Source organism: Paraburkholderia sp. GAS32 (genome assembly GCF_050434225.1).
GTDB lineage: Bacteria > Pseudomonadota > Gammaproteobacteria > Burkholderiales > Burkholderiaceae > Paraburkholderia > Paraburkholderia madseniana.
In genome coordinates this window covers 1-49,017 of the sequence record NZ_JBNPVS010000065.1, presented here as the reverse complement: position 1 = coordinate 49,017, position 49,017 = coordinate 1, and the positions used below count along the sequence as shown (strand labels likewise).

General features: G+C 61.8%; 44 protein-coding genes and 2 pseudogenes. 25 read left to right on the top strand and 21 right to left on the bottom strand.

Features of this window, described 5'->3' with window-relative positions; translation table 11 throughout:
- Positions 1 to 361 precede the first annotated feature (361 nt).
- Both P3T25_RS43985 and P3T25_RS43980 read right to left on the bottom strand, forming a co-directional pair.
- Entirely contained in the window at positions 362 to 1,630 is a 1,269-nt protein-coding gene (locus tag P3T25_RS43985) for an SGNH/GDSL hydrolase family protein (protein ID WP_171928489.1), read from the bottom strand.
- 324 nt (positions 1,631 to 1,954) lie between these two features.
- Entirely contained in the window at positions 1,955 to 3,580 is a 1,626-nt protein-coding gene (locus P3T25_RS43980) for an NAD(P)/FAD-dependent oxidoreductase (RefSeq protein WP_429363635.1), read from the bottom strand.
- Between the two features lie 216 nt (positions 3,581 to 3,796).
- Between P3T25_RS43980 and paaA the strand changes: the two genes are divergently transcribed.
- The 8 genes from paaA (at position 3,797) to P3T25_RS43940 (ending at position 10,108) form a co-directional block, all read left to right on the top strand.
- Entirely contained in the window at positions 3,797 to 4,795 is a 999-nt protein-coding gene (gene paaA, locus P3T25_RS43975) for a 1,2-phenylacetyl-CoA epoxidase subunit PaaA (RefSeq protein ID WP_154567288.1), read from the top strand.
- A gap of 39 nt (positions 4,796 to 4,834) precedes the next feature.
- A complete protein-coding gene (paaB, locus tag P3T25_RS43970; protein WP_007179854.1) occupies positions 4,835 to 5,119 on the top strand; it encodes a 1,2-phenylacetyl-CoA epoxidase subunit PaaB in 285 nt (94 codons plus the stop codon).
- Positions 5,120 to 5,127: 8 nt separating this feature from the next.
- Complete coding sequence (paaC, locus tag P3T25_RS43965; protein WP_154567287.1) at positions 5,128 to 5,931, top strand: 1,2-phenylacetyl-CoA epoxidase subunit PaaC; 804 nt, start codon at positions 5,128 to 5,130, stop codon at positions 5,929 to 5,931.
- Positions 5,932 to 5,974: 43 nt separating this feature from the next.
- Positions 5,975 to 6,517 (top strand): 1,2-phenylacetyl-CoA epoxidase subunit PaaD, encoded by a 543-nt coding sequence (gene paaD / locus P3T25_RS43960; RefSeq protein WP_429363632.1) that lies wholly within the window; start codon positions 5,975 to 5,977, stop codon positions 6,515 to 6,517.
- A 1-nt stretch (position 6,518) separates the two neighbouring features.
- Complete coding sequence (paaE, locus tag P3T25_RS43955) at positions 6,519 to 7,607, top strand: 1,2-phenylacetyl-CoA epoxidase subunit PaaE (RefSeq protein WP_154567286.1); 1,089 nt, start codon at positions 6,519 to 6,521, stop codon at positions 7,605 to 7,607.
- A gap of 154 nt (positions 7,608 to 7,761) precedes the next feature.
- Positions 7,762 to 8,574, top strand: a complete 813-nt coding sequence (locus P3T25_RS43950) for a DUF1835 domain-containing protein (RefSeq protein WP_154567285.1) — start codon at positions 7,762 to 7,764, stop codon at positions 8,572 to 8,574.
- A 14-nt stretch (positions 8,575 to 8,588) separates the two neighbouring features.
- Positions 8,589 to 9,197 carry a TetR/AcrR family transcriptional regulator gene (locus tag P3T25_RS43945; protein WP_171928491.1) on the top strand — a complete coding sequence of 203 codons (609 nt, stop codon included), beginning with the start codon at positions 8,589 to 8,591 and terminating at the stop codon, positions 9,195 to 9,197.
- 242 nt (positions 9,198 to 9,439) lie between these two features.
- Positions 9,440 to 10,108, top strand: coding sequence for a GNAT family N-acetyltransferase (locus tag P3T25_RS43940; protein ID WP_171928492.1), 669 nt, complete (start codon positions 9,440 to 9,442; stop codon positions 10,106 to 10,108).
- Positions 10,109 to 10,189: 81 nt separating this feature from the next.
- Here the strand turns inward: P3T25_RS43940 and P3T25_RS43935 are convergent, their stop codons facing one another.
- Entirely contained in the window at positions 10,190 to 10,687 is a 498-nt protein-coding gene (locus P3T25_RS43935) for an Lrp/AsnC family transcriptional regulator (RefSeq protein ID WP_054043236.1), read from the bottom strand.
- Positions 10,688 to 10,849: 162 nt separating this feature from the next.
- Here P3T25_RS43935 and hppD point away from each other — a divergent pair, with 162 nt between their 5' ends.
- Positions 10,850 to 11,947, top strand: a complete 1,098-nt coding sequence (hppD, locus tag P3T25_RS43930) for a 4-hydroxyphenylpyruvate dioxygenase (protein ID WP_121108780.1) — start codon at positions 10,850 to 10,852, stop codon at positions 11,945 to 11,947.
- A 145-nt stretch (positions 11,948 to 12,092) separates the two neighbouring features.
- Here hppD and P3T25_RS43925 read toward each other — a convergent pair whose 3' ends face one another.
- Positions 12,093 to 12,299 carry a hypothetical protein gene (locus P3T25_RS43925; RefSeq protein WP_154567282.1) on the bottom strand — a complete coding sequence of 69 codons (207 nt, stop codon included), beginning with the start codon at positions 12,297 to 12,299 and terminating at the stop codon, positions 12,093 to 12,095.
- 349 nt (positions 12,300 to 12,648) lie between these two features.
- Here P3T25_RS43925 and P3T25_RS43920 point away from each other — a divergent pair, with 349 nt between their 5' ends.
- Positions 12,649 to 16,248, top strand: a complete 3,600-nt coding sequence (locus P3T25_RS43920; RefSeq protein ID WP_429363627.1) for an indolepyruvate ferredoxin oxidoreductase family protein — start codon at positions 12,649 to 12,651, stop codon at positions 16,246 to 16,248.
- A gap of 651 nt (positions 16,249 to 16,899) precedes the next feature.
- On the opposite strand, the gene P3T25_RS43915 is transcribed toward P3T25_RS43920, so the two are convergent.
- Entirely contained in the window at positions 16,900 to 19,170 is a 2,271-nt protein-coding gene (locus P3T25_RS43915) for an NADP-dependent malic enzyme (protein WP_154566348.1), read from the bottom strand.
- A 346-nt stretch (positions 19,171 to 19,516) separates the two neighbouring features.
- Entirely contained in the window at positions 19,517 to 20,749 is a 1,233-nt protein-coding gene (locus P3T25_RS43910) for an MFS transporter (RefSeq protein ID WP_429363625.1), read from the bottom strand.
- Positions 20,750 to 21,161: 412 nt separating this feature from the next.
- Between P3T25_RS43910 and P3T25_RS43905 the strand changes: the two genes are divergently transcribed.
- Positions 21,162 to 21,848 (top strand): orotate phosphoribosyltransferase, encoded by a 687-nt coding sequence (locus P3T25_RS43905; RefSeq protein WP_154566346.1) that lies wholly within the window; start codon positions 21,162 to 21,164, stop codon positions 21,846 to 21,848.
- A gap of 100 nt (positions 21,849 to 21,948) precedes the next feature.
- On the opposite strand, the pseudogene P3T25_RS43900 reads toward P3T25_RS43905, so the two are convergent.
- Positions 21,949 to 22,636, bottom strand: a pseudogene (locus P3T25_RS43900) (response regulator).
- Between the two features lie 264 nt (positions 22,637 to 22,900).
- On the opposite strand from P3T25_RS43900, the gene P3T25_RS43895 reads away from it, so the two are divergent.
- The 6 genes from P3T25_RS43895 (at position 22,901) to P3T25_RS43870 (ending at position 29,783) form a co-directional block, all read left to right on the top strand.
- Positions 22,901 to 23,503, top strand: coding sequence for a YbhB/YbcL family Raf kinase inhibitor-like protein (locus P3T25_RS43895; RefSeq protein WP_154566345.1), 603 nt, complete (start codon positions 22,901 to 22,903; stop codon positions 23,501 to 23,503).
- Positions 23,504 to 23,777: 274 nt separating this feature from the next.
- A complete protein-coding gene (locus P3T25_RS43890; RefSeq protein ID WP_171928499.1) occupies positions 23,778 to 24,350 on the top strand; it encodes a flavodoxin family protein in 573 nt (190 codons plus the stop codon).
- A gap of 289 nt (positions 24,351 to 24,639) precedes the next feature.
- Complete coding sequence (argC, locus tag P3T25_RS43885; protein ID WP_154566343.1) at positions 24,640 to 25,587, top strand: N-acetyl-gamma-glutamyl-phosphate reductase; 948 nt, start codon at positions 24,640 to 24,642, stop codon at positions 25,585 to 25,587.
- Positions 25,588 to 26,077: 490 nt separating this feature from the next.
- Positions 26,078 to 27,436, top strand: coding sequence for a DUF2957 domain-containing protein (locus tag P3T25_RS43880; protein WP_171928500.1), 1,359 nt, complete (start codon positions 26,078 to 26,080; stop codon positions 27,434 to 27,436).
- A 101-nt stretch (positions 27,437 to 27,537) separates the two neighbouring features.
- Complete coding sequence (locus P3T25_RS43875) at positions 27,538 to 28,785, top strand: DUF2957 domain-containing protein (RefSeq protein WP_154566341.1); 1,248 nt, start codon at positions 27,538 to 27,540, stop codon at positions 28,783 to 28,785.
- Between the two features lie 173 nt (positions 28,786 to 28,958).
- The gene (locus P3T25_RS43870; RefSeq protein ID WP_154566340.1) at positions 28,959 to 29,783 is read left to right on the top strand and encodes an OmpW/AlkL family protein; all 825 of its coding nucleotides are present in this window, start codon (positions 28,959 to 28,961) and stop codon (positions 29,781 to 29,783) included.
- Between the two features lie 280 nt (positions 29,784 to 30,063).
- Here the strand turns inward: P3T25_RS43870 and P3T25_RS43865 are convergent, their stop codons facing one another.
- Together P3T25_RS43865 and P3T25_RS43860 are read right to left on the bottom strand one after the other, a co-directional pair.
- Positions 30,064 to 30,699, bottom strand: a complete 636-nt coding sequence (locus P3T25_RS43865) for a LysE family translocator (protein ID WP_154566339.1) — start codon at positions 30,697 to 30,699, stop codon at positions 30,064 to 30,066.
- A 194-nt stretch (positions 30,700 to 30,893) separates the two neighbouring features.
- Positions 30,894 to 31,763: an NAD(P)-dependent oxidoreductase gene (locus P3T25_RS43860; RefSeq protein ID WP_429363619.1), complete on the bottom strand. Its 870-nt coding sequence runs from the start codon at positions 31,761 to 31,763 to the stop codon at positions 30,894 to 30,896.
- A 94-nt stretch (positions 31,764 to 31,857) separates the two neighbouring features.
- On the opposite strand from P3T25_RS43860, the gene P3T25_RS43855 reads away from it, so the two are divergent.
- The gene (locus tag P3T25_RS43855) at positions 31,858 to 32,613 is read left to right on the top strand and encodes a Mut7-C RNAse domain-containing protein (protein WP_154566337.1); all 756 of its coding nucleotides are present in this window, start codon (positions 31,858 to 31,860) and stop codon (positions 32,611 to 32,613) included.
- Between the two features lie 137 nt (positions 32,614 to 32,750).
- Positions 32,751 to 33,029: a hypothetical protein gene (locus P3T25_RS43850; RefSeq protein ID WP_154566336.1), complete on the top strand. Its 279-nt coding sequence runs from the start codon at positions 32,751 to 32,753 to the stop codon at positions 33,027 to 33,029.
- Positions 33,030 to 33,183: 154 nt separating this feature from the next.
- Here the strand turns inward: P3T25_RS43850 and P3T25_RS43845 are convergent, their stop codons facing one another.
- From P3T25_RS43845 to P3T25_RS43835, 3 genes and pseudogenes are all read right to left on the bottom strand, one after another.
- On the bottom strand, positions 33,184 to 33,396 hold the full coding sequence (locus tag P3T25_RS43845; RefSeq protein WP_054040885.1) for a hypothetical protein: 213 nt from the start codon (positions 33,394 to 33,396) through the stop codon (positions 33,184 to 33,186).
- Positions 33,397 to 33,622: 226 nt separating this feature from the next.
- The gene (locus P3T25_RS43840; RefSeq protein ID WP_097390619.1) at positions 33,623 to 34,375 is read right to left on the bottom strand and encodes an IclR family transcriptional regulator domain-containing protein; all 753 of its coding nucleotides are present in this window, start codon (positions 34,373 to 34,375) and stop codon (positions 33,623 to 33,625) included.
- Between the two features lie 107 nt (positions 34,376 to 34,482).
- Positions 34,483 to 34,887 (bottom strand): annotated as a pseudogene (locus tag P3T25_RS43835) (SDR family oxidoreductase); the annotation flags it as partial.
- A 165-nt stretch (positions 34,888 to 35,052) separates the two neighbouring features.
- On the opposite strand from P3T25_RS43835, the gene P3T25_RS43830 reads away from it, so the two are divergent.
- On the top strand, positions 35,053 to 35,988 hold the full coding sequence (locus P3T25_RS43830) for a DMT family transporter (RefSeq protein WP_154566334.1): 936 nt from the start codon (positions 35,053 to 35,055) through the stop codon (positions 35,986 to 35,988).
- A 34-nt stretch (positions 35,989 to 36,022) separates the two neighbouring features.
- On the opposite strand, the gene P3T25_RS43825 is transcribed toward P3T25_RS43830, so the two are convergent.
- From P3T25_RS43825 to P3T25_RS43810, 4 genes are all read right to left on the bottom strand, one after another.
- Entirely contained in the window at positions 36,023 to 36,274 is a 252-nt protein-coding gene (locus P3T25_RS43825; protein WP_154566333.1) for a hypothetical protein, read from the bottom strand.
- A gap of 779 nt (positions 36,275 to 37,053) precedes the next feature.
- A complete protein-coding gene (locus P3T25_RS43820) occupies positions 37,054 to 37,737 on the bottom strand; it encodes a DUF2242 domain-containing protein (protein ID WP_429363615.1) in 684 nt (227 codons plus the stop codon).
- A gap of 167 nt (positions 37,738 to 37,904) precedes the next feature.
- Positions 37,905 to 38,531 carry a lytic transglycosylase domain-containing protein gene (locus P3T25_RS43815; protein ID WP_429363613.1) on the bottom strand — a complete coding sequence of 209 codons (627 nt, stop codon included), beginning with the start codon at positions 38,529 to 38,531 and terminating at the stop codon, positions 37,905 to 37,907.
- A 193-nt stretch (positions 38,532 to 38,724) separates the two neighbouring features.
- On the bottom strand, positions 38,725 to 39,708 hold the full coding sequence (locus tag P3T25_RS43810; protein WP_266238875.1) for a helix-turn-helix transcriptional regulator: 984 nt from the start codon (positions 39,706 to 39,708) through the stop codon (positions 38,725 to 38,727).
- 99 nt (positions 39,709 to 39,807) lie between these two features.
- On the opposite strand from P3T25_RS43810, the gene P3T25_RS43805 reads away from it, so the two are divergent.
- The 3 genes from P3T25_RS43805 (at position 39,808) to P3T25_RS43795 (ending at position 41,617) form a co-directional block, all read left to right on the top strand.
- Positions 39,808 to 40,455, top strand: a complete 648-nt coding sequence (locus P3T25_RS43805; RefSeq protein ID WP_266238874.1) for a glutathione S-transferase family protein — start codon at positions 39,808 to 39,810, stop codon at positions 40,453 to 40,455.
- 213 nt (positions 40,456 to 40,668) lie between these two features.
- Positions 40,669 to 40,929: a DUF6723 family protein gene (locus P3T25_RS43800; protein WP_093641155.1), complete on the top strand. Its 261-nt coding sequence runs from the start codon at positions 40,669 to 40,671 to the stop codon at positions 40,927 to 40,929.
- A 97-nt stretch (positions 40,930 to 41,026) separates the two neighbouring features.
- Complete coding sequence (locus P3T25_RS43795; protein ID WP_429363610.1) at positions 41,027 to 41,617, top strand: hypothetical protein; 591 nt, start codon at positions 41,027 to 41,029, stop codon at positions 41,615 to 41,617.
- An 81-nt stretch (positions 41,618 to 41,698) separates the two neighbouring features.
- Here P3T25_RS43795 and glmS read toward each other — a convergent pair whose 3' ends face one another.
- The 5 genes from glmS to P3T25_RS43770 all read right to left on the bottom strand — a co-directional run bounded on the left by glmS (position 41,699) and on the right by P3T25_RS43770 (position 47,386).
- Positions 41,699 to 43,516 carry a glutamine--fructose-6-phosphate transaminase (isomerizing) gene (gene glmS / locus P3T25_RS43790; RefSeq protein WP_429363608.1) on the bottom strand — a complete coding sequence of 606 codons (1,818 nt, stop codon included), beginning with the start codon at positions 43,514 to 43,516 and terminating at the stop codon, positions 41,699 to 41,701.
- 60 nt (positions 43,517 to 43,576) lie between these two features.
- Positions 43,577 to 44,938 (bottom strand): bifunctional UDP-N-acetylglucosamine diphosphorylase/glucosamine-1-phosphate N-acetyltransferase GlmU, encoded by a 1,362-nt coding sequence (gene glmU / locus P3T25_RS43785; RefSeq protein WP_429363606.1) that lies wholly within the window; start codon positions 44,936 to 44,938, stop codon positions 43,577 to 43,579.
- 134 nt (positions 44,939 to 45,072) lie between these two features.
- Positions 45,073 to 46,071: a tRNA 2-thiocytidine(32) synthetase TtcA gene (gene ttcA, locus P3T25_RS43780; RefSeq protein WP_429363604.1), complete on the bottom strand. Its 999-nt coding sequence runs from the start codon at positions 46,069 to 46,071 to the stop codon at positions 45,073 to 45,075.
- A 3-nt stretch (positions 46,072 to 46,074) separates the two neighbouring features.
- Positions 46,075 to 46,470, bottom strand: coding sequence for a dihydroneopterin aldolase (locus P3T25_RS43775; RefSeq protein ID WP_074281934.1), 396 nt, complete (start codon positions 46,468 to 46,470; stop codon positions 46,075 to 46,077).
- 97 nt (positions 46,471 to 46,567) lie between these two features.
- Positions 46,568 to 47,386 (bottom strand): SDR family oxidoreductase, encoded by an 819-nt coding sequence (locus P3T25_RS43770; RefSeq protein ID WP_154566325.1) that lies wholly within the window; start codon positions 47,384 to 47,386, stop codon positions 46,568 to 46,570.
- Positions 47,387 to 47,399: 13 nt separating this feature from the next.
- Between P3T25_RS43770 and P3T25_RS43765 the strand changes: the two genes are divergently transcribed.
- Together P3T25_RS43765 and P3T25_RS43760 are read left to right on the top strand one after the other, a co-directional pair.
- Positions 47,400 to 48,590 carry a class I SAM-dependent methyltransferase gene (locus tag P3T25_RS43765; RefSeq protein ID WP_429363601.1) on the top strand — a complete coding sequence of 397 codons (1,191 nt, stop codon included), beginning with the start codon at positions 47,400 to 47,402 and terminating at the stop codon, positions 48,588 to 48,590.
- Between the two features lie 22 nt (positions 48,591 to 48,612).
- The gene (locus tag P3T25_RS43760) at positions 48,613 to 48,807 is read left to right on the top strand and encodes a DUF2905 domain-containing protein (protein WP_171928508.1); all 195 of its coding nucleotides are present in this window, start codon (positions 48,613 to 48,615) and stop codon (positions 48,805 to 48,807) included.
- Positions 48,808 to 49,017 lie beyond the last annotated feature (210 nt).

Genomic DNA, 49,017 nt, shown 5'->3' with positions numbered 1-49,017 from the left:
GCAGACCCCGAAGAGTCCACCGGCGCGTCGCGCATCAAGCGCCCACACTTATCGGCTGTTAATTTTTAAAGATCGAGTACGCATTCACTACCGGACCAGCGCCACGCAACATTGACATCAACCATCAACATCACAACCACCCGGCACCGCTTCGTTCTGCGTCGCTGCATCAGCAGCAGAGAAACGAGATTATGAAGGCTCTTTTTCGTTTCGTCAACAACATTTTTTCGCTTTCGCTTAAAACCTTGTTGACGCTACAACCGCTGGTTTCCGCCGCGGCTCTCGTTCGCAAACGAGGAGGCGAACTATAGGCGAACATCAGTCATGTGACAAGGGTTTGACGAAAATCTTTTTTGGCGACTCACTTCCGGGTTGAATTCACTACAGCAGCCACCGGAACCGCTTCAGCCATTGCGGCGTACCCGGCATCGCTGGGATGGATATGGTCACCACTGTCAAAGGCGCGCTGCAGACGATTCGGCTGCGCCGGGTCGCGCAGCGCAGCGTCGAAATCGACAACGCCGTCGAAAGCGTGGCTGCTTCGAATCCACTGGTTGACCGCCAGCCGGATACTCTCCCGCGGCGCCGGCAGCGACGCCGGCGTCAACGTTGCGCCGAACACCTTCACGCCGCGGTGCCGTGCGTCCGCAATCACGCGCTGGTAGCCGGCGATCAGGTCGGCGGCCGTCACCGAGGTATGCGGAAAGTCGCAGTCGAGTCCACTACGCGCCGGCATCTCCGCGAAGTTGATGTCATTGATTCCGATCAGCAGAATCGCCGTCTTGACGCCCGGGCGCTCCAGCACGTCCCGGTCGAAACGCCGGACAAGCGCGTCGCCGTAGCAGGGCGAGTCGCTCAACAAGCGATTACCGCTGATGCCAAGATTGGCGATCGCCGTCGAGTGGTCGCCAGTGCTGGCGAACCGGCGAGCCAGCGCGTCTGGCCAGCGTCGATTCTGATTCAGACTCGAGCGCATACCGTCGGTGATCGAGTCGCCGATCGCGGCGACGGCAGCCGATGACGGCGCATCCACCGACAAACCCGTCACCCACACATATTGCGTGAACCGGCCACGAAACGAGTCAGCGGAAGTATCTGCAGTGTGATTACCCGGGGCGGAAACGTAATTCAACTGATTCGAGACCCGATGCCACGCCACAATCCGCTGTTCCGGCCCCGTGAACGCACTGATCGCGTAAGGTGCGCCCTCGGCGATGTCGATTGCGACAGGGTCACTGTCCAACTCGGCGCCCGGTGGTACGCTCACCGAACTCTTGCCGCCGAACGTCACACGCGCCTCCCCATTGCCCAGCGCAGCCGCGCCGCCGGCCGAGCGCGCAATGCGCAACTCCTCGATGACGAGCGCCGTCTTGCCGTACTCGTTGCTGAGATGGACTCGTGCGGTTTTACCGGACAGCGTCGGATAGACAATCTGGCGAACTGTTCGCCCTGCTACCTCCGGGGCGCGATACAGGGGCGGCAAATCCGACCGTTGGGGAATGGGTTGCAACGCCGTCGCCCATGCGGTGACCCAGTGCATCGGGGCGTCGGCGGCAAAAACAGTCGGGGAAACGGCGAATTGGCAAAGCAGCGCCGCGCTATATGCGGCAGCCAGAGTGCGAATGGTCATTCGGGTGGTCAGTTCGAGGCGAAACGTGCATTGTGCCCGATCGCCATCTCTGTCGCGGCGGACCGCGCGAACGCTATCGTGCGATCACCCGCGCCTGGTCGCAGGGCCGCGGCGCCGAACGTACCGCGAGTGGCGGTATGGGTCCTCGGCGGACTGCGCGCAACCGGACGTATTCAGCCCGCCCGGCACTAGAGAGCCCTCACCGGAACTCCAGACGCGACGTCCGCGAAGCAGTTATCCGCATGACGATGCATCGCGAGCGCTTCGCCCCCATGAACCCGTCTGGGCAACAGCCATTCAGTGCTTGCACAGACCCATCACTCGTCAGACCGCCGCCGGAACCCCAACCATCTTCAACGCAAGCGCTTCGGCCACTTCGATCCCGTCGATGGCCGCCGAGTAGATCCCGCCGGCATACCCCGCGCCTTCACCCGCCGGATACAGGCCCTCGACATTCATGCTCTGAAAGTCATCCCGGCGTCGCACGCGAATCGGCGACGACGTTCGCGTCTCGACGCCGGTCAGCACCGCGTCATGCATCGCGAAGCCGGCAATCTTCTTGTCCATTTGCGGCAACGCTTCGCGGATCGCTTCGATTACGTAGTCTGGCAGCGCCGTGCTGAGATCGGTCGGATGCACGCCCGGTTTGTAGGACGGCACCACCGAACCCAGCGACGTGGACGGCCGCCCGGCAATAAAGTCGCCAACAAGCTGGCCCGGCGCCATATAGTTGCCGCCACCCAACTCGAACGCCCGCTCTTCCCATTTGCGCTGGAAGGCGATGCCGGCTAGCGGGCCGCCCGGATAATCGTCCGGCGTGATGCCGACGACAATCCCAGCGTTGGCATTGCGCTCGGCCCGTGAATACTGGCTCATGCCGTTGGTCACCACGCGGCCCGGCTCGGAAGTCGCCGCGACCACCGTGCCGCCAGGACACATACAGAAGCTATAAACGGCGCGCCCGTTGCTGCAGTGGTGCACGACCTTATAGTCGGCGGCGCCCAGTTGCTTGTGGCCCGCAAACTTGCCGAAACGGCTGCGATCGATCAACCCTTGCGGATGTTCGATCCGGAAACCGAGTGAAAACGGCTTCGCTTCAATATAGACGCCGCGGTCGCTCAGCATCTGGAAGGTATCGCGCGCGCTATGGCCGACCGCCAGCACCACGTGGTCGCAGCGCAAATGCTCGCCCGTCGACAGCTTGAGCCCGCGCACCTTGCCCTGATCGATTTCGATATCGTCGACCCGCGTCTCGAAACGCACCTCACCACCCAGCTCGTGAATAGTCGCGCGCATCTTTTCGACCATGCTGACGAGGCGGAACGTGCCGATATGGGGCCGGCTCAGATAGAGAATGTCTTCCGGCGCACCCGCGCGGACGAATTCGTCGAGCACCTTGCGGCCGTAGTGCTTCGGATCCTTGATCTGGCTGTAAAGCTTGCCGTCCGAGAATGTGCCCGCGCCGCCTTCACCGAACTGCACATTCGATTCAGGATTGAGCACCGACTTGCGCCACAGCCCGAAAGTATCCTTGGTGCGCTCGCGCACGGCCTTGCCGCGCTCGAGAATGATCGGACGAAAGCCCATCTGGGCGAGGATCAGCCCGGCAAACAGGCCGCACGGCCCCATGCCGATCACAACCGGACGCGGGGAAGTCATCTGCGCCGGTGCTTTGGCGACAAAACGGTACGTCATGTCCGGTGTCACCGCGCAGTGGGGCACGTCGGCGAGCCGCTTGAGCGCGGCCGCTTCATCCTTCACCTCGACGTCGACGATGTAAGTGAGCTTGATGTCGGTGCGCTTGCGGGCGTCGTGCGCGCGGCGGAACACGGTGTATCGGATGAGCCCGTCCTCGCCCACGCCGAGTTCAGCGAGGCGCGCGCGGACGCCGGCTTCGAGAACGCTCTCGGGGTGATCGAGCGGGAGTTTAATTTCGCTTAGACGTAACATGAGTACCGGGGGATGCATGAAGGCCGCAAATCGCGGCCAATTCGCAATTTTATAGGTTATGTGTCGGCGCGGGGCGGCGACGCTCGCGAAACACCTTGGCGACGAACCCAAGGTGTCCCTATCGAAACGAGCCATTCTTCTCAAAAAATTTATTAACCGACCGGTCGGTTGGTTTATACTGCGCACACACAGACAACTTCCGCTGAGAGCGTCCCCATGTACACGCAATCCCTGGATATCCCCGGCAATGTCGCCCCGCTCGACGCGGCAGCGAGTTCGCCCGAGCAGTCGCAATTCGACGCGGTCATGGCCGCCGACGGCAAGATCGAAGCGCAGGACTGGATGCCTGAGGCCTACCGCAAGACGCTGGTCCGGCAAATCTCGCAGCACGCGCATTCTGAAATCGTCGGCATGCTGCCGGAAGGCAACTGGATCTCACGCGCGCCCAGCCTGAAGCGCAAGGCGATCCTGCTGGCCAAAGTGCAGGACGAAGCCGGCCACGGCCTCTATCTATATAGCGCGGCCGAAACGCTCGGCGTGTCGCGCGATCAGTTGATCGCCGCATTGCACTCGGGCAAAGCCAAATATTCGAGCATCTTCAACTACCCGACACCCACGTGGGCGGACGTCGGCGTGATCGGCTGGCTGGTGGACGGCGCGGCGATCATGAATCAGATTCCGCTGTGCCGCTGCACGTACGGCCCTTATGCCCGCGCGATGATCCGCATCTGCAAGGAAGAGTCGTTCCACCAGCGCCAGGGCTTCGACGCGCTGATGTCGATGATGAGCGGCACCGAAGCGCAACGCGAGTTGGTCCAGCAAGCCGTGAACCGCTGGTGGTGGCCGGTGCTGATGATGTTCGGCCCGAGCGACAAAGACTCGATTCACAGCAACCAGTCGTCGAAATGGGGCATCAAGCGCATCTCGAACGACGATCTGCGCCAGAAATTCGTCGACGCCACCGTCGATCAGGCCAAGGTACTCGGCGTCACGCTGCCGGATCCGGACCTGAAGTGGAACGAAGCGCGCGGCCAACACGACTACGGCGATATCGACTGGGAAGAATTCTGGCGCGTCGTGAATGGCGACGGCCCGTGCAACCGCGAACGTCTCGCGACCCGCGTGAAAGCACACGACGACGGCGCCTGGGTGCGCGAAGCCGCCCTCGCCCACGCCGAAAAGCAGCGCCAGCGCGCACAACAGCAAGCTGCCTAACCGCAGCGACAAGCCAGACAAAGTATCAGGAGATCAGCAATGAACAAGGAATGGCCGATTTGGGAAGTCTTCGTGCGCAGCAAGCAGGGACTCGACCATAAACACTGCGGCAGCCTGCATGCCGCCGACGCGCCGATGGCGCTGCGCATGGCGCGCGACGTCTACACGCGCCGCCAGGAAGGCGTGAGCATCTGGGTGGTGCCGTCGTCGGCGATCACGGCATCCGCGCCGGAAGACAAGGCTGAGCTGTTCGAACCGGCTGGCGACAAGATTTATCGCCACCCGACGTTCTACACGCTCCCCGACGAAGTCAACCACATGTAAGCGCGGCCATGACCATCACGCCCCAACATCTGCAGTATGTGCTGCGCCTCGCGGACACCGCGCTGATCCTCGGTCAGCGCAACGCCGAGTGGTGCGGTCACGGCCCGATCCTCGAAGAGGACATCGCGCTGTCGAACATGAGTCTGGATCTGATCGGCCAGGCGCGCCTGCTGTACACGCACGCCGCCTCGCTGGAACAGCAACTCACCGGCAAAAGCCGCACGGAAGACGACTACGCGTACTTCCGCGCGGAACGCGAGTTCGCCAACTACACGCTGGCCGAGTTGCCGCATTACGGCCCGCTCGCCGGCACGGCGCAAGCCGAGAAGGACTACGCGGTCACGATCGTGCGCAATTTCCTGTACTCAACGCTAATGGCGCATCTGTGGTCCGCGCTCACTACGTCGAAGGATGAACAGCTTGCAGCGATCGCCTCGAAGTCGATCAAGGAAACCAGCTATCACGTGCACCATGCGGGCGAATGGCTGATTCGTTTCGGCGACGGCACGGACGAGTCGCATCGCCGCGCGCAAGCTGCGCTCGACTATCTGCTGCCGTACACGCGTGAGTTTTTTAGTGCGGACGCCGTGGAGGAAGCCATCGCCGCCGCCGGCATCGGGCCGCTGACGTCGGACCTCGAGGCAGCATGGCTCGAAGACGTAGCGGCCACGCTCGACCCGGCCACGCTCAAGCTCCCCGAAGCGGTCAAGCACATCACGGCCGGCAAGCATGGCGAGCACTCGGAGCACATGGGCTTCGTGCTGGCCGAAATGCAAAGCCTCGCGCGCCAGCATCCCGGCGCCACCTGGTAAGCGCGCACCCGAGCGCTCAACCGGAACCCAACGGAACTTTACGATGACGACCTCGACTGCCATGCCCACCGCCGACGCTACGCTCGAGCGCGCATGGGCCGCGCTCGAAACGGTGCCTGATCCGGAGATCCCGGTGGTATCGATTCGTGAACTCGGCATTCTGCGCGACGTGCGCCGCGCCGCCGACGGCACGCTCGAAGTCGTGATCACGCCAACCTATTCCGGTTGCCCGGCGATGTCGCAGATCGCCGAAGACGTCGCCCACGCGCTCGATGTGGCTGAACTGAAGCCGTATCGCATCGCCACTGTGCTGGCGCCAGCCTGGACCACCGACTGGATGACCGCCGACGCGCGCGAAAAATTGCGCGCCTATGGCATCGCGCCGCCCACGGGCAATTGCGGTTCAGCCGCTCCGTCGCAGGAAAAAGTGCTGCGTTTCATGCCGCGCGCGCTGCCGGCGCCGTCGTGCCCCCGTTGCGGCTCGGCGCATACCGAGCGTCTCGCGCAATTCGGCTCGACGGCCTGCAAGGCCCTGTACCGCTGCATCGACTGCCGCGAACCCTTCGACTACTTCAAACCATACTGATATGGCTACCCCGCAATTTCATCCGCTGCGTATCCGCGAAGTGCGGCCCGAAACTGCCGACGCGGTCTCGGTCGCCTTCGAAGTCCCTGTCGAACTGCGCGAACACTATCGCTTCACGCAGGGCCAGTTCGTCACCCTGAAAACGCACATCGACGGTGAGGAAACGCGCCGTTCGTACTCGATCTGCGTCGGCGTCACCGATTACGACCGCGACGGCGAACTGCGCATCGGCATCAAGCGCGTGCGCGGCGGCCGTTTCTCGAACTTCGCGTTCGACACGCTGCAACCCGGCCACACCATCGACGTGATGACGCCGGACGGCCGCTTCTTCACCCATCTCAACGCCGACCAGGGCCAGCAGTACATCGCGTTTTCCGGCGGCTCGGGCATCACGCCGGTGCTCGCGATCATCAAGACCACGCTGGAAGTCGAGCCGCGTAGCACCTTCACGCTGGTGTACGGCAACCGCAGCGTCGATCAGATCATGTTCGCGGAAGAGCTCGAAGATCTGAAGAACCGCTTCATGAACCGCTTCGTGCTCTATCACGTGCTGTCGGACGACCTGCAGGACGTCGAGCTGTTCAACGGCGTGCTCGACCAGGAGAAGTGCGCCGCCTTCATCGACAACCTGCTGCCGGCCGATGCCATCGACGAAGCCTTCATCTGCGGTCCCGGCCCGATGATGGATGCGGCCGAGGCCGCGCTGAAAGCCGCAGGCGTACCTTCGGAAAAAGTGCATGTGGAGCGCTTCGGTTCGCCGCTGCCGCAAGCGGGCGTGCCGCCGGTCGAAATCACCGACGACACCCCGGCCGCCGACCTCGAAATCGTCCTTGATGGGAAACGGCGCAAGCTGCGCCTGCCGTATCAGGGCGTGAGCGTGCTCGACGTCGGCTTGCGTGCCGGCCTCGCGCTGCCGTACGCATGCAAGGGCGGCGTCTGCTGCACTTGCCGCGCGAAGGTGCTCGAAGGCGAGGTCAAGATGGAAAAGAACTACACGCTGGAAGAACACGAAATCCGCGACGGTTACGTGCTGACCTGCCAATGCCATCCAATCAGCGATCGCGTGGTGGTGAGTTACGACGAGCGTTGAGTCGCGCGCGACGGGTGGCCATGCGACGCCCGCAACGCTTTCAGCAGGTCCGCGATGCGCTTACACTAGGGGCCGCTCGCGATCGGACATCAGTCCCGATCGATGAGCGGCCCCTTTTGTTATTTGCGTTTTTTGCCAGCCCAAGCCACTGCCGATGAGCACCATCCACCTCACCAACGGCGATGTCGCCGCCGAATCATTGCGCGCCGCGCTAGCCGAGGCGGCCCGCGACGATCGCGTGCACGCACTGCGCGACGATCTGGCGGTCGGCCCATTGCGTGGCATCGACGACGGACCCGACGTGCGAGCAGAGTTCTGGGACCGAGTCAGCGCGGACACCCGGCGCGATTTTCTTCGTGAATTCCGCGAGCAGGCGGCAACGCTGGAGAACATCGCGCGGGGCGACGCGAATCTGGTGATCTGGCACGGCGAAAGCGCGGCCGATCAATTGATGCTGCGCCGCGTCTGCTATCACCTGCGCAACAGCCCGCAACGGCTGAATGAAGTGCGCCTGTCGATTCGCGACCTCACCGACCCGGGCGCCTGGGCGCACAGCCGCAAAGATCGCGCGACGTCCGTCGGCATGTTCGCGCCGACTGTCCTGCAAGGGCGTCTGCATGACGCGGCGCCGATTTCGGTTCTGCGCATCAGCCGACTCGCGCTCGAATGGCAGGAAGCCAAGCACGCAAACGGCGAGACGCGCCGCTGGCGCGACAACACTTTCACAAGCGGCAACTTCGCCGATCTGGACGCGCTGATTCTCGAGCACGCCACGGGCGACTGGCAGCCCGCCGCGCGCGTTGCAGCGGAACTGATGACCGCTGAACTCTGTTATCTGGTGAGCGACAGCATCGTGCTGTGGCGCTTCCGCGAACTGGCCGCGACCCGTCGCATCAAGCTGCGTGGCGACGCGAGCGCATGGCGCACGCTGGAACTGTCTGCGGCGCTTGCCCCCTGTCCACACTAATAAAATAGACGACCATGGCCCGTACCCGAGCCCCCGACCACGAAACCCAACGCGACCAGATTCTCGAACTCGCCGCGGAGAAATTCGCCCAGACCAGCTACCCGAGCACCTCGATGGCCGATCTCGCGGCCGCGAGCGGCACCTCGAAAGCGCGCCTGTACCACTATTACGCGAGCAAGGAAGCGATCCTGTTCGATCTGCTGGACCGCTACACAAAGCGGCTGATGCTGATCATCGCGGAGGTGGAAGGCGCGAGCCAACGCCGCGGACTGTCCGAGCGCGACACTTTCGCCGAGCTGATCCGTGCGTTCCTATCCGAGTACGAGACCTCACACAGTCGGCACGTCGCGCTCCTGAACGACGTGAAGTATCTGGTCGATACCCAGCGCGAGGTCATCCTCAACCGCCAGCGCGATGTTGTCGCGGCATTTGCGCGGCAACTGGCGCGCGCCTATCCGGAACGCGCCACACGCGAAAACCAGACCGCGCTCACGATGATGGTGTTCGGCATGATCAACTGGACGTTCACCTGGCTCAAGCCGGACGGCCGGATGGGCTACCGGGAATTCGCCGAGCAGGTGGTCGATATGGTGGATCACGGACTGACTTCTGCCCGAGGGTGATTGCGCACGGCAGCATTGTTCAGAGGAAGTAATTGCCACGAGTTGCCTAGGCGCGACAACTTGTCACGAACGCTCGTTCAATTTAATTTTCATTAATAATCAATGCATTAAAAATAGGGCGCTAACTTTCTAGACATTGCCCTCAGTTTTTGATACGGGTTTTCCCTAGTGCGGGATCGGCATATCCGCTAAAATCGTTTTTGCGGTGCACCATGCCGCTCGATTAAAAGGAGAACCCGACCATGAACATGATTACACCCCGCGCCGCTGAGCCGATCGTCGCGCACGATCGTCCGTTGCAGCCAGGCGGTCGTGCGCCTGCTCTGGTCCGCGAGCTCACCGCCATCGATCGCGAACGACTGCTGACCCACTTCCTCGCGCTCGGCGAAGACGACCGCCTTCTGCGCTTCGGCCAGATCGTGCCGAACCACGTCATTGAGAACTACGTCCGCGCGATCGACTTCACGCGCGACACGGTCTTCGGCGTGTTCAATAGTCAGTTGCAACTCACCGGCGTCGGCCACCTGGCGTATCTGCCAGCCGACGGTGACAAGCGCACCGCCGAATTCGGCGTGTCGGTGCTGGAAAGCGTCCGCGGGCAAGGGATTGGCTCGAAGCTCTTCGAGCGCGCCGCAATACGCAGCCGCAATACGCATGTCACCACGCTTTACATGCACTGCCTGTCGCGCAATTCGACCATGATGCACATCGCGAAGAAGGCCGGCATGAAGATCGAATACTCGTACGGCGAGGCAGATGCCTATCTGACGCTGTCGCCAGCGGATCAATCGAGCATCATCACGGAGATGCTACAGGAGCAAGCTGCGGTGTTCGACTACGCACTCAAGCGCCAGGCGCGTCAGGCGTCAAAGATGTTCGAGTCGTTTATGCCGACTGAGGCGGCGGCCTAAACAGCCTGCGCTTCGGCAAAAGAAAGGGCGGCCTTGTGGCTGCCCTTTTTGTTTGTCTGTCGCCTAACCGCGGCCCAGCACTCACAAAATCGGCAGCGCCGTTGTTTCCTTGAACTTCTCGAGCGAAAAGCTCGTTTTCACGTCGATTACAGAGGGATGGTGCAGCAACTGGTCCTGCACAAACCGTGAAAAGTGCGCCATATCCTCGACCTGCACACGCAGCAGGTAATCCATGTCGCCCGTCATCGCGTGACATGCGACCACTTCCGGCCACGTCTGCACGGCCGCGCGAAACAGATCGGCATGCGTCGTGTCGCCGCGCGGACTGAGCCCCGGACCGCTGCGCTTTTCCAGTCGCACGTTGACGTAGGCGAGCAGATCAAGCCCAAGCTTTTGCGCATCGAGCAACGCGACATAGCCGCGAATCACCCCGCTCTCTTCCAGCCGACGGATACGCCGTAGACACGGGCTCGGCGACAGGTTGATGCGCTCGGCGATCTCCTGATTTGACAGCCTGCCATTCTCCTGAAGGATCGCCAGAATGCGTCTGTCGATGGCGTCTATCTCTATTTTGGCCATTTTCTGCCGTCCATGTCATAAATTGAGCTAGAAAATAGCTTGAGCGTATCGGCGCGCGATTAAGTTCGCAAGTTTTCGTCGCCAGCCGGCCTTTACACTTGCGTCATTCAGTTGCGCTAACTCGTACGGCCCGCGCCGGCGCTAATAGGAAGGAGACAGACAATGCAGGTTTCAACTTGGGAAAACCCGGTCGGCACGGACGGCTTCGAATTCATCGAATACACCGCACCGGATCCGAAGGCGCTCGGCAAGCTGTTCGAACAGATGGGCTTCACCGCCGTTGCACGGCATCGTCACAAAGACGTGACGCTGTATCGCCAGGGTGAAATCAACTTCATCGTCAACGGGGAACAGCATTCGTTCGCGCAACGTTTCACGCGCCTGCATGGTCCGTCGATCTGCGCGATCGCGTTCCGTGTGCAGGACGCTGCGAAGGCCTACCAACAGGCACTGGAAAAAGGCGCCTGGGGTTTCGACAACAAGACCGGCCCGATGGAACTCAACATTCCGGCGATCAAGGGCATCGGCGACTCGCTGATCTATTTTGTCGACCGCTGGCGCGGCAAGAACGGTGCTGAGCCGGGCACTATCGGCAACATCGATATTTACGACGTCGACTTCGAACCGATTCCGGGCGCGAATCCGAACCCTGTCGGCCACGGTCTGACCTACATCGACCATCTGACGCACAACGTCCATCGCGGACGCATGCAGGAATGGGCGGAGTTCTATGAGCGCCTGTTCAATTTCCGGGAAGTGCGTTACTTCGACATCGAAGGCAAAGTGACCGGCGTGAAATCCAAGGCGATGACCTCGCCTTGCGGCAAAATCCGCATTCCGATCAATGAGGAAGGGTCAGACGTAGCCGGTCAAATCCAGGAGTATCTGGACCAGTACCACGGCGAAGGCATCCAGCACATCGCGCTGGGCAGCAACGACATCTATCGCACGGTGGACGGTTTGCGCGCGGCGAACATCTCGCTGCTCGATACGATCGACACATACTATGAACTGGTCGATCGGCGTGTGCCGAACCACGGCGAGCCGCTCGACGAATTGCGTAAGCGCAAGATCCTGATCGACGGCGCACCCGACGACTTGCTGCTGCAGATCTTCACCGAAAACCAGATCGGGCCGATCTTCTTCGAGATCATCCAGCGCAAGGGCAATCAAGGATTCGGCGAGGGCAACTTCAAGGCGCTGTTCGAATCGATCGAGCTGGATCAGATCCGTCGTGGCGTGGTTCAGGACAAGGCCTAACGACTAGCGGCCAACGGTCCACGTGGAATCTGGGAGACATAAAAAAGGGCGAAGATCTTGCGATCCTCGCCCTTCGTCGTTTATGCCGTTGTCCGAAGCCCGGACAACGGCCGATTTTCAACCGATGCGCCGCTTCAGCGACGCATCACGAATTCTGGTCTTCCTCGTCGGCCTTTGTGGATCGTGCAATGCGCTCCACCGCAATGCGTGCGGGCGCGACCTGCGCCGTGCTGGTGATCGCGTTCGACAGCGTCCCTGCGCTGTTCGAGCCGGAACTCGAGCGCACCGGCGCGCTCATGGCGAAGAATGCGGCCGAAACCATCAGGAAGGTCTGGATGTTTCTAGTGTTCATGCGTACTCCTTTTCTAACTGCCCTGCTGTCCTGAAGCTCCACCGAATGCGGAGCGTTGCGCAGACATTGCTCGCAGGTGGGGTGTTAGACAGACATTTCAACTGCGGTTCCTCATATTTGTAGTTTTTACAGCTTGTTACAGGGGAATTGCGCCGCAGGAAGTCGCCCGACGCGTTCAGCGCAAGTTCGGCGCTGCGATGCCGTATTTCTGGCACGCTGCGGCGGGTTTTCACCAGTGCTACCATCACTTAAAACACGTCAATATGGCGACCCCGGCCCCAAGCGTTCACAAGATGCCGCGGCCAAAAAAAGTTTTGGTGATCCCAAACTGGTTGGAGGAGTACACATAATGAATGCCCCGCTAGACGCAGGTCAGCGAGCCTCGCTCGAAGCCGCGCTATCTTCCGTCACGCTCGACGACAAATACACCCTCGAACGCGGCCGCGCGTACATGAGCGGCATCCAGGCGCTGGTTCGTCTGCCGATGCTGCAGCAAGAACGCGACCAGGCGGCCGGGCTCAATACCGCCGGCTTCATCTCCGGTTACCGCGGATCGCCACTCGGCGGACTCGACCAATCCTTGTGGAAGGCGAAACAGCATCTCGCCGCGCATCGCGTCGTGTTCCAGCCCGGCGTCAACGAAGACCTCGCGGCGACCGCCGTGTGGGGTTCGCAGCAGGTCAATCTGTACCCGAGCGCAAAATACGATGGCGTGTTCTCGATGTGGTACGGCAAAGGCCCAGGCGTCGACCGTTCCGGTGACGTCTTCAAGCACGGCAATTCGGCCGGCTCTGCGCAACACGGCGGCGTTCTCGTGCTCGCCGGCGACGACCACGCCGCCAAATCCTCGACACTCGCGCACCAGTCGGAACACATCTTCAAGGCCTGCGGCCTGCCGGTGCTGTTCCCATCGAACGTGCAGGAATATCTGGATTTCGGCCTGCACGGCTGGGCGATGAGCCGCTATTCCGGACTGTGGGTCGCGATGAAGTGCGTGACCGACGTGGTCGAATCGTCCGCTTCGGTCGACATCGATCCGCACCGCACGAAAATCGTTCTGCCGGACGACTTCGCCATGCCCGAAGGCGGCCTGAACATTCGCTGGCCGGATCCGCCGCTGGTGCAGGAAGCGCGTCTGCTCGACTACAAGTGGTACGCGGCGCTCGCCTATGTGCGCGCGAACAAACTGGACCGCGTCGAAATCGATTCGCCGCATGCGCGCTTCGGCATCATGACCGGCGGCAAGGCATACCTCGACGTGCGTCAGGCGCTGACCGATCTCGGTCTCGACGACGAAACCTGTTCGCGCATCGGTATCCGTCTGTATAAGGTCGGCTGTGTATGGCCGCTCGAGGCGCAAGGTGCGCAAGCCTTCGCACGCGGTCTCGATGAAATTCTGGTGGTTGAAGAAAAGCGCCAGATTCTCGAATACGCGATCAAGGAAGAACTGTACAACTGGCCCGATGCGCAGCGTCCACGCGTGTTCGGCAAGTTCGATGAAAAGGACGGCGCGGGTGGCGAATGGTCCGTGCCGATGGGCAACTGGCTGCTGCCGGCGCACTACGAACTCTCGCCGGCAATCATCGCCAAGGCGATCGCCACTCGGCTCGACAAATTCGACCTGCCGTCCGACGTGCGCGCGCGCATTGCGACGCGCATCGCGGTCATCGAAGCGAAGGAAAAAGCATTGGCGCGTCCGCGCGTCGAAGCCGAGCGCAAGCCGTGGTTCTGTTCAGGCTGCCCGCACAACACGTCGACGAACGTGCCGGAAGGTTCGCGTGCGATGGCCGGCATCGGCTGCCACTACATGACCGTGTGGATGGACCGCAGCACCAGCACCTTCAGCCAGATGGGCGGCGAAGGCGTCGCGTGGATCGGCCAGGCGCCGTTCACCAACGATAAGCACGTATTCGCCAACCTCGGTGACGGCACCTACTTCCACTCGGGTCTGCTTGCGATTCGCGCGGCGATCGCGTCGAAGGCGAACATCACCTACAAGATTCTCTATAACGATGCAGTCGCGATGACGGGCGGGCAACCGGTCGACGGCGTGCTGACCGTGCCGCAGATTACGCATCAACTCGCCGCAGAAGGCGCGACGAAGATCGTGATCGTCACCGATGAACCGGAGAAATACTCCGCGAACGTCGGTCTCGCGCCAAGCATCGACATTCACCATCGCGACAAGCTCGATGAAGTTCAGCGCCAGCTTCGCGAGATTTCCGGCACCACGATCCTGATCTACGACCAGACCTGCGCGACGGAGAAACGCCGCCGCAGGAAACGCGGCACGTATCCGGATCCGGCGCGTCGTGTCGTGATCAACGAAGCGGTGTGCGAAGGCTGCGGCGATTGCTCGGTGAAGTCGAATTGCCTGTCTGTCGAGCCGCTCGATACCGAGTACGGCACCAAGCGCCAGATCAATCAGTCGACGTGCAACAAGGACTTCTCGTGCGTGAACGGGTTCTGCCCGAGCTTCGTATCCGTCGAAGGGGGTCAGTTGCGCAAGCCGAAGGCGGCTTCCGGCATTGTCGGTGACGCGATGCCACCGGTGCCGGAACCCGAACTACCGTCGATCGCGCGCCCTTATGGGGTGCTGGTGACGGGCGTCGGCGGCACGGGTGTCGTAACGATCGGCGCCTTGCTCGGCATGGCCGCGCATCTGGAAAACAAGGGCGTCACGGTGCTCGACGTCACCGGTCTCGCGCAGAAGGGCGGCGCCGTGATGAGCCACGTGCAGATCGCGCAGAACCCGGGCGACATTCACGCGACCCGTATCGCAATGGGCGAAGCCAGTCTCGTGATCGGCTGCGACGCGATCGTGACCGCCAGCGACGAATGCGTTTCGCGGATGCAGGTGAGCCGGACCCGTGTCGTGCTCAATAGCGCGCACACGCCGACCGCCGAACTTATCAAGAACCCGAACTGGCGCTTTCCGGGCAGCAGCACCGAAGCGGACGTGCGTGCCGGTGCGGGCGACGACGGCGTCGATATGGTCGATGCGAATCACTTCGCCGTCGCGCTACTTGGCGATGCGATCTACACGAATCCGTTCGTGCTCGGCTACGCGTGGCAACGCGGCTGGGTGCCGCTGACGTATCAATCGCTGATGCGCGCAATCGAGCTGAACAACGTGCAGATCGAGAAGAACCGTGCGGCTTTCGAATGGGGCCGTCGTGCCGCGCACGACCTGGCCTCGGTGCGCACGCTCGCGCACTCGCAAGGACGCGGTGCCGCAGCGGAAACGACGAGCAGCAAGATCATCTCGCTGCACACACCGAAGGCGCTCGACACGCTGATCGACAAGCGTGCCAACTATCTTGCCGCGTACCAGGACGCCGCTTATGCGGACCGTTATCGTGCATTGGTGTCGCAAGTGCGCGTGGCAGAATCGGCGCTCGATTCGATCGACGGCCAGTTGCCGTTGACCGAAGCGGTCGCGAAGAATCTGCACAAGCTGATGGCCTACAAGGACGAGTACGAAGTCGCACGGCTCTATAGCGACCCCGCGTTCATCGAAAAACTGAAGGCGAATTTCGAAGGCGACTGGAAGCTGCACATTCACCTCGCGCCGCCGACGTTCTCGAAAAAAGACGCACAAGGTCATCTGGTGAAGAAGAAGTACGGACCTTGGGTGTTCAGCGCCATGCACGTGCTCGCAAAACTCAAGTTCCTGCGCGGGACGGCGCTCGACGTGTTCGGCAAGACGGAGGAGCGTCGCACGGAGCGTGCGCTGATCGTCGAGTACGAGGCGCTGGTACGCGAGCTGATCGGTGGCCTGACCGCGCAGAAGCGTGAGTTGGCGGTCGAACTGGCGAATCTGCCGGACGGTATCCGCGGCTACGGGCACGTGAAGGAAAATAACCTGAAAGGCGTGCGGGTGAAGTGGAATGACTTGCTGACGCGCTGGCGTTCGCCGGAAGCGGGGAAGACGCAGCACGCGGCATGAACTTGCCGGCTTGACCGGCCGACATTGGCCTGAAATGGAAAAGGCGGCTGTCCTCGCGGACAGTCGCCTTTTTTTGCCTGTTTCGCCACGTGATGCGTGTGTACAAGAACAAGCGGTACTGCGCCTTCCAACAACACAACAACAACCAACCAAAAACAAACAACTACCAGACAGCTACTACAACTACGAACTGCTACTTCAACCGCCAACTGCTACTTCAACTACCAACCGCTACTTCAACTACCAACTACCAACTACAACAACACACACTTACTACCAGTACTGCAACCCATTGGTACTACTGTCTTCACCATCAGAACTACTACAGCCACTACGAACTTCTCAACACCAGAGGAAACGCAGCGCCTGACTCGATGCAAAGGATTGACCAGCCGACTGTTCCGTTGCCATCGCGTTGTGCTGCGCCTCAGAAGTAACTTTACAAAAGTGTCACAGCGAATCGAATAGGAGCATTCTTAAAGCTCGCTTAGCTCCATAAGAATTTCTCAGACCAACGGCCATCAGAACAAGAATGCACACATAAAAAAACGCCACGGAATCAACTTCCGTGGCGTTCTCACAGACTTACCGCAAACGCCGCAATGCGCGCGGCGTCGCTTCAACCATCAACCTGTCCGCATGACTGCGCGCTCACCCCTTGCGTGCGTTTGCCGAAGCCACCGCCGTCATGTTGATGATCCGGCGCACGGTCGCAGCCGGCGTCAGGATGTGCACCGGCTTCTCAGCGCCCAGCAGGAACGGACCAACCGTCACGCCTTCGCCGCCGATCATCTTCAACAGGTTGTACGTGATGTTTGCCGCTTCCACGTTCGGCATGATCAGCAGGTTCGCTTCACCGGTCAGCGTCGTGCCCGGGAATGCGGCCTTGCGGACGGCTTCCGACAATGCCGCGTCACCGTGCATCTCACCGTCGATCTCGAGCGAAGGCGCACGTTCAGCGATCAGCTTGCGAGCTGCGGCCATACGTTGTGACGACGAAGACGGCGCGCTGCCGAAATTCGAATTCGACAGCAACGCAACCTTCGGCGTGATGCCGAACTTTTCGATTTCGCGCGAAGCCAGCATCGTCATGTCGGCGAGCTGTTCGGCGGTCGGCGTTTCATTCACGTACGTATCGCAGATGAAAAGATTGCGGCCCGGCAACATCAGCAGGTTCATTGCAGCGAAGTTCTGCACGTTGTCTGCCTTGCCCAGCACCTGTTCGATGAACTTCAGATGCGCGTGGTACTGGCCGATCATCCCGCAGATCATGCCGTCGGCCTGGCCAAGGCGCACGAGGATCGCGCCGATCAGCGTGTTGAACTTGCGCATCGCGGCCTTCGCGACGTCCGGCGTGACGCCTTCGCGCGCGCCGAGTTCGTGATACGCCTGCCAGCATTGCTGATAGCGCGGATCGTCTTCCGGATCGACAACCTCAAAGTCTTCACCGCACTTCAGCTTCGAGCCCATCTTCTTCAGACGCATCTCGATCACCGACGGACGACCGACCAGAATCGGCTTGGCAATCTTTTCCAGCAGCACGAATTGCGCTGCGCGCAGCACGCGCTCGTCTTCACCTTCGGCGAACACGATACGCGCCACTTCCGACTTCGCCGCGGCGAACACCGGACGCATCACCATGCCGGTACGGTACACGGTGGTGCCGAGTTCTTCGCGGTACGCGTCCATATCCTTGATCGGACGGGTCGCAACGCCCGAGTCCATCGCGGCTTGCGCGACAGCCGGCGCGATCTTGATGATCAGGCGCGGATCGAACGGCTTCGGAATCAGGTAGTCAGGACCGAATTCGAGCGAGTGACCTTCATACGCCTTGGCGACTTCATCGCCCTGGTCGGTTTCTTCTGCCAGCTCCGCAATCGCACGCACGCACGCGAGCTTCATTTCTTCCGTGATTGTGGTTGCGCCGACATCCAGCGCGCCGCGGAAAATGAACGGGAAGCAGAGCACGTTGTTGACCTGGTTCGGGTAGTCCGAACGGCCCGTTGCGATGATGCAGTCCGGACGCACCTTCTTCGCTTCTTCCGGGCGGATTTCCGGTTCCGGATTCGCCAGCGCCAGAATCAGCGGCTGGGTGCCCATCTCGACGACCATTTCCGGCTTCAGCACGCCGGCGCTCGAGCAGCCGAGGAACACGTCAGCGCCGCGAATCGCGTCAGCCAGCGTGCGCGCTTCGGTGTTCGCCGCGTAACGTTCCTTCGACGGATCCAGATTGCCGCGGCCTTCGTAGATCACGCCTTTCGAGTCCGTGACCAGCACGTTCTTTTTCGACAGGCCCAGATTCACCAGCAGATCCAGACACGCGATGGCAGCCGCGCCCGCGCCCGAACACACCAGCTTCACTTCGTCGAGCTTCTTGCCGACCACTTTCAGGCCGTTCAGGATCGCCGCCGAAGCAATGATCGCGGTGCCGTGCTGATCGTCGTGGAAGACCGGAATCTTCATGCGCTCGCGCAGCTTCTTTTCGATGTAGAAGCACTCAGGCGCCTTGATGTCTTCGAGATTGATACCGCCCAACGTAGGCTCGAGCATCGCGATCGCTTCAACCAGCTTGTCCGGGTCGGACTCGGAGAGTTCGATGTCGAACACGTCGATACCGGCGAACTTCTTGAACAGGCAACCCTTGCCCTCCATCACCGGCTTCGCAGCGAGCGGGCCGATATTGCCGAGACCGAGCACGGCTGTACCGTTCGTGATCACACCGACGAGGTTGCCGCGCGAGGTGTACTTCTGCGCGTCGAGCGGGTCTTCGTAGATCGCCATGCAGGCCGCGGCGACGCCCGGCGAGTACGCGAGCGACAAGTCGAGCTGGTTCGACAGTGGCTTGGTAGGCGTGACCGAAATCTTGCCGGGCTTCGGAAACTGGTGGTAGGCGAGAGCGCTTTGCTTAAGTTGTTCGTCCATTTTTTAGCCTGCGAGACGTAAGTAATTGGGCCCGGCACACCGCACCGTTGGCATCGCTTGCATCTATCGAACGGATAATCGACTGCGGCGGTTTTCGCATGCGCCGGTTGAGCGCGGCGTCAAACCTCAGCGGAGGGCAAGACGGTGCGGAGTGCTACGCGGGTCGGTTAGTGTACACCCCGAACGCGTCGATGCACTGAGTGGTTAACATGGCTCGCCATCGGCGAAACACCGGCCAGCAATGCTGCAGCGCCGCATCTGGCGGGCATGGACCGGCCATTGAGCGGGGGACCGCACGTGCCGCATGCCGAGGTCAAGCATGGGTCAGGCGTGAGTCACGCACATGTCATTCGAGCTCGGCGCCGCGTCGTTCGGGGATCAGAAAGAGTGTCGCGAAGATGTCGAGCAGATAGATCGACGCGAGCAAAGCGAGCGCGGCGCCGAACGAATAGCGTGCGGCCAATGCGCCTACGACCACCGGCCCGAAACCGCCGACCGCCCGGCCGACGTTGAACAGCACGTTCTGCGCGGTGGCGCGCGCATCGGTCGGATAAAGCTCGGAGATCAGCGCACCATAGCCTCCGATCATCCCGTTGACGAACACGCCCATCGCCGCGCCGCCGATCAGCAGCGTCATCGGCGTGGTCAGATGGGCGTAGACGAATACCATCACCACCGCGCCGACCTGGTAGAACAGGAACGTCGGCTTGCGGCCGAAACGGTCGGCGGCCATGCCGAACAGCCAGATACCGCACGCCATGCCGAGCACCGTCACGGCGGTCCACACGCCGGACTTGGTCAGCGAATAACCGAACGTCTTCGACAAATAGCTCGGAAGCCAGATCATCAGACCGTAATAGCCGAAGTTCTGTACTGAACACAGAATCGCAACGCCGATGCTGGCGCGCGTAGTACGTCCGTCGGCCACCAGCAATTTGAGCGGCAGCTTGCGCATTCCACGTGCGACGCGCTCGGTAAAAAGCGCCGGCTCCTCGACGCTGCGCCGCACGAAAAACGACACCACGGCAGGCATTAATCCAAGCGCGAACATACCGCGCCAGCCAATCACCGGCAGCAGGAGCGGCGTCAGCAACGCGGCCGCCAGCACCCCGAGTTGCCACCCCAGCCCGACATAGGAGGACACGCGCGCCCGCTGCGACGCTGGCCACGCCTCGGCCACCAGCGTCATGCCGATGCCGAACTCACCGCCGAGGCCAATGCCTGCAATGGTCCGATAGGCCAACAGGTCGGTATAACCCTGCGCCAGCGCACACAGTCCGGTGAAGACGGCGAAGATCAGAATCGTCCACGTCAACATCCGCACGCGGCCGAAATAGTCGCTCAACACGCCGAAAATCAGGCCGCCCGCTACCGCGCCGATCAGCGTCCACGTCACGAGAGAGCCTGCCTGCGCCGAGCTCAGATGCAGATCGGCGGCAATCACCGGCAGCATGAAACCGAGGATCAGCAGATCGAAGCCGTCCATCGCGTAACCAAGTACCGAAGCGACCAGCGCGCGGCCGGCATAGCCGCTCCTGGCGGGTTCACGGGTCTCGGTGGCAGAAGAAGCGACAGTCATTGAAAGCATTCCGTAGGACATGGAGGCAGCAACCCTGCAAGCGCCCAGCAAATTCGCGTGAGTGTAAAGGCGCGCCAGGCCGCTCACAAGCGGGCCAAAAAGCAGGCCAAAAAGCAGACCGAAAAACAGCCCGGAACGCAGCAGCAATAGGGCTCTGGACGAACCGCACAAGCCCTGTTCAGCGCCGCCTTTATGACCGTCATTCGCTGCCGGCACGCACGACGGCCTCCTCGGGAGGGGCCGTTTCGGGTAAAATGTCGGGCTACGCGCGCAGCAAAAACTGGCCTGCACTCCACTGACCAGTTGCGTATTTGCCTATCAAGGCGCCGCCCATCATGGCGCGGTATACCCAGCTTGCTGCGCCACCGGGCCTCGCGCCCGCTTCTCCTCGCTCACACCCAAGGATCCGCCCATGACAGGCTTCGATCGCCAGACGATCTCCGACACGACCGCCAAGATGCTGCTGGAAGTGCAAGCAGTGCACTTCAACGCGGAGAAACCGTACATTTTCACGTCCGGCTGGGCGAGCCCGGTTTATATCGACTGCCGCAAGCTGATCTCGTATCCGCGCGTGCGTCGTGGCCTGATGGAAATGGCCGAAGCCACTATCCTGCGCGACGTCGGCTATGAGCAGATCGACGCGGTCGCCGGTGGCGAAACCGCCGGCATCCCGTTCGCGGCATGGCTGTCCGACCGCCTGATGGTGCCGATGCAATACGTGCGCAAGAAGCCGAAGGGTTTCGGCCGCAACGCGCAGATCGAAGGTTTGCTGACCGAAGGTCAACGCGTCCTGCTGGTCGAAGACTTGACCACGGACAGCCGCAGCAAGATCAACTTCATCAACGCGCTGCGCACTGCCGGCGCAACGGTGAACCACTGCTTCGTGCTGTTCCACTACAACATCTTCAAGGAAAGCGTGTCGGTGCTGAAAGACATCGACGTCGATCTGCACGCGCTTGCCACGTGGTGGGACGTGTTGCGGGTCGCCAAGGCCAACAACTACTTCGATGCCAAGACACTCGACGAAGTGGAAAAATTCCTGCACGCGCCGGCCGAATGGTCCGCGGCACACGGCGGCGCCAACGCGACGCCGCAGTAAGCGCAGCCGCTTGACCCGGATGGAATGAAAAGGCCGCCTGTCGATGGACAGGCGGCCTTTTTTATCGAGCTCGTCCGGCCGGACGAAAGTACGACCGCGCCTAGGGCGCGCTGCCCGTATCGTCGACCGAATGCGCCGACAGATTCAGCAAGCCGTTGCTCTGCGCGTACTGGAACAACTCCGAATCGCGATCGATGCCGAGCTTGCGCATTGCCGTGTTCTTCTGCGTGCTGATCGTCTTGATGCTGCGATTGAGCTGCTCCGCAATCTCCTTGATCGTCATGCCGGACACGAACAGGCGCACCACTTCGAGTTCGCGCCGCGACAGCATCACTTCTTCGTTCTTGCCGCCGGCATTCATGCGCAGCGTATCGAGTGACGCCTTGACCGACGGGCTCATGTATTCCAGGTTGCGACTGACGTGCTGCACCGCGAGCCCAATGTGGCTCAGATCGTCCGATTTGTTGACGACCGACGTCACACCGAGTTCGCTCAACCGTTTGAGCAACGCGGCGTTTTCCAGCATCGTCAGCACGACAATGGGAAGGTCGGGAAAATTGCGGCGCAGATAGCCGATCAACGGCAAACCGTCACCGTATTGGCCGCCTGGCATGGCCAGATCCGTGACGAGCACATCGCACGCCACGGTTTGCAGCACCTTCACCAGTTCGGTTGACTGTCGCGCGCGCGACGACCTGCAGGCCTGGAAACTTGAGCAAAGCTTGTTCGGCGCCGAACAGAATCACCGGATGGTCGTCGGCGACCACGACCCTGACTGGATCTTGCATTGCCCTCCCCTCGACAGATAAACCACTCTCCAAAACTTCTGACATACCTTTCTATTCTTGGTACTTGAACTGATCGGACACGCGCCTGTATTCGCGCGAATAATTCCTCCGACTATAGCCGATTTCGCGTCCGCCAAGCCCGCTGGCGGCAACAATGATCCGTCGCAAAGCGAATGTTAGACTTGATTCGACCCTGGGGCACAAAATAGGGACAATAATCCTCGCGAGGACAACCGCCTCGCGCCCTGACAGGAGAACCGGCACATGCGCTCGCGTTGCCTGGTTGTTTCGCTTGCTTCGCCATTCCGCCGTATGCCGTCCCTCACCTGCGCGATGCTGGGTCTCGCGCTATTCGCGGCGCATTGTCCTGACGCATTCGCCGAGGGTGTGTTCACGCTGACCAGCGCCAGCTTCCGCGCGGGCGGTACCGTGGATACGGCTCAGGTTTTCAATCAGGACGACTGCAAAGGCGGCAATCGCTCGCCGCAATTGACGTGGCACGATGCGCCGGCCGGCACACGCAGCTTCGCGGTCACGATATTCGACCAGGATGCGCCCGGCCGCGGCTGGTGGCACTGGGCCGTGGCGGCCATTCCGGCCACCGTCGACAGCTTGCCGGAAAACGCCAGCTCGTCGGGCTTCCTGAAGAAACTCGGCGCGGTCGAAGCACGCAACGACTTCGATATCGACGGCTACGGTGGCCCCTGCCCGCCACCCGGCAAACCTCATCGCTATACCGTCACCGTTTATGCGCTCAGCACCGCGGACCTGCGCCTCGCTCAAGGACGCCCGGCGCTCATGTTCGATCACGAGATCAGCACCGCCACGCTCGGCAGTGCGCGGATGGTGGTGAGCTACGGGCGGTAGCAGCGCCCGTCGACATCTGACTCGAACTGCATCGGCTGCATGCCGACACGCGACTCACACGGCGCCGGGTGCCGCGCCCGGGCAAGTCGCGCCGTGGGTCGACACATTGATGGGCGCACGGCTTGCATCGTATTGCCGCCGCGGAATTTCTGTCATCCGCGCACGCTAATGTGCAACAGGGCGGCGCAGGCGATGCTTGTCGATGTCGCGTCGCTACATGCGCTTGCACCGTTGCCGTACTTACCTCTGCTTTTTCATCTTGCCGGAGAGTGCTATGTCGAAAATCGTCATCGTTTATCACAGCGGCTACGGCCACACGAAGAAAGTCGCCGAAGCCGTGCTGGCCGGCACGCTCGAAGCCGGCGCGGACGCGAAACTCATGCCGGTCGGCGAGATCGACGACGCGGCCTGGACAGAACTGGCGGCCGCCGACGCCATCATCTTCGGCGCGCCGACCTATATGGGCGGCCCGTCCGCAGACTTCAAGAAATTTGCCGACGCGAGTTCGAAACCGTGGTTCGGCCAGACGTGGAAGGACAAGATCGCGGCCGGCTTCACCAACTCGGCGACCATGAACGGCGACAAGTTTTCGACGATCCAGTACTTCGTCACGCTGGCGATGCAACACAGCATGATCTGGGTGGGCACCGGCATGATGCCGTCGAACACCAAGGCGGCGACCCGCAACGACCTGAACTACGTGGGCGGCTTTACCGGCCTGCTGGCGCAGTCCCCTGCGGATGCGTCGCCGGAAGAAGCGCCGCCCGCCGGCGATCTGGAAACGGCCCGGATGTTCGGCAAGCGCGTTGCCGACGTGACGGCGCGGTGGAACGCGGGGGTTCGATAACGCTGCGTACGAAGGCTCGCGCCGGGAAGGCGCAGCCAAATCGCACGCACTCGAGTTGGGCGTGGCGCTCGCCAGAATGCGTGCTGCGCGCCCCTTGGCAAGCGCCGCTAATTTGCTCGGAACCCACTAGCATCGGCTTGCATCTGTCGCGTAACCGGTCATGCCGATGTCATTTTCGGCGCGCATCGTCGTTTTTTCACCCCGTTTCGCACACCCACTGCCATCACGTCTTAAAATAGCGTTCCGGCGCGGTGTCGCGCCCCGTTTCCAGCAAGCCAGTGAGATCGAGATGAGCACGAAAGTTTTTGTCGACGGACAGGAAGGCACGACCGGCCTGAAGATTTTCGAATACCTGTCGCAACGCGCCGACGTGGAGATCCTGCGTATCGAAGAAGCGAAGCGCAAAGACCTCGAAGAACGCCGTCGTCTCATCAACGCATCGGACGTCACATTCCTGTGCCTGCCGGATGTCGCCTCGCGCGAGTCGGCCTCGCTGGTCGAGAACGACCACACCGTGCTGATCGATGCCAGCACGGCCTTCCGCACATCAGCCGACTGGGCCTACGGCCTGCCCGAACTGGCCCACTCGCAACGCGAGCGTCTGCGCACGGCGAAACGCATCGCCGTGCCAGGCTGCCATGCATCGGCCTTCGTGCTGGCCATGCGTCCGCTCGTCGAAGCAGGCGTCGTAGCGCCGGAGTTCGCCGCGCACGCTTACTCGATCACCGGTTACAGCGGCGGCGGCAAGAAGATGATCGCCGACTACGAAGTCGGCGGTAACGACAAGCTCAAGAGCCCGCGCCCTTACGCACTCGGCCTCACGCACAAGCATCTGCCGGAAATGGCGGCGCATACGGGCCTGAAGTCGGCACCGGTGTTCACGCCGATCGTCGGCGACTTCTACAAGGGTCTCGCGGTCACCACGTTCTTCTCGCCGAACCAACTGGCCAAGAAGGCCACGCCGCAAGACGTACAGGCGCTGTTCGCCGAGTACTACGCGGGTGAGGCATTCGTGAACGTCGCGCCGTTCGACGCGGAAGCAAACCTCGACAGCGGCTTCTTCGACGTACAGGCGAACAACGACACCAACCGTGTCGACCTGTTCGTGTTCGGCAATGAAGAGCGCTTCGTGACGGTCGCGCGCCTCGATAACCTCGGCAAGGGTGCATCGGGCGCGGCAATCCAGTGCATGAACCTCGCGATCGGCGCCGACGAAGAAGCCGGCTTGAAACGCTGAGCAAGTTCGAGATACAGACGGCATCCGCTGTCAATCCGCCCAAAAAAGCCGGTCTTTCCAGACCGGCTTTTCTGTTTTAAAAACCCGCCTTCAGAATTCCTCTTTCGCAGTTAATCAGTAGTAGCCCGCATTACTTTAAAAAGAAAAATCGGACTGCTCATCAACTGACGGTAATTCATTCCTCAAATTGACCCGCACAGCATAGTTTTCCGCATAGGGAAACTCCGGATATTTTCTCGAACGGTCGTTCGAAGATGATAGAGCCATTTTGCTGTAACGCTTACCTGGCAAGGATGTGCGGCGAAGCAACGGCGCCGCCGGCGAAGCAAAAATTCCTTTTTTGTTTAAAAGGGCCCCCGGGCCCCGCGTAGTGAGCGTCCGGCAAAAAATGCACTGTTTGAATCGGTCTTTTTAGACGGCTCATTCAATTGACAGGCATTAACTGCGCAGCGAAATTAGTTCGCACAATTACATGAAGGGAGACAGCAGCATGTCGCACGGCATTACTCGAGGCCTGGCGATGGCCATCGCCACGGCCCCATTCCTCATCGCTTGTGGCGGCGGCAAGGCCGACAATCCCGGCACGATCAGCGCACCGCAATGCTCGGGCTCGAGCTGCGGCGTGCAAGGTCCGCCGACTTCGAACGCCGGTACTACTGCGTTGTGTCCGGCCACTGCCGACATCGTTAAAACGACGTATCTCGGTGGCGCTGGTAGTGGCGAAGTCGTGCAGGTGAACATCGACGCGACTGCGATGACGTACACGCTGAAGTGGCTTGAGTCGCCGATTCCGTTGACGAGTGCAAGCGTCGAAGTCACGCGAGCCGGTACGCAAATCACGGGCGCCGTGATCCACCCGCCGACCGGCGCGCTGCCGACCGCGGAACAGACGCGTTGCGCATTCATTCTTGGCAAAGGCACCGGCACCGCCTCCGATGGCACCACTTACACGACGCCCGACTTCGTGAACAATCCGAATCCGCCGACGATCCTCGTGGGCCAAGGCGTAGCCGGCGGCGGCATTCCGGGCGCAACGGTGCAATACGCCGGCGCACTGGGCTTAGGCATCGGCGCCGTGAACAAGCGTCATTTCGACTTTTACCCGTTCCTCGGCTTCGCCAGCACCACAACCGATATCACGAAGCTGCCAGGCACTTACAACGGCCTGCTTTATCACCTCTCGCCGACCGCGAATTACGAAACCGTTGCCACCAGCTCGGTGGAGACGTTCGATGCGAGCGGTAACTGTACATCGTCGAGTTCAAGTGGCTGTCTGACGACTGGCGCCGCGCTCACACTCAACAGCAACGGCTATTTCGACAGCGCGACTCCGCCGCAAATCGTCAATGGTGGCAATCCAGCGCCGCTGCGTACCGACAAATCCGGCACAGCTCACATGATCATCGGTCAGGTCAATGGCGCAACAGTGCCGCTGGTGGTTCGCACCGGGCACGTCAAAATCGCCAGCCTGTCGGTCGATGACGAATCAGGCATTGCAATGCTCGCCGCAGCCACACCGCTTGCATCCGGCGGCTTCGACGGCGGTTATGTCGGCGCGGATTCGAACTTCAAGTCGACCGCGACTTTGATCCAGGGAGGCGTGGGCACCTTCATCAATCCGTCGACTTCCGCGGCGGAAGACGGCTTCGGCCTGGGCTACGGTCTGCCGAGCCCAGGACTGGTCGGCGTCCAGCAAGCAAACGGCCAGACCGGTTTGGCGATCGCCTCGGGCGGACTGTACGCGATCGAAATTCAAGGGACCGTCAACGGCGGCATCACGTCGACGTCGGCCAATTCGGATACGCCGAACGCCCCCTACTTCGGCATCGGCGCTCGGATCAGCAAATAAGGAACGAAGGACCGGGTATTCGCAGCACGAGACATAAATAGAGCAAAAAGGTGGCAGGACTGGGAGCCGGCCACACACAACGAGAAAATTCTGGAGGCGGTATGAAATGGAGAATCCTTTCGGTGCTCGCTCTTGCAGCACCGTTACTGGGGGCATGCAGTGGTGGTGGCGGCAACGGCGATGGACCGGTAACGGAAGTTCGCCTGTGTCCTGCGTCGCTCGACTACGGCACGGTGTTCACGGGCGGCGGCGGTGACGGTGAACTGGTCAAGCTGCAGATGGACACGACCAAGATGACCTGGCAGATCAACTACATCGAGTCGCCGATCCCGGCGACCAACGGCACCGTCGCGCCGACTCGCGCCGGCCAGAGCGCAAGCGGCACGCTGACGCAGGAAACCCAACTGCCGACCAACAAGCTCAATCAGTGTGCCTTCCGCCTGAACGGCGCGAGCCTCGACCCGAATCGTCCGGCGCGGATTTTTGTGGGCGAAGGCGTGGCCGGTGGCACGATCCCGGGGGCGGAAATTTCGTTCGCCGGGATTCTCGGCGTGGGCGCGGTACCCGACACCAAGTTCCCGTACTACCCGTTCATCGGCTTCTCGTCGATTGAAACGAACCTCGCGAACGTGGCCGGCACCTATAACCAGCTCGGCTATCACCAGGTTCCGTCGCAGAACTTCGCGCCGGTCGCGGTCGATACGAAGATCACGATCAACGCGGACGGCACATGGACCGAGTGCGACAACTCCGGTGTCAACGCGGGCTCCTGCCAACAGCCGGGTACGAACTTCGTGCAGTCGTCGGACGGCAGCGGCGCATTCGAAACCGACAAGTTCCTGGGCCAGGCCAAACCGACGCTCGCCACGACGCCCAAGGCGCGCGGCTACATGATCGTCGGCAAGCTGCGCAATCAGGTGGTGCCGATCCTGGTGCGAACCGGCGCGGCGAACTCGTCGGTGACAACGCCGGTGAATGGCGAACTCGGCCCGTACGCGGACGATGAATCGGGCATCTCGATTCTGGCGCTGCAAAGCTCGATCGCGGTGAACTCACAAAACGGCGAGTACATCGGCGTGGATAGCCAGTTCGACTATCGCACCACCGCGCTCGAAGGCGTGCAGGCCACGCTGCTCGATCCGTTCAACCCATCGCAGGCATCGCTTGCGACGGCGCTGAATCTGAGCTTCACGCAGACCGTGCCGGGTGTCGTGACGACAACGCAAGTGGGCGCCTCGACGGGCACCACGCCGACCGGAAAGATGATCTTCACGGGTGGCGTGTTCGGCTACCTCGATCTGACCAACGCGGCCTCGCCGTACTTCACGATCGGCGCCTTCGTCCAGTAATGGACGCAGCACGCGCCGCCGACACGCAACGAGGCGTTCGCGTCCCGGCTGCTGCGCACAGCAATAGCGCAGCAGCCGGCGTCCACCCAGTATCCAGCGCACCGGCTGGGCCGCGAGGCCGCCGTCGCTCGCCGCGCGAGACGAACGCAACGCGCGCCCCAGGGAGGAACAACATGAAAAAAATCTATTTCGCGCTACTGGCCGCTTGCCTGTCGGTCAGTGCGCACGCACAACACGCCGGCGACAACGTCGCCGTGCTCGGCTGGTTCCACGTCATGCCGCAGGATTCGAGCACCCCGCTGACCACCACCGTCGCCCCGACGCCAATCAATACACCGCTGCGTCTGCCGAGTTCGTTCACGTCTTCCGGCACGGGGTTGTCGACCAGTACGGCCAATACCGTCGGCCTCGTATTCAGCCACTACCTCACCGATCACATCGCCGTGTCGACAGTGGCGGGTGTACCGCCGGTTTTCAAGCTCTACGGGCACGGCACCGTCAAGCCGCCGGGACCGGCAGGCGCACTCGGTCAGCAAAACCTGGGCGATCCGCAGGCCAATCCGATCGTGAAGAGCGTGCGTCAATGGAGTCCGGCACTGCTGTTCCAGTATTACTTCAATGCGCCGACGGCACATTTCAGGCCGTTCGTGGGTATCGGCGTGTCGTATAACTGGTTCTCCGACGTTCAGCTAAGCCAGAACTTCGTGACCGCGACGCAGAACAATCTCGGCTCAGTGCTGGCCGCCGGCGCGGGCAAGCCCGGACAGACGCAGGTGTCGGCGAAGGCGTCGTCGTCCTGGCAGCCGGTGTTCAATGCGGGTCTCTCGTACAACATCACTGATCATTGGGGCCTTGTAGCTTCGGTCACGTACATTCCGCTGAAGACCACCTCGTCGGTCATCATCAAGGCGGCGGACGGCACGGAATTGGGTGTCTCGAAGGCGGAGCTGAAAGCCGATCCGATCATTTCGTTCCTAGCCGTGTCCTACAAGTTCTGAGTTCGACGCAGATACGACAAAGCCGGCGGCCCCGCGGAGGGTCAGCCGGCGTTGTCTTTTCTGGGGGACGCTGGAAATTAGGGCAAAAAAAAGCCCGCCTAAGCCGGCGGGCTGAATCCATATCAGAGGAGACATGGAGGAGACAAGACGAACTATAGCAAATCATTTGGTGCGTCGCAACATACAAATTAGGGTTGACCCTCGGCGTTGTATAGGCACAACAACTCTCGCAACGTTTTGCGAGCGGCGTTGACTGCGCACGCGCGAGTCAGCCGTTCGCCTAGTGGCGCACCAGCGCCATCATCGCGCCGAAGCCGACGAACACTCCACCCGTCAGACGATTGAACATCCTGGCAACGCTGCGGCTCTTCAACCTGGCCCCAATTCGCGTGCCGAAACCGGCGTACACGAGGTACCAGCTCACCTCGATGACCGCGAAAGTAGCGACGAGCACGCCGAACTGCGGCAGCTTGGGCTGCGCGGCATCAATGAATTGCGGCAGCAGCGCGGCAGCGAACAGGATGGCTTTCGGGTTGCTGCCCGCCACGAGGAAGCCATTGCGAAACAGAGCGAAGCGCGAACGCGCGGGTTTGACGGAGAGTTCGTCGACCGCGCCCGCAGCACCTTCGTCAGCCGGCGCCCGCCACGCCTTGATGCCCAGATAGACGAGGTACGCCGCACCGATCATCCGCAGTGCGTTGAACATCGTCGGCCAAGCCGCGAGAAAGACGCCGAGGCCGGCCGCCGACACCGCCAGCATCAACACAAGCGCCGAAAGACAGCCGGCCATGGTCGCGCTGGAACGGCGCAGGCCGTGCTGGGCGCCGTGCGTCATCACCAGCAGCATGTTCGGACCGGGAATCGCGGAAACGACGAAAACAGTGGCGACGAACAGCCACCAGGTATGCAGGCTCATTGGGAATCGAAGTGAATAGGGATCGGACGGCCATTATGCCCGCCTAGGCGAATCCGCAGCGACACTCCCATCGCGCGAATCTCGGCGCGCAAGCGCTGCAACCTTACGGCGAAGCACGCCAGCCCAGCAGCCGAGTCCGGGCTCCGCTACGAAAGCCGGGGCGCGCCGTAAAGCGCGGCGCCCCAAGCTCCCGCTCAGCGCCCTGCCCGCCGCGCCGCCACCTGGCCCAGCACCGCGAAGTCCTTCTCGCCGTCGCCATGCGCTACCGCTTCGATCAGACTGTCACGCACGACACTCGCAATCGGCAGCGGTGTGTTGACCGCGTCCGCGGCCGCCAGCGCAAGGCGGAGGTCCTTCAATCCGAGGCGCGCCTTGAACAGAGCCGGCTCGTAGCGCTGCTCCGCGATCAACTTGCCGTAGCCCGAATAGACCGGTCCCGGGAACAGGCCGCTCGTGATGACGTCGAGGAAATCCTGCATTGCGAGGCCGTGGCCGGTCACGAGCGTGGCCGCCTCGCCGAGCGTCTCGACCGCCGCGCCCAACATGAAGTTAGCCGCGAGTTTCATCACGTTCGCCTGTTGCGGCAGCGAACCGATGCGCCAGGTTTTCTGGCCGATGGCGTCGAAAATCGGCTGCACGCGGTCGATCGACTCGGCCGGGCCGCCCGCTACGATCGTCAGCTTGCCCGCCGCCGCGACGTCGGGCCGCCCCATCACCGGTGCGGCGACGTAATGGACGCCGCGCGAGGCGTGCGCCGTCGCCAGTTCCTCGGCCAGCGCCACCGAGATCGTCGCCATGTTCACGTGGATCAGGCCGCGCGGGGCGTGTTCCAGCAGCGATGCGGTGATGACTTCGCGCAGTGCGGTATCGTCGGCGAGCATCGAGAACACGGCGTCGCCCGCAAACGCTTCGGCGGGCGTCGCGACGATCCGCGCACCTGCGTCGGCGAGCGGCTGCGCGCGTTCCGGCGAGCGGTTCCACACGCGCACCTGATGCCCGGCTTTCAAAATGTTTGCAACCATCGCGGCGCCCATCTCGCCGAGACCGATAAAACCGATGTCCATCTGTCGCTCCGTCTTCAAAAGAACTGGAAGTAAAGCACACCCATGCGACACGTGCAGGACAGCGCGCAATTAAACACGGTGCGATACTGATGCGATGGTCACCGCGACATTCCGCTTCTATGAGGAGCTGAACGATTTTCTCGCCCGGCCCCTGCGCCGGCGCGCGTTCAGTTGCGCCTGCGCGCGCGGCGCGACCGCGAAACATATGATCGAAGTGCTCGGCGTGCCGCATACCGAGGTCGAACTGATTCTGGTGAACGGCGAGTCGGTCGGTTTCAATCATCCGCTCTCCGACGGCGATCGCATCGCCGTTTATCCGAAGTTTGAAGCGCTCGACATCCAGCCACTATTGCGCGTGCGCGAACATCCGCTGCGCGTGGTGCGCTTCATTGCCGATGCGCATCTGGGCGGTCTCGCACCGCTGCTACGGCTTGCCGGCTTCGACACGCTGTACGACAACCACTATCCCGACGCAGATATCGAAGCGCTCGCCGCAGCACAACAGCGCATCGTACTGACACGCGATCGGGAGCTATTAAAACGCCGCGCCATCACGCATGGCTGCTACGTACGCACACTGCGGCCGCGTGAGCAATTGCGCGAAGTGTTTGAACGGCTCGATCTGGCCGGCAGCGCGCAGCCGTTCCGTTTGTGTCTGATGTGCAATGCGCCGCTGCGGCGTATCGCCAAAGATGAAGTCGGCGATCGGGCGCCCGATGGCGTGCTGGAACGGCATAACCAGTTCGTCACCTGCGACGTGTGCCGCCGAGTGTTCTGGGAAGGCACGCACTGGCAACGCATGCGTGCGCTGATGGACAGCGTGGCCGGCGCGCCGGAACCGCCGATTTGAACGCCGCTCGACGTCTCAGACGCCACACGGTCTGAGCACCGCGCCAACGCCGCTCGGGTGCGGAATCGGCGCCGCTCGCTCGTCGCGCGGCGCGATGCGTACAATGCGGGATTACTTATCTGGCAGAGGCCTTCCGTATGGCGATGAAAAAGACCGACCTTGAAAAGAACAAGGCACTCAAGCTGAACAACGCAATGAAACTGTCGACCGCCGACCGCTTCGGCAAAGCCGCTGCCGCCGACCCGAAGCTCGACCGCCGCGAACAACGCAAGCTCGATCAGGCGCAGGGCCTCGTCGCGTTCGCCTGCAAGCTGAATGGCGACTTGGTCGCGGAGCTGAAAGAACGGGCCGCCACGCATCCGGAAGGTATGAGCGGGCTGCTGAACGAGGTCATCAAGCGCGGCCTCGCGGGCTAAACATCGCCAAAAGTCGCCGTCCGATACAAAAAGGCCAGAGCAGAAGCTCTGGCCTTTTTGCTGGCGACATTTAACCGGAACTGCGCTGCACTCGCCGACAAGCGGCGCGCACAGGAGAACCGGCAGGGTTCGCCCGGCGAAACCAAGCGTGAGCTTAGTTTGCCGCGCCCTTGTCGTTCGTGCCGGCTGCCGAAGCTGCTGCCGAAACCGGAGCGCGCTTGCCGTGCGTCTTCAGCTTCTTGATGTGGTGCTTCTTCGGCGCGCTAGCTGCAGCGGCCGGCGCTGCTGCGTCCGATGCCTGTGCGAAAGCTTGAACGGAGACCAGCGCGATCGATGCGGCTGCGAGCGAGACGATGAATTTTTTCATGTGTTGTTCCCCAAACCTGGACGACTGAGTCAGTGTGAATGAAATAGCTAAACGGTGAAGCAGACAAGGCTTGAGGCGCCTTACCGCTCCCCGCGGGAGAGTATTACGCAGCGTAGGCGGTTTGTCATGCGCAAAACTCGATATGTATTTTCCGCGAGACAGCTTGCTTTCGATATGCTTTCACTCATTAAGCATGCCGTATCAGGGCGATTACCTAGGCCCGCTTCTAGACCAGATTCCGCAGCAAACTGGCGGTTTCCTGAAGGGTCGGCAGCACCCGATGCAGCGCCGCATTCGCCGACTCCTGGCCGATCGGCATGCTTACGCTGATCGCTGCCACGACCGAGCCATGCCGGTCACGCAACGGCACCGCAACACCACGCATGCCCAGCTCCAGTTGTTGATCGGTGACGACATAACCATCGCGGCGGATTTCGCCCAGCACTTCGCGCAGGCGCTCCGTGGTCGAATACGTATGTGGCGTGAATACCTTGATCGGATAGGACGCCAGCCACTGCTCGATGCTTTCCGGCGGCTGGAAGGCCAACAGGATCAACCCCGCCGACGACAGCGGCGCACTCGCCCGCGAGCCGAGCACGAAACCGACCGCCATCGCGCGGTTGACGCCGTTGCGCGCAACGTAGACCACGTCGTGTTCATCGAGAATCGCGACCAGCGCGGTTTCCTGCACCGTCGCGGTGATGCGCTGAAGAAATGGCTGCACGGTGCGCGGCAAGCGTGCTGAATCCAGATACGACTGACCGAGCCGCAATACGCGCGGCGCGAGCCAGAACAGCTTGCCGTCGGTATCCACGTAGCCGAGTTCGCGCAGCGTCAGCAGATAGCGGCGCGCCGCCGTGCGCGAGAGCCCGGCGCGGGCGGCCACCATGGTCGGCGTCATGCGCGCGTGCTCTTCGTCGAATGCTTCGATGATCGCCAGCGCCTTCGCGGCGCCGGCGATCCAGTCTTTCTCGTCCATTGCGTCTGCCTGAAAGTCGGCCTGCTCCGGGGGTCACTCGTGTCCTGATCCATGAGGCCGTTGCGCGATTATCGCGCGAGTCGCTCGCTGTGCACGCGGTTGAAGACTCATTTGAAGTCCCAGCGCATCTGCTCGGCGATCCCCACCCCGCGCGAGGTCCGCACACATTCGCTCACATAGTCCGTGAACGGCAGCGGCTCGAAGCCGATCTCGTCACGCAGACGGCGGTTGTCGAACGCGTAGTCCAGCTCCGCGAAACCGGCGTACAAACGCAGCGCGTGCTCGATCAGGCGGCCGCTGCTGCAACGGTCACGGCCCACCACCTCGCGTGCGATCTTGCCGAAGTCGCGCACGCGGCACATCGAATAACGGCTGCCCGAGGTGCCGGTGGCTTCGTCCATGGCGCTGATGATCTGACCGATGGTCGGCGCTTCCGAACCCGCCGACACGTGATACGTATCGAAAGCCAGCGACGGCTTCACCGCCAGCAGCGCGAGCGCACGGGCGCAGTCTAGGGACGCTGCCTCGCCGCGTCTGTCCTGAAGTTGGGGGAATGTGTGCACAATTGTGTTCAAGTGTTCGCGAATGTTCGCGGCGTATCCCGCACGCGTGCGCCCGGATAGAATCGGCACCGGATACAACGCCTTGTTAGAACAACCGAATTCGAAAAACCGCCTTTGAAACCTGACACACGTCAACACCTTCGCGCGAATCTGCTGATGCTGGTCGCGGCGATCATCTGGGGCTCCGCATTCGTCGCACAACGCTTAAGCCTCGATGCGATCGGACCGTTCCTGTTTACCGGACTGCGTTTCCTGCTCGGCGCGCTGGTCGTGCTGACGATGATCGTCTGCGTGCGGCGCTCCGCGCTGGCTGAGCTGACGAAACGAGAACCCGGCGGCGCACGCGAACTGCTCGGTGCCGGTGTGCTGCTCGGTGTCGTGCTGTCGGCGTCGATTTCGTTGCAGCAGATCGGCCTGCAATACACGAAGGTCGCCAACGCCGGCTTCATCAGTTCGTTGTATGTGGTGCTCGTGCCCCTGCTGGGCGTGCTGTTTCGTCATCGGACGGGATTCGGCACGTGGCTCGGTGCGACGCTGGCAGCGATCGGCATGTACTTTCTGAGCGTCAACGAGCACTTCTCGATCCTGTACGGCGACTGGTATCAGCTTGCCGGCGCCTTGGTGATTTCCGTACAGATGATGCTGGTCGGCCGCTTCGCGCTGCGGCACGACACCCTCATGCTGGCGCTCGTGCAGTTCGTGACTTGCGGGCTCGTGTGTCTGGCCATCGGTCTCGTGATCGAGCCGGTCAGTCTCGCTGTGATCGAGCGCGCCGCGCCGACGATTCTGTACGGCGGTGCGCTGTCGGTGGGCGTCGCCTATACGATTCAGGTGGTTGCGCAAAAGTACGCGGCGCCGTCGCATGCTGCGGTGATCTTCAGTATGGAAGGCGTGTTCGCCGCGCTCGCCGGGTGGCTCGTGCTCGGCGAAACGCTGTCAGCGCGCGCGCTATTTGGATGCGCGCTGATGCTCGCGGGTTTGATCGTGTGTCAGGTGGGACCAGCCTCGCGACGCGGAAGTGAACCTGATCGCTTGCCTCATGAAGCGTGAGGGTTTAGCCAGTCGCCCGGGCGTGCCGCCTCGGCTAAGCGGCACGCGGCTGCGCGAAGAGTTTGGGTGTATCGGCAGTGGGCGGAAACACACACCAGCAGCCGTCGTCGTGTCGAAAGAAAAAAAGGCCGCGCGATCCACCTTCCTGAGAAGTCTCGACCCGCACGTAGCGCCTGCCGCCCAGACGGGTGCGGCTGAATTCGGTCACGTGAACCGGAACCGAAGGCCCCGGCGCCAGCCATTTCTCGACCAGAAAACGCAGCGATTGTTCGCTTGTGGCTCTCATGATCCGCTCCGGGCCGGTTTGTCGTGACTCGCCTCGCGTGTCGCGTCGTTGCTTTCGTCGTTTTCGGTGCCTTCCTCATCATGCTCGGAGGATGCAAGCGATATGGCCCGGTTAGTGGCCGCCGCCCGCAGCGTCGTGCAGTGGCTGGCATGTCTGATATCCGAGAGAAGACGGACTAGTTGTCGTGCTGTTCTGCGTTTCATTGCACACCCCCGCACTGCACCAATAACTTCAGAAAACACTTTAACTCTATGCCTGGATAGGGCGTTGCTGAAATGATTTTGACTAAATAGCAACAGTTGCGCTTGCAAAAAAATAGACGCAATCTTTGTACCTTCCAGCTTCAATGTGCACGTTCGGGGAAGGGCGGTCTGTACGCTGGCGAGCGGATGGCATCGATGAAAAAGCCGGGCCGCCGCTCGGGCGGCATATGCCCGGATGCGCAAGTTATCCACAATTGCCTATGAATAACTTCGGGATAGCGCATCGGACAGCCTGTGTGCGAAATCTTGATAAGACGCGCCGCCAGGCAAGCCCTGTCAAAGTTATCCCAGCTTTGTAGTTTTTCTACAGTCGTGTTCCGCAGGGTTATGGGTTTCGCATGACGTTGATGTGACGGGGGATTTGAGAGTTATCCACAGACGGGGTTAACCCTTGTTAACTATTACTACATATATATACGTATGAAGTAAAAAACATAGGATAAGTACGGCTGCGTGATGAGATCGAAGGCTGATCAGCTCTTGATCAGCCGAAACCCCGCGGCATTAATACATGCATCAAGGCGCGACGCTTGGTCCGCTTGCACGTTGCACGGCAGCAGCCTTGTCGATCGCATCAGGCATTTCAGGAGGCGACGCTGGAATGGTCGCTTCGACCGGCACCGGCAACAGGCGCGTTTCGATGCGGTTGTTCACAACCGGCTGCGTGCGCACCACGGTTTGCAGATAGTGATCGACAAGGCCGAAGAAACGATCGTAAAACTTGCCCGACGGGATGGTCTCGCTTGAAATCTTGACCATCGCATCGCTGTTCGAACGGATCGGCAACGACAGCGAACCCAGCACGCTCAACCCGACGCTCGCCGACGTATCGCTTTTCTTTAACGCAAAGCCGTTTTGCACAGCATTGACGTAGACGATGCTCGTATCGCTCGCCTCTTCCCCCGGCGTACACACCACATGAAACTCGACGACGATGTGCGTATCGCCGGTCGGTTGGAAATTTTTCGTTCCGTCGACGGTATCGCGCGTCATCGTTGTCAGATAGCCCTGACTCAGCAGTGCGCGGCGCGCGGCCTCGCAGGTATCCGTGACGCTCGAATTGAAATTTCGGGCGTAAGGGCTCGCGCCCGTTTCGAACAATTCCTGCTGGAATTTCGGCTGCGGAGCGCTGCTGCAGGCGGCAAGTGTCAACAGGCCGAAAAGCGCGGTGGCAGTGGCTTTGGAAAACGAGGTGAACATGATCGATCGGAAGAGGCGCGGCGTGAGCTCGAATGGGAATGCATTGTAGAGCGGTTGCCAGGTGTGCGTAAAAAGTACGCAGCGCCGCCTTACACGACGTGACGGCTCAATTCCGCGGCTTCAGCGCGGGACCACGACAAAGAGGAAAAATACGACGGAGTTGCCGCTCAGTGCGGCATGGCAGGCGATGCGCCTGGCAGCGCCGCCGCGGCGTTGCCCGCCGGTATCGTAAAAGCGTCGGCCCAGTTGTCCGGCGCCGGGCAACGGTCGGCTTCGCACATGCTGGCTTGTGCGCCCGCGTGCGACGCGACGTTCTGTGCTCCGGCAACGTCGGCGAAATCTTCGACGCGCAAGCTCACCTTCTTCGCGTACGCCTGCGATCCGCCATAACTCTTGAGCGCCGCGTTCATGTCGCCGTTGGCCGAACGCATGTAGCCGTAGAGGATCGCCGAGCCCACTTCGATGTTGGTCGTCGGCTCTGTGAGGTCTTTGACGTTCCTCAGCATCCCCCGATGGGCGCCCGGCACCACCTGCATCAGCCCGGTCGCGCCGTTGGCGCCCTTGGCCTTTTCCTTGAAGCGGGATTCGATCGAGATGATCGCCAGCAGCAGTGCCGGCGGCAGCGAATATTTCGAAGCGGCGGACTGCACCGCGTCGGAAATCTTTTGAGCCTTTTCCTTTGCCAGACCGAATTTCTGCGTCAGATACGCGGACATGCGGTCATTATTTTCGTCGGCCGTTGCGGTTTGCATCAGGCCGAGCGAAAGCACGATCAGGCAAAGTAACCGGCTCATAACGGAGGACGGGAAAGAAAAGGGATTCGCGCATTATAGCTCTGCCCCCAAAATAGGCACCAAACAACCAAAATTCGTCTGAGGAAAGACGGCCGGCTGGTGCGTCCGCGCGTGCTTCGCGAGCGCATGTCGGGCGCACCCAGTTGTGCGGCAGTGCGCTCGGAGAAACTACGCCGGCTGTGAATCGGCGCTCTCATTCCGCGTAGCGGCGATGCAAAGCTGCTGCCACCTCCGCGAAACGGGCGCGTAATTCCGGCGGCGCCAGCACGTCGGCCTCGGTGCCGAAGCGCAGCAACTCCGCGCATGCCTGCCTTATCGAACCGACCGGCAAAGTGACCGTGCGCCAGCCGTCGGACGGATCCGGCTCGCCAATTTTCGCGGCTGAGCGTGCGAACGGCGACGTGAAGGCTTCGAGCATCTGCATGCCCCACGGCGACAGGCGCAGCGTTGCCTCGCTCGCATGCATCTCTTCGGACAGACGCTGCGTGCTGTCTTGCCAGTAAGTCGCCAGATCGAAGGCCGGCGGTCGCTCGAAAGTCTCGTCAAGCACGTTCAATTCGAGAATGCGCGAAATGCGGTAGATGCGGACGTCCGCGCCGACCCGCCCAACCACGTACCACGCGCCGCTTTTCAGCACGATGCCGAGCGGGTCGATCCGCCGAAATTTTTCGGCCTTCCAGCTCTGATAGCGAATCTGCAGCGGATGCTGTTCCCACACCGCGCTGGCGATCAACGGCAGATTCGCGGGCTGGTCCGCGTCGGAAAACCAGGCGGGAGCGTCGAGGTGAAAACGCGAGCGCATGCGCTCCGCGGTCGAACGCAATTCGACCGGCAGCGCGGCAAGCAACTTGGTTTGCGCGCCGGCCATGACGGCGCCGAGCCCAAGTGCCTGCACTGGCCCCGGCAAGCCGGCGAGGAACAATGCCTCCGCTTCCTGCGACGACAGGCCGTTCAGACGCGTACGGTATCCGTCGAGCAGACGATAGCCACCTTCTGCGCCACGTTCGCTCTGGACGGGGACGCCCGCGGCGCTCAAGGCGTCGATGTCGCGATAGATCGTGCGCAGGGAGACCGCGCATTCGTCGGCGAGCGACTGCGCGGTCACGCGTCCGCGCGCTTGCAAGGTCATCAGGATGGAAAGGAGGCGGCTGGCTCTCATGCGGACAAGTGTAGTCATACCTGACACAAACTGACAGGTATGGGCGCTTAGGATGGGGACATCCGGCGTCAGATGGACGCTGGCTTTCCAACGAGACGCTCACTCAGAAGGCTCCCCATGACCACAGATCGCACGATCACGCTGTTCCACTCACCGCAGTGCCGCTCCGTCAGCGCACTGACGCTGCTCGAGGAACTCGGCGCCCCGTATCAGCTAAAGGTGCTGAACATGAAGGCCGGCGAGCAGCGCAAGGCGCCGTATCTCGCGATCAATCCACTCGGCAAAGTGCCGGCGATTCTTCACGGCGACGCGCTGATCACCGAACAGGTCGCCATCTTTATCTATCTGGCCGACCTGTTTCCTGAAGCGGGTCTCGCGCCGGCGCTCGACGATCCGTCGCGCGGCCCGTATCTGCGCTGGCTGGTGTACTACGCGGCATGCTACGAACCGGCGCTGGTCGACAAGGCGATGAAGCGCGAACCGGCACCGCTCGCCACGTCGCCCTATGGCGATTTCGATTCGATGCTCGGGACGGTGACGAGCCAGCTGCAGGCGTCGCCCTATTTGCTCGGAGACAAGATGTCGGCCGCGGATATTTTGTGGGGCATCGCGCTGCATTGGGGGATGATGTTCAAGCTGGTGCCTGAGACGCCAGTCGTGCTCGAGTACACCCAGCGCGTCTGCTCGCGGCCGAGCTTCGTGAAGGTGAGCGAGCGGGATGTCGCGCTGGCGGCCGAGCATGAGGCGGCGGTCAAAGGGGCTTGATGTTGCGGGCCGGCTGCCGGGGATGCCGCGGTGATCAGCGATGTTGGCACCTGACCGGCTGGCCAGTTGATCGGTCGGCCGATCCGGCATCCGGCTCGATGCGCCCGGATTTGAGACAATGAAGCCCGCCGGTGAATGTCTTCCCGGGACAACCGGGCGCGCCTTGACCTTTTCAGCAGGCGCCAGCCCATTGAACAAGAGATGTTTTCAGGTATGAGCAAGACCGTATTCATTCCCAGCGTCCCCGCGACGTCGGAGGAAGATTTCGAAGTGTCAGCGACGTCGAAACTGGCCGGCTACCGGCGTTTTTTCGGCGTGTTGAAAGTCGTTCGAACCACCGATGGCCGCGTGCTGTTCCCGTTCGACGGCGCGCCGGAACTCGGACCCTACGCGACCAAGCTGGAAGCCGTCGCGGCGGCACAGGTGTATGGCGAGCACATCGTGACCAGCGACCTGGCGCGTCCGGAGTTGTAAGCGCGGGCGCTCGGCGGGTGCGCTTTGGTCCCTTAGGCGGGTTGCTCGGTTAGTCACTCGGAATCGTCATTTGAAGTGGTCATTTCGGGAGCAACGAATGCCTCGTCTGCGCAAAGTGGGCTCATTGCCCGTTGTCATGGGGAGTGCGGCCGTGCTGATGGCCGCTTTCTGTCAATCCGGCTTCGCCCAGACGTCGGACGCCAATGCCGGTCAGACGGCGCTCGGCAAAGCCGAAGTCGTTCACGCCCAAGTCCACGTAGTAGCCATCTACCCGGCCACCAACAGCGTCACCCTACGCGGTCCGCGCGGCAATCTTGCGGATGTCGATGTCAATCCCCAGTTGGCCGACGTCAGGAAACTGCGAGTCGGTGACACGCTGAACGTTGCGTACCAGCAAGCGCTACTGCTTCAAGTCGACAAGGTGACGACCAAGGGTGTGCGTGAACGCATCGAGACGACGGTGGCGATACCGGCCTCAGCGGGATACGCATCGTCGGCGCATAGGGTACAGATTGTCGCGACGGTGTTGAAGATCGACCGTAAAAGCCGGATGGTGACGCTGCGTGGGCCGAAGCATCAGCAGGTACTGAGGGCGGCGGAGAGTATTCCGCTCGATGAGTTGAAAGTCGGAGACAGTGTGCGCGCGGAGTTTGTGTCGGCGGCTGCGGTGGAGGTGGTGAGGAAGTGAGGTGCGCTATCGGGGCAAAAAAAGGCCGCCCTCAGGCGACCGTTTTTTCAGCATGATGCGAGCGATAGCAGCCTATCACCCTCACTCCACAGTGACCGACTTCGCCAGGTTCCGCGGCTTATCCACGTCCGTGCCTCGCGCACAAGCCGTGTGATAAGCCAGCAACTGCAGCGGCACCACGTGCAGGATCGGCGACAGCAAGCCGTAGTGCTCCGGCATCCGGATCACATGCAGGCCTTCGTCATTCACGATCTTCGTATCAGCGTCCGCGAACACGTAAAGCTGGCCGCCCCGCGCACGCACTTCCTGGATATTCGACTTCAGCTTCTCCAGCAGCGCGTCATTCGGCGCCACCGTCACCACCGGCATTGCTTCAGTCACGAGCGCCAGCGGCCCGTGCTTCAACTCGCCGGCCGGATACGCTTCCGCGTGGATATAGGAAATCTCCTTCAGCTTCAACGCACCCTCGAGCGCGATCGGATAATGCAGGCCACGCCCGAGGAACAACGCATGTTCCTTGCGCGAAAATTCTTCCGACCACGCAATGATCTGCGGCTCCAGCGCCAGCACGCTATTCAACGCCGCCGGCAGGTGGCGCAACTGCTTCAGATACTCGGCTTCCTGCTCCGCGCTCACCTGCCCACGCAGCTTTCCAAGCGTCGCTGCCAGCACGAACAGCGCCACCAGTTGCGTCGTGAATGCCTTGGTCGACGCCACGCCGATCTCGCGACCCGCATGGGTCAGGAACGACAATTCCGTCTGGCGCACCATCGCGCTCGTGCCGACATTGCACACCGCCAGCGTATGTTTGTGCCCCAGCGACTGCGCATGCTTGAGCGCCGCCAGCGTATCGGCCGTCTCGCCCGACTGCGAGATCACCACCACCAGCGACTGCGGATTCGGCACCGACTCGCGATAGCGATACTCGCTGGCAATTTCCACCTGGGTCGGGATCTTCGCGACCGACTCGAGCCAGTACTTCGCGGTCAGCCCCGAGTAATAGCTCGTGCCGCACGCGAGAATCAGCAGGTTGTCGATGTCCGCGAACACCTTCCCCGCGCCGTCGCCGAATAGCGCCGCGTCGAACGAATCGCCTTGCGGGATCGTGTCCGTAATCGCACGCGGCTGCTCGAAAATTTCCTTCTGCATGAAGTGGCGATACGGGCCGAGTTCGACCGCGCCGCCATACGCCGCGACCTGGCGCACTTCGCGCTGCGCTTCGTAACCGTCACGATCGGCGATACGCACGCCCTCGAGCGACAGTTCGCAAACGTCGCCTTCCTCGAGGAAGATGAAGCGTTCGGTGCTGCCGGCAAGCGCCAGCGCATCTGACGCGAGGAAGTTCTCACCGTTGCCGAGCCCCACTACCAGCGGCGAACCTTGCCGCGCGCCGACCACCGTATGCGGCTGATCCTTATGCAGCACCGCGATCGCGTACGCGCCGTGCAATTGCCCGACCGCTTCGCGCACAGCGGCAAACAGATCGCCGCGATACAGGCTGTGAATCAGGTGAGCGATAACCTCCGTGTCGGTCTGAGAGACAAACACGTAACCCTTGCCGCGCAGCATTTCACGCAGCAACTCGTAATTCTCGATGATGCCGTTGTGTACCAACGCGAGTGCGTCTTTCGAGAAGATCGGGTGGGCGTTGTCGGTTACCGGCGCGCCGTGCGTCGCCCAGCGCGTATGCGCGATACCCGTGATGCCTTCGAGGTGGCTCTCCTTCACCTGCTCGTCCAGATCGGCCACGCGCGCGACGCTGCGAGCACGACGCGGCCCATCACTACCGAGTACCGCCACGCCGCACGAATCGTAGCCGCGATACTCGAGGCGACGCAGTCCTTCGATCAGGACGGGAACGATGTTACGTTGCGCAACCGCGCCGACAATGCCACACATGGCTTATTCCTTTTCAGTGCTGGGTTTCAGGGAGCGCGCTTCATGCGCGCGTCACGCCCATCAACTTTTCTTCTTGGTCGGGCGTACATAGCCCGACTTGCTTGTTTGAGTCTTATCGTTCAGGACCAGCATGTCTTCTTCGACATCCTTCCAGACCGTGGTGCCCGCCGCGATCGTCACGCCGCGCTTGACGCGCACGGGCGCAACGAGTTGCGTGTCCGAACCGACGAACACGTCGTCTTCGATGATCGTGCGGAATTTGTTCGCGCCGTCATAGTTACAGGTGATGGTACCCGCACCGATATTCACGCGCGCCCCGACATCCGCATCGCCGATATACGTAAGATGGTTCGCCTTTGAGCCATGACCGAGCACCGAGTTCTTCACCTCGACGAAGTTGCCGACGTGCGACTCATCCTGCAACGACGTGCCCGGACGCAGCCGCGCATAAGGGCCGAGCACGACGTTCGCACCCACTTCGGCGCCTTCGATATGCGTGAACGCGTCGACGCGCGTACCGGCGCCGATCGTCGCATTGCGGATCACGCAGTTCGGCCCGACCGTCACGTTGTCAGCCAGCGTGACGCGGCCTTCGAACACGCAGTTCACGTCGATCGAGACGTCGCGGCCGCATTCGAGTGTGCCGCGCACGTCGATTCGAGCCGGATCGGCAAGCGTCACGCCGGCCACCAGCAGAGTCTCGGCGACATTGTGCTGATGAATCCGTTCGAGTTCGGCAAGCTGCTGCTTGCTATTCACGCCGAGCGTTTCCCACTCTTTGTCAGGCTGTGTGGTGACGACTTCGAGTCCGGCTTCGATCGCCATCTCGACCGCGTCGGTCAGGTAGAACTCGCCTTGCGCGTTGTCGTTCTTTAACGCGGCGAGCCATGCGCCCAGACGCTCGGTCGGCGCGACGATGATGCCGGTGTTGATCTCGGCGATCTTGAGCTGCTCGGGCGTCGCGTCTTTCTGCTCGACGATGCGCGACACCTTGCCGTGCTGATCGCGCACGATGCGGCCGTAGCCGCTGGGGTCGTCGAGCGTGACGGTGAGAACACCGTAGCCGCCTCGGCCCGCGCGATCGGTCAGCGCCTGCAGCGTGCTGGCGCGCGTGAGCGGCACGTCGCCGTACAGCACCAGCGTGGGTTCGGACGGATCGAGCAGCGGCAACGCCTGTTGCACGGCGTGACCCGTGCCGAGTTGCTGCTCCTGCGCGGCGAACTGGACATCCGGCGCCGCTACCGCTTCACGCACGGCTTCGGCGCCATGACCGACCACTACGACCAGACGCGTGGGCTTGAGCGCACGAGCAGTGTCGATGACATGAGCGAGGAGCGGCCGGCCAGCCAGGGGATGGAGCACCTTGGGAAGCGCGGACCGCATGCGCTTACCGGTGCCTGCCGCCAAAATCACGATGTTCATGGCGTCGGCAATCAGACAAGTTTGGAGCCGACGATTCTATCATGCGGCCTATAACGAATAAGGCCGCTCGCGCGGCCTTATTACCCTGCCGAATCACCCGGAAACCTTTGATTTCAGGGCACTTCACGGCCTGGTTACATATCGTCGAACTGAACGATCGAGATCGGCTTCGATCCGTTGAAGGTTGCGCCCTCACCGGAATCGGTCGAACACGGCTCCTCGTCGAAAGCGATATCGCCTTGCGGATCGGCCTCGCCGCTTGCACGCAGGCCGGCGAACGGGAACAGCTTGTGATCCATCAGATGCGACGGCACGATGTTCGACAACGCATTGAACATGTTCTCGGTGCGGCCCGGGAAACGCTTCTCCCAATCGCGGATCAGCGCCTTCATTTCCGCGCGTTTCAGGTTCGGCTGGCTGCCGCACAGGTTGCACGGAATGATCGGGAATTCGCGCAACTCCGCGTACTTTTCCAGATCGGTTTCCTTCACGTAAGCGAGCGGACGGATCACGATATTCTTGCCGTCGTCTGATTGCAACTTGGGCGGCATGCCCTTCAGCTTGCCGCCGTAGAACATGTTGAGCAGCAGCGTTTGCAGAATGTCGTCGCGATGATGGCCGAGCGCGATCTTGGTCGCGCCGAGCTCGCCCGCCACGCGATACAGAATCCCGCGACGCAAGCGCGAGCACAGCGAGCAGGTGGTCTTGCCCTCCGGCACCAGCCGCTTGACGATGCTGTACGTATCCTGGTTCTCGATGTGAAACGGAATGTCGAGTTGCTTCAGGTACTCGGGCAGCACGTGCTCCGGAAAGCCCGGCTGCTTCTGGTCGAGATTCACTGCGACGATGTCGAAGTTGATCGGCGCGCGTTCGCGCAGCCGCATCAGGATTTCGAGCATCGCGTAGCTGTCCTTGCCGCCCGACAGGCACACCATCACCTTGTCGCCTTCCTCGATCATGTTGAAGTCGCCGATCGCCTCACCGACCTGGCGCGCGAGCCGCTTGAACAGCTTGTTGTTCTCGTAGGCTTCTTTCTGCTCGCGGCGCGTGAGCGGCGCTTTGACCGCTGAGGCGTGTCCGGCCTGCACAGCCTCGGGGGCCGCGGTGTCGTTCAGGATTTCCTGAGCATTCATGGCTCAATCCTCTTTGATACGGAAAACTTCGACGCCCACAGCGTCGCAGTCGGGATAAACGTCCGGCTTTTCGGTCGACACGCACACGGCGCGCACCTGCGGATGAGCGAGGAGCGCCTTGACGAGGTCATCGCAGAGGGTTTCCTGCAGGTGAATATGACCTTGCTCGACGCGGCGCGCGATGGTCGAGCGCATGAAGTCGTAGTCGACCACTTCGTTCAATTTGTCCTGAACCGGCGTGGACAGCGCGAGCGGCACGAACAGTTCGACGTTGATCACGACGCGCTGTTCGCCGCGCTTTTCGAAGTCGTGCACGCCGATGTTGATGTGCACTTCGTAATTGCGCAGAAATAGCCGGCGGCAATCGGCGAGCCGGGGATGCGAAAGAGCGGCAAACATGTTCGTTCCAGTCGAAAAAAAGAGTGCGGAGCACTCAACTGGGCGCTTCAAGGCGCGGGCGGCCGCCGGTTCACCCGGCAACCAGCACGCACGCGCGTCAGGCGCCCGTCAAAAACATAACGTCGCGCGGCAGCGGCACGAGGTGCTGCCCGCCGTCGACCACCAGCGTCGTTCCGGTGACGCCCGCTGCATCGGCGAGATACAGCGCGGCGGCGACAATATCCTCCGGCCGCGACGCGCGGCCCAAAGGCGTAGCACGGTGAGCTTCTTCAAAACCAGCCGGCGTTTGATCGGCGGATTGCATCGTCAGACCAGGGGCAAGCCCGACCACGCGCACTTTCGGCGCCAACGCCTGCGCCAGCGCAACCGTCGCTGTCTGCAACGCTGCTTTCGACAGCGTGTAGGACAGGTAGTCCGGGTTCATGTTGTACAGCTTCTGATCCAGCACATTGATGACCACGCCGCGCTGGCTTTCATCGGTGCGCGCGGCTTCCGGCGTGGCCTCGAACAGCATACGCGCCAGCACCAGCGGCGCGCCGAGATTCATCGCGGTCAGCTTCAGCAGAAGGTCGTAACCGACGTTCTGCGCCGTGTCTTCTTCGAAGCGCGAGGCGTTGTTGACAATACACGACGGGCGGCCCAGCGCGGCCGTACAGGCGGGCAGAAGCTGCTCGACCTGGGCCTCGTCGCCCAATTCTGCGTGCAAAGCCACCGCCCGGCGGCCAAGGGCGACGATTTCTGCGACCACTTCGTCAGCCGCCTCACGCGACGCGCCGTAGTGGACCGCCACGTCCCAGCCACGCGCGGCGAAGCCGAGCGCGAGCGAGCGCCCGATGCGGCGGGCGGCGCCGGTAATCAGCACGATGCGCGGCGTTTCAGGCGCGCGGGCGGCGGCGGTGTCCAGAGGGGCGGTCATTTACAATGCGGGGATGAATCCGAAAGCTCACCAACCCGATAGTTTACCTGCTCCCGGCCCGAGCGCGCTTGCGCAGTCCGAAGCGCTGGTCGCACAGGTCCGCGCGGAGCTCGAAGCGGCAGGCGGCTGGCTGCCATTCGACCGCTACATGGAGCGCGCGCTTTACGCGCCGGGACTCGGCTATTACAGCGGCGGCGCCCGCAAATTCGGCCTGCGCGGCGACGACGGCAGCGACTTCGTCACGGCGCCGGAAATGTCGCCGCTATTCGCCGCGACGCTGGCGCGCCCGCTCGCCGAGGCCTTGGAGGCGAGCGGCACGCGCGAGCTGATGGAATTCGGCGCCGGTACAGGGAAACTCGCCGCCGGCTTGCTGAATGCGCTAGACGTTCTGGCCGTCGAATTCGACAGCTACTCGATCGTGGATTTGTCCGGTGAGTTGCGCGAACGCCAACGCGAGACGATCGAAGCCACGGCACCGGCGCTGGCCGCGAAGGTGCGCTGGCTGGACGCGTTGCCGGAAGGATTCGAAGGCGTGGTGATCGGCAACGAAGTGTTGGACGCGATGCCCGTACGGCTTTTCGCCTTTACCGGCGGCGCCTGGCACGAACGCGGCGTGACGTGGCGCGACGAGGCCTTTGCGTTCGACGACCGGTTGGTATCGGAGGCTGCGGACATTGCGCTTCTGGCTGAGATCGAAACTACCGGTGTCGACTACGTCACCGAAACGCACGACGCCGCCCGTGCATTCACGCGGACCATTTGCACGATGCTCACGCGTGGCGCGGCGTTCTTCATCGATTATGGTTTTCCGCGCCACGAGTACTACCATGAGCAGCGTGCGCAGGGTACGTTGATGTGCCATTACCGGCACCGGGCGCATGGTGACCCGTTTGTTTATGCGGGTTTGCAGGACATCACCGCGCACGTGGAATTTACCGGCATCGCCGAAGCCGGTGTCGAGGCTGGCGCGGATTTGTTGGGGTTCACTTCGCAAGCGCGGTTTTTGTTGAACGCGGGGATTACCGAGACGTTATCGGCGCTCGATCCTTCGGACACGGCGAAGTTTTTGCCTGCGGCGAATGCGGTCCAGAAGTTGTTGTCCGAGGCGGAGATGGGCGAGCTGTTCAAGGTGATTGCGTTTTCGCGCGGGCTGGATGACACGCTGCAGGCGTTTTCGAGCGGTGACCGGTCACATACGTTGTGATTTTTTGCCTTAGGGATTGGCGATGATCCGCTGGCTGTTGACTACGTTTGTTGCGGTGGCGGTGTTGTCGGCCTGCTGGCCGTGGCTCAGGAAGATCGGGATTGGGCGGATGCCTGGTGATGTTACGTTGCGCCTCTTCGGGCGGGAGTACCCGTTTCCGTTTATGTCGACGCTTGTGGTTTCGATGGTTTTGTCGCTGATCGCGAGGGTTTTGTAGCCTGCTCGGCGCTTGTTTGGCCGTGTTCTTAGGACTTTGGCCTTTCCTTGAATTGTTAGTGGTCTATTAGCGTTGCCCCTGTGCGGGGCGGCACTTACTTCTCTTTGCCGGCTGCGTATAGACCGGGGACATGGTTGACAGACGTGCGGGGACATCATTGACACTTTATGGTCAGTGATTTTCGCTTCTCAGGTCAAGGGTGAGGATGCG

What these genes read in the sequence shown, in the direction of transcription:
- P3T25_RS43890 (WP_171928499.1), top strand. Translation starts at nt 23,778, where the DNA reads ATGTCGAAAATCGTCATCGTTTATCACAGCGGCTACGGCCACACGAAG.
- P3T25_RS43905 (WP_154566346.1), top strand. Translation starts at nt 21,162, where the DNA reads ATGACAGGCTTCGATCGCCAGACGATCTCCGACACGACCGCCAAGATG.
- P3T25_RS43925 (WP_154567282.1), bottom strand. Translation starts at nt 12,299, where the DNA reads ATGAACACTAGAAACATCCAGACCTTCCTGATGGTTTCGGCCGCATTC.
- P3T25_RS43945 (WP_171928491.1), top strand. Translation starts at nt 8,589, where the DNA reads ATGGCCCGTACCCGAGCCCCCGACCACGAAACCCAACGCGACCAGATT.
- ttcA (WP_429363604.1), bottom strand. Translation starts at nt 46,071, where the DNA reads ATGAATGCTCAGGAAATCCTGAACGACACCGCGGCCCCCGAGGCTGTG.
- P3T25_RS43980 (WP_429363635.1), bottom strand. Translation starts at nt 3,580, where the DNA reads ATGTTACGTCTAAGCGAAATTAAACTCCCGCTCGATCACCCCGAGAGC.
- P3T25_RS43775 (WP_074281934.1), bottom strand. Translation starts at nt 46,470, where the DNA reads ATGTTTGCCGCTCTTTCGCATCCCCGGCTCGCCGATTGCCGCCGGCTA.
- P3T25_RS43915 (WP_154566348.1), bottom strand. Translation starts at nt 19,170, where the DNA reads ATGGACGAACAACTTAAGCAAAGCGCTCTCGCCTACCACCAGTTTCCG.
- P3T25_RS43820 (WP_429363615.1), bottom strand. Translation starts at nt 37,737, where the DNA reads ATGTTCACCTCGTTTTCCAAAGCCACTGCCACCGCGCTTTTCGGCCTG.
- glmS (WP_429363608.1), bottom strand. Translation starts at nt 43,516, where the DNA reads ATGTGTGGCATTGTCGGCGCGGTTGCGCAACGTAACATCGTTCCCGTC.
- P3T25_RS43920 (WP_429363627.1), top strand. Translation starts at nt 12,649, where the DNA reads ATGAATGCCCCGCTAGACGCAGGTCAGCGAGCCTCGCTCGAAGCCGCG.
- P3T25_RS43895 (WP_154566345.1), top strand. Translation starts at nt 22,901, where the DNA reads ATGCGCTCGCGTTGCCTGGTTGTTTCGCTTGCTTCGCCATTCCGCCGT.
- P3T25_RS43795 (WP_429363610.1), top strand. Translation starts at nt 41,027, where the DNA reads ATGCCTCGTCTGCGCAAAGTGGGCTCATTGCCCGTTGTCATGGGGAGT.
- P3T25_RS43800 (WP_093641155.1), top strand. Translation starts at nt 40,669, where the DNA reads ATGAGCAAGACCGTATTCATTCCCAGCGTCCCCGCGACGTCGGAGGAA.
- argC (WP_154566343.1), top strand. Translation starts at nt 24,640, where the DNA reads ATGAGCACGAAAGTTTTTGTCGACGGACAGGAAGGCACGACCGGCCTG.
- P3T25_RS43850 (WP_154566336.1), top strand. Translation starts at nt 32,751, where the DNA reads ATGGCGATGAAAAAGACCGACCTTGAAAAGAACAAGGCACTCAAGCTG.
- hppD (WP_121108780.1), top strand. Translation starts at nt 10,850, where the DNA reads ATGCAGGTTTCAACTTGGGAAAACCCGGTCGGCACGGACGGCTTCGAA.
- P3T25_RS43880 (WP_171928500.1), top strand. Translation starts at nt 26,078, where the DNA reads ATGTCGCACGGCATTACTCGAGGCCTGGCGATGGCCATCGCCACGGCC.
- P3T25_RS43765 (WP_429363601.1), top strand. Translation starts at nt 47,400, where the DNA reads ATGAATCCGAAAGCTCACCAACCCGATAGTTTACCTGCTCCCGGCCCG.
- P3T25_RS43910 (WP_429363625.1), bottom strand. Translation starts at nt 20,749, where the DNA reads ATGACTGTCGCTTCTTCTGCCACCGAGACCCGTGAACCCGCCAGGAGC.
- P3T25_RS43865 (WP_154566339.1), bottom strand. Translation starts at nt 30,699, where the DNA reads ATGAGCCTGCATACCTGGTGGCTGTTCGTCGCCACTGTTTTCGTCGTT.
- P3T25_RS43770 (WP_154566325.1), bottom strand. Translation starts at nt 47,386, where the DNA reads ATGACCGCCCCTCTGGACACCGCCGCCGCCCGCGCGCCTGAAACGCCG.
- P3T25_RS43985 (WP_171928489.1), bottom strand. Translation starts at nt 1,630, where the DNA reads ATGACCATTCGCACTCTGGCTGCCGCATATAGCGCGGCGCTGCTTTGC.
- P3T25_RS43855 (WP_154566337.1), top strand. Translation starts at nt 31,858, where the DNA reads ATGGTCACCGCGACATTCCGCTTCTATGAGGAGCTGAACGATTTTCTC.
- P3T25_RS43840 (WP_097390619.1), bottom strand. Translation starts at nt 34,375, where the DNA reads ATGGACGAGAAAGACTGGATCGCCGGCGCCGCGAAGGCGCTGGCGATC.
- P3T25_RS43870 (WP_154566340.1), top strand. Translation starts at nt 28,959, where the DNA reads ATGAAAAAAATCTATTTCGCGCTACTGGCCGCTTGCCTGTCGGTCAGT.
- P3T25_RS43805 (WP_266238874.1), top strand. Translation starts at nt 39,808, where the DNA reads ATGACCACAGATCGCACGATCACGCTGTTCCACTCACCGCAGTGCCGC.
- P3T25_RS43935 (WP_054043236.1), bottom strand. Translation starts at nt 10,687, where the DNA reads ATGGCCAAAATAGAGATAGACGCCATCGACAGACGCATTCTGGCGATC.
- paaB (WP_007179854.1), top strand. Translation starts at nt 4,835, where the DNA reads ATGAACAAGGAATGGCCGATTTGGGAAGTCTTCGTGCGCAGCAAGCAG.
- P3T25_RS43860 (WP_429363619.1), bottom strand. Translation starts at nt 31,763, where the DNA reads ATGGACATCGGTTTTATCGGTCTCGGCGAGATGGGCGCCGCGATGGTT.
- P3T25_RS43950 (WP_154567285.1), top strand. Translation starts at nt 7,762, where the DNA reads ATGAGCACCATCCACCTCACCAACGGCGATGTCGCCGCCGAATCATTG.
- paaE (WP_154567286.1), top strand. Translation starts at nt 6,519, where the DNA reads ATGGCTACCCCGCAATTTCATCCGCTGCGTATCCGCGAAGTGCGGCCC.
- P3T25_RS43940 (WP_171928492.1), top strand. Translation starts at nt 9,440, where the DNA reads ATGAACATGATTACACCCCGCGCCGCTGAGCCGATCGTCGCGCACGAT.
- P3T25_RS43875 (WP_154566341.1), top strand. Translation starts at nt 27,538, where the DNA reads ATGAAATGGAGAATCCTTTCGGTGCTCGCTCTTGCAGCACCGTTACTG.
- P3T25_RS43815 (WP_429363613.1), bottom strand. Translation starts at nt 38,531, where the DNA reads ATGAGCCGGTTACTTTGCCTGATCGTGCTTTCGCTCGGCCTGATGCAA.
- glmU (WP_429363606.1), bottom strand. Translation starts at nt 44,938, where the DNA reads ATGAACATCGTGATTTTGGCGGCAGGCACCGGTAAGCGCATGCGGTCC.
- P3T25_RS43760 (WP_171928508.1), top strand. Translation starts at nt 48,613, where the DNA reads ATGATCCGCTGGCTGTTGACTACGTTTGTTGCGGTGGCGGTGTTGTCG.
- P3T25_RS43825 (WP_154566333.1), bottom strand. Translation starts at nt 36,274, where the DNA reads ATGAGAGCCACAAGCGAACAATCGCTGCGTTTTCTGGTCGAGAAATGG.
- paaA (WP_154567288.1), top strand. Translation starts at nt 3,797, where the DNA reads ATGTACACGCAATCCCTGGATATCCCCGGCAATGTCGCCCCGCTCGAC.
- P3T25_RS43845 (WP_054040885.1), bottom strand. Translation starts at nt 33,396, where the DNA reads ATGAAAAAATTCATCGTCTCGCTCGCAGCCGCATCGATCGCGCTGGTC.
- paaD (WP_429363632.1), top strand. Translation starts at nt 5,975, where the DNA reads ATGACGACCTCGACTGCCATGCCCACCGCCGACGCTACGCTCGAGCGC.
- paaC (WP_154567287.1), top strand. Translation starts at nt 5,128, where the DNA reads ATGACCATCACGCCCCAACATCTGCAGTATGTGCTGCGCCTCGCGGAC.
- P3T25_RS43810 (WP_266238875.1), bottom strand. Translation starts at nt 39,708, where the DNA reads ATGACTACACTTGTCCGCATGAGAGCCAGCCGCCTCCTTTCCATCCTG.